This window comes from Sinorhizobium sp. CCBAU 05631, assembly GCF_002288505.1.
GTDB lineage: Bacteria > Pseudomonadota > Alphaproteobacteria > Rhizobiales > Rhizobiaceae > Sinorhizobium > Sinorhizobium fredii_C.
In genome coordinates this window covers 3,951,833-4,008,081 of the sequence record NZ_CP023063.1, presented here as the reverse complement: position 1 = coordinate 4,008,081, position 56,249 = coordinate 3,951,833, and the positions used below count along the sequence as shown (strand labels likewise).

Sequence of the window (56,249 nt, the reverse complement as noted above, 5' to 3'; positions counted from 1 at the left end):
GGTCTTCGCCCGTGTCGCGCAATGGGATTGCTCAATCAGCGAATGCGCCGGCGACGTCACCAGTTCCTCGAGATAAAGCGGCTCTCCACGATAGGCTGCCCAGCGGCACATGCGTCGATCACTCCGGTTCGGGTTCTTTGATAAAAGGCGATTCGCCGACGATCGTCACGGCGATGTTCCAACGGAACATGGTAAAAATGCGTTAACACTTTTCGCATGGCGTGCTTTTCAACAGCCGAGAGCATGCCGCCACATGCGCTGTTTCGCTTGGCACATCGGAAAGCCATTTCGAACAAACATTCCATATTGACAAGCTTCGCACATTTCATTTCATTTCGATCCAGATGCAAAGGCTCGGCCGGGAGGAACGACATGAGCGGCAAACGCAGATTGGGTGTCGGCCTGATAGGTACGGGCTTCATGGGCAAGGCCCATGCACTCGGCTTCACGATCGCTTCGCGGGTCTTCGACCTGCCCTTCGAACTGGATCTGGTTTCGGTTGCCGACGTCACCGTGGAGACTGCCGAGGCCGCCCGCGCACGTCTCGGTTTCCGCAAGGCGACCGCCGACTGGCGCGAGCTCTTGACCGATCCGGACATCGACATCATCGACATCACCACGCCGAACCTCCTGCACAAGGAAATGGCGCTTGCAGCCATCGCCCATGGCAAGCACGTCTATTGCGAAAAGCCGCTGGCACCGACCGTTGCCGACTGCGCCGAGATGGTCGGGGCCGCCGAAAAGGCCGGTCTCGTCACCCAGGTCGGCTTCAACTACCTGAAGAACCCGCTAATCTTCTTCGCCAAGGAGATCATCGACAGCGGCGAGATCGGAGAGATCCGCTCGTTCCGCGGCATTCACGCGGAAGACTTCATGGCCGACGCCACCATTCCTTGGGCCTGGCGGCTCGATCCGAGGAGCGGCGGCGGCGCGCTTGCCGATATCGGCAGCCATATCATCGCCTGCATGCGCCACCTGGTCGGACCGATCAAATCAGTCCTGGCGGAAACGGTCATCCATATACCGGAGCGCCCGGTCTCCCGCGGCGCGGCCGAGACCCGCCCCGTCGAGGTCGACGACATCGCCCGGGCCTTCGTTCGCTTCGAAAGCGGCGCCAGCGGCAGCTTCGAGGCGAACTGGATCGCCACCGGCCGCAAGATGCAGCAGGACTTCGAAATCTACGGCTCCAAGGGCAGCATCGTCTTCACCCAGGAGCGGCTGAACGAAATCAAGGTCTATTCGACCGACGGCGACATCAAGAGCCGCGGCTTCCGCACCATCTGGGCAGGACCGGAACACCCGCCCTACGGCGCCTTCTGCGTGGCACCGGGACACCAGATCGGCTTCAACGACCTGAAGGCGATCGAGGTGCACGAGTTCCTGGAGGCGATCGCCAAGGGCGGCAGGCCTTCGACGGATTTCCGCGAGGGCTACGAGGTCCAGAAGGTGCTTTCGGCCACCTACCGGTCGGCCAGGAGCAACGAATGGGTAGAGATCAGCTGACGGCGTTTCCTTCTCGAGAGGAAACGACGCCCGGGAATCGCCCTCACCCTAACCCTCTCCCCGCAAGCGGGGAGAGGGACTTGGACGGCGTGGCATATCCCTTCTCCCCGCGCGCGGGGAGGGCATATCCCTTCTCCCAGCGCGCGGGGAGAAGGTCGCGGCAGCGGGATGAGGGGCCAAACGGCTTTTCACCGCCGCGGAGAATCCACAAAAATAGAACGTCCGTTCTATGCCCGTATCGCCTAATCGATTAAAGTGAGGCAAATAGAACAAGCGAGCCTGGAGACGCTGAACGATGTCGACATCGGAGACGACCACGGATGCCCCGCAGGATTTCGAGGCGCTGAAGGCCGTCATCCTCGAACGCAAGGCGCAATTGCCGAAGCGGCTGAAACAGGTCGCCGCCTATTCGCTCGACAATCCGGACGAAATCGCCTTCGGCACGGCGGCGAGCATCGCCACCTCGGCCGATGTCCAGCCGTCCACTCTGGTGCGCTTCGCCCAGCATTTCGGCTTCGAAGGCTTTTCGAGTCTGCAGCAGATTTTTCGGGCGCGCCTGCGTGAGCGAACACCGGGCTACGAGGACCGGTTGAAGGCGCTGCGCGGCAACGAGCACAGCAAGCTCGAGAGCGGCTCGATCTTCAACGGCTTCGTGGCGGCCGCGCATCGCTCGCTCGACAACATCGCAACATCGGTCGATCCGGAAGCCTTCGAGCAGGCCGTCGACATCCTCGCCAAGGCGGAGACGATTTATCTCATCGCCAAGCGCCGCTCCTATCCGATTTCCAGCTACATGGCCTATGCCTTCGGCAAGCTGAAAGTGAAATACCAGCATGTCGGCACGGCCGCCGGCATCGACGACGACATGCTGGCGATGGCGACGAAAGAGGATGCCGCCTTCGCCGTCAGCTTCTCGCCCTATGCGTCCGAGAGTGCGGCCCAGGCTCGGCTTTTAGCGAATCGAAGGGTTCCGGTCGTGTCGCTGACAGACTCCGCCTTCTCGCCGCTGGCCGAGTCGTCGAAGGTCTGGTTCGAGCTCGTCGAAGCCGATCATGCCGGCTTCCGTTCGCTTTCGGCCAGCATGGCCTTCGCCATGGCGCTGACCGTGGCGATCGCCGAAAAACGCCGTCGCGCCGAAGATGCCGCGTCAATATAGAACGAAAATTCCATATTGACGAGAGGACGGAATTTATGTTTCATACACTCATCGCCCAGCACCTAAAGAAATCTGTCGGCGCCGGCGCGGCGTCCGCGGGGAGGAAGCAGTGAGCCAGATTCCATCGGCATCGGCAAAGGGCGCCAAGCCCCTCGACATCATCACCATCGGCAGAGCCTCGGTCGACCTTTACGGTCAGCAGATCGGCACGCGGCTTGAGGACGTGGCGAGCTTCGCCAAATCGGTCGGCGGCTGCCCCTGCAATATTTCGGTTGGCACCGCGCGCCTCGGGCTCAAATCGGCGCTGCTGACGCGCGTCGGCAACGAGCAGATGGGCCGCTTCATCCGCGAACAGTTGCAACGCGAGGGCGTGGAGACGCGCGGCATCGTCATCGATCCGGAACGGCTGACCGCACTCGCGATCCTCTCCGTCGAGAACGAAAAGTCGTTTCCGCTGCTCTTCTATCGCGACAATTGCGCCGACAACGCGCTCAATGAAGATGACATCGCGGAGGACTTCATCCGCTCCGCCCGCGCGGTCCTCGTCACCGGCACGCATTTCTCGAAGCCCAACACCGATGCCGCGCAGCGCAAGGCGATCCGGATCGCCAGGGAAAGCGGCGCGCAGATCGTCTTCGACATCGACTATCGCCCGAACCTCTGGGGTCTCGCGGGCCACGATGCCGGCGAAAGCCGCTACATCGCGTCCGACCGCGTCTCGGCACATCTGAAGACCGTGCTCGGCGATTGCGACCTGATCGTCGGCACCGAGGAAGAGGTGCTCATCGCGTCTGGGGAGAGCGACCTGCTGCAAGCCTTGAAGACCATCCGGTCGCTGTCGAACGCGACGATCGTCTTGAAGCGCGGACCGATGGGCTGCATTGTCTATGACGGGCCGATCTCGGACGATCTCGAGGACGGCATTGTCGGCAAGGGCTTCCCGATCGAAGTCTATAACGTGCTCGGCGCCGGCGACGCCTTCATGTCCGGCTTCCTGCGCGGCTGGTTGAAGGGCGAGCCGCATGCGACCTCGGCCACCTGGGCCAATGCCTGCGGCGCGTTCGCGGTATCGCGGCTGCTCTGCGCGCCGGAGATCCCGACCTGGACTGAATTGCAGTATTTCCTGGAGCACGGCAGCAAGGAAAAGGCGCTGCGCAAGGACGAGGCGATTAACCACGTGCACTGGGCGACGACGCGCCGCCGCGACATTCCGCTGCTGATGGCGCTCGCCATCGACCACCGCAGCCAGCTGGAGGATATCGCCGAGGGCAAGCCGGAACTGCTGGCGCGCATCCCGGCTTTCAAGGCGCTCGCCGTCAAGGCCGCTGCTGAAGTGGCCGCCGGCCGGCCCGGCTTCGGCATGCTGATCGACGACAAATACGGCCGAGACGCGCTTTATGCCGCCGGTGCCTACCGCGATTTCTGGATCGGCAAGCCGATCGAGCTACCGGGCTCGCGGCCGCTGCAGTTCGAATTCAGCCAGGATCTCGGCAGCCGGCTTATCGACTGGCCCGTCGATCACTGCATCAAGGTGCTCTCCTTCTACCATCCGGACGATCCGGCCGAAATGAAGGCCGCGCAGATCGCCAAGCTTCGTTCGGCCTTCGAGGCGGCCCGCAAGGTCGGCCGCGAGATCCTGATCGAAATCATCGCCGGCAAGCACGGACCGCTTGAGGACGACACGATACCGCGGGCGCTGAACGAGCTCTATGATGCCGGCCTGAAACCCGATTGGTGGAAGCTCGAGCCGCAGGCGAGCCGCGGCGCCTGGGCGGCCATCGACGCCGTCATCGAAAACCGTGACCCGCTCTGCCGGGGCGTCGTCCTGCTCGGCCTCGAGGCCCCTTACGACGTGCTGAAGGACGGGTTCGCGGCGGCGAGGACGTCGACGTCGGTGAAAGGATTTGCCGTCGGCCGGACGATCTTTGCCGACGCCGCCAAGAGCTGGCTCACCGGGTCGATGAGCGACGACGAGGCCGTGGCCGACATGGCGGCGAAGTTCAAGGCGCTGGTGGATCTCTGGCTGCGCTTGGGTGAAACCAAGGCTGCCTAAGCAGGACAAGGACGTGGGAAGCACCCGAAGCCTGCTCTACCTATAGCCGACCTGCGGCATCAAAAATGACAATGGGCGGAGCGGACTTCGCCACCTGGAGGAAATTCAAGATGAGCCAGAAAACCGTGCGCCTGACCATGGCACAGGCCGTGGCGCGGTTCATGACCCGGCAGATGACCATCATCGACGGCAAGCGCGTGCCGATCTTCGGCGGCGTCTTCGCGATCTTCGGCCATGGCAACGTCGCAGGCGTCGGCGAGGCACTCTATGCCATCCGCGAAACCCTGCCGACCTACCGCTCCCAGAACGAGCAGGGCATGGCGAACGCTGCGATCGCCTTTGCCAAGGCGAGCTTCCGCCGCCGCTTCATGGCTTGCACGAGCTCGATCGGCCCCGGCGCCCTCAACATGGTCACTTCGGCGGCCCTTGCCCACGTCAACCGCCTGCCTGTCCTGTTCCTGCCCGGCGACGTTTTCGCCAACCGCCGGCCCGATCCGGTGCTGCAGCAGGTGGAAAGCTTCGGCGATGCGACGATTTCGGCCAATGACTGCTTCCGTCCGGTGTCGCGCTATTTCGACCGCATTACCCGCCCGGAACAGATCATTCCGGCGCTTCGCCGCGCCATGCAGGTGCTGACCGATCCAGCCGATTGCGGCCCGGTGACGCTGTCGCTCTGCCAGGACGTTCAGGCGGAAGCCTATGACTATCCGGAATCCTTTTTCGACGAGAAGGTCTGGGTGCCGCGGCGCATCGAGCCCGATCTCGACGAGCTGGCTTCGGCGATTGAATTGCTGAGGGCCGCGAAAAAGCCGATCATCATCGCCGGCGGCGGCGTGCTCTATTCGGAAGCGACGAGCGACCTCGCGGCTTTCGCCGAAAAGTACGGAATTCCGGTGGTCGAGACGCAGGCCGGCAAGTCGGCCCTGCCGCATTCGCATCCGCTGAACATGGGATCGGTCGGCGTCACCGGAACCTCCGCTTCCAATGCACTTGCCGAGGAGACCGACCTGGTGCTCGCCGTCGGATCGCGGCTGCAGGACTTCACCACCGGTTCCTGGGCGCTCTTCAAGAACGACGAGCTGAAAATCATCGGCCTCAATGTCCAGCCCTTCGACGCCGGCAAGCACAACGGCCTGCCGCTGATCTGCGACGCGCGGGTCGGCCTCAACCGCCTGTCCGGCGGACTGGGCGGCTACAAGGTCGACCGGAGCTGGACGGAGAAGGCGAAGGCCGGCAAGGCCGAATGGATGGCCGCGGCCGACAAGGCGACGGCGACGACCAATGCGGCGCTGCCCTCCGATGCCCAGGTGATCGGCGCCGTCCAGCGCGCCCGCGGCGGCAACAATACGACGCTCGTCTGCGCGGCTGGCGGTCTGCCCGGCGAGCTGCACAAGCTCTGGCAGGCGGAAGAGCCCGGCGGCTACCACATGGAATACGGCTTCTCGACCATGGGCTACGAGGTCGCCGGCGGCCTCGGCGTCAAGCTCGCCAGGCCTGAGCGCGACGTCATCGTCATGGTCGGCGACGGCAGCTACATGATGCTGAACTCGGAGATCGCCTCCTCGATCATGCTCGGCGCAAAGTTCACCATCGTGCTGCTGGACAATGCCGGCTATGGCTGCATCAACCGGCTGCAGATGGAGACCGGCGGGGCGAACTTCAACAACCTGCTTCAGGACACGCATCACGTCGAACTGCCGCAGATCGACTTCGCCGCGCATGCCGCCGCCATGGGGGCGGTCACCCGCAAGGTCGGCTCGATCCCGGAACTCGAAGCGGCGCTTGCCGAAACCGCCAACGAGGCCCGCACCACGGTGATCGTCATCGACACCCATCCGCTGATCACGACCGAGGCCGGCGGCCATTGGTGGGACGTCGCAGTTCCGGAAGTTTCGGAGCGCGAGCAGGTGAAGGCGGCCCGCGAAGGTTACGAGAAGGCACTGCAGTCGCAGCGCTTCGGTTAAATTCAATGAAAGGGCGCCCCACGTTTTCGCGCGGGCGCCCTTTCATGTTCGGCCACAAAGGACAGGGCGCAAGATGCCCCTCTCCTCGGGTTTAACCCGAGGACTAGCCCTCTCCCCGCAGGCGGGGAGAGGGGACTTCGGACAGCGCGGTCACATCCCTTCTCCCCGCAAGCGGGGAGAAGGTGGCGGCAGCCGGTTGAGGGGCATTGTGCCAAAAGATAACGAAGCAGCCGCTTCGAGCAGACAAACCAGAAAGTGAGACCCATGATCCGCTACGGAACCAACCCGATCGCCTGGAGCAATGACGACGACCACTCGATCGGCGCGCATCTGACGCTCGAGGACTGCCTTTCCGATTGCCAGAAGATCGGCTTCGACGGCATCGAGAAGGGCCACAAGATGCCGTCCGATCCGGAGGCGCTGAAGCAGAAGCTCGGATCCTACGACCTCGTCTTCGTCTCCGGCTGGCACTCGACCAATCTCTTGACCCATGACGTCGAGGCCGAGAAAAAGGCGATCCAGCCGCATCTCGATCTTTTGAAGCACAATGGCTGCAAGGTGGCGATCGTCTGCGAGACCTCGAACGCCATCCATGGCGACGATTCCAGGTCGCTCGTCAGGGACAAGCCGGTGCTGCCGGCCGATCAGTGGAAGAATTTCGGCGCGGATCTCGAGGTGATCGCTGAGTATTGCGCCGACCAGGGCATCGACCTCGTCTATCACCACCACATGGGCACGATCGTCCAGAGCGGCGAGGAGATCGACCTGTTGATGGAAAACACAGGGCCGGCGACGAAGCTGCTGCTCGACACCGGGCACGCCTGGTTCGGCGGCTCCGATCCGGTGGAAGTGGCGAAGAAATACATGGACCGCGTCCGTCACATTCATTGCAAGAACGTCCGTCCGGCGGTCCGCAAAGTGGTTGAAGGCGAAGGACTCTCATTCCTCGAAGGCGTGCGCCGCGGCGTCTTCACGGTACCCGGCGATGCCGAAGGCGGTGTCGACTTCCTGCCGGTGCTGAAAATCGCCGCCGAACACGGCTATGATGGCTGGCTGGTGATCGAGGCCGAGCAGGATTCGGCGGTGCGCAATCCGTTCGAATACCAGTCCTTGGGCCTGAAATCGTTGAAGGCGTTTGCGAAGGAAGCGGGGCTGGACAAGTAAGCTCTTATTCGTTGGCAGCGCCCCCTCATCCGGCTGCCGCCACCTTCTCCCCGCTCGCGGGGAGAAGGGATATGCAGCGCCACTTAAAGTCCCCTCTCCCCCTGCAGGGAGAGGGTTAGTCTTCGGGTTAAACCCGAGGAAAGGGGCGGGCCGAGACGCGGCTACAAGGAAGAAAATAAGGAGACCGTCACATGTCCAAACTGCTCGTCAAACCGAAGGCGCAAACCGGTCTGGTCCAGGACATCACGCCGGAGAGCGCCGGCTGGACCTATGTCGGTTTCGCGCTTAACCGGCTGAAGCCAGGGGAAAAGACCGGCGGCGAAGCGGGCGAGAAGGAATTCTGCCTGGTGCTCGTCAGCGGCAGGGCGAAGATCTCCGTCGACGGCGAGGATTTCGGCGAACTCGGCGAGCGCATGACGCCCTTCGAGGGTCAGCCCTATGCCGTCTATGTGCCGAAGGGCAGCGCATGGCAGGCCGAAGCCACGACCGACCTCGAGCTCGCCGTCTGCTCCGCACCCGGTGGCGAAGGCTTCGAGGCGAAGGTGATCCACCCCGGCACGCATCCGCAGATGACGCGCGGCAAGGGCACCAATACCCGCTACGTCACCAATATCATGCCGGAGGACGACGGCTCGGCTCAGTCGCTGCTGGTCGTCGAGGTGATCACGCCGGGCGGCCACACCTCCTCCTACCCGCCGCACAAGCACGACCAGGACAACCTGCCGGCCGAAAGCTATCTCGAGGAAACCTATTACCACCGCCTCAACCCGCCGCAGGGCTTTGCCATGCAGCGCGTCTACACGGACGACCGATCGCTCGACGAGACCATGGCGGTGGAAGACGGCGACGTGGCGCTCGTCCCGAAGGGCTACCATCCGGTCGCCGCCGTTCACGGCTACGACTCGTATTATCTCAACGTCATGGCCGGGCCGAAGCGGATCTGGAAGTTCCACAATGCCAAGGAACACGAGTGGCTGTTCACCGGCATCTGAGCCGGGGCGGCAATACACTCGACGAAACGGGCGGGCGCCCTATCGTATCTTGCTGAGGCAAAGCGACGAGGAGCCCTCCCATGCACATCGACGGCCAGTGCCATTGCGGCTTCGTCACCTATGAGGCGGAAATCGATCCCGAGGACGTCTCGATCTGTCACTGCACCGATTGCCAGAAACTCACCGGTTCCGCCTATCGCGTGACCGCGAGCGCGCCGCGCGCCTCCTTCCGGCTCACCGGCGGCGAACCGAAGCTCTACGTCAAGATCGCCGAGAACGGGCGCAAAAGGCTGCAATTCTTCTGCCCGCAATGCGGCTCGCCGGTCTATACCACGGGCACGGATGAGGACGCGGAGGAGATCGGCATCCGTGTCGGCACGATCAACCAGCGGGCCGAACTCACGCCGCGTTCGCAGATCTGGTGCTCCTCCGCCCTGCCTTGGGTCGGCGACATAAGCGCGCTGCCGGGGCGGCCGCGGGAATAAGAGAGGGTGTTGATACCCCCTCTGCCCTGCCGGGCATCTCCCTCACAAGGGTGGAGATTGGCCAGAAGCAATGCCTTGGCCGACCTTAAATTCGACAATGCCGAGGTCGCCGAGGCAACGGCATGTCTCAGTGTAGTTGATTGAGCAGGACATCGCCGCTTGCCGATCTCCCCCCATGCGGGGTAGATGCCCGGCAGGGCAGAGGGGGGTGCGACCCAGGGGTACTCCGCAGATCCGACGCCGCGCAATCTCCGCGTACCACTACGCCACCGGATAGGGCCCCTCGGCGAACACCGTATCATGGTAGCCCTTCGAGCCGATCTCACGCGCCAAGGGACTTCGGAAATCCTCATCCCGGCGAAGGCAAGAAAGCGCGTGCCGGAAATCATATTTGGGCCGCCAGCCGAGAGACGAGATTGCCCGGGCACTCACATAAACCCGGTCGATCGACGGAAAGAGCTTCCAGCCCCGCTCTGCATAGAACGCTTCGCATTCCGGGAATCGGCGCAGGACGACGCGCGCGGCGTCCGTCCTGAGCTCGGCCAGGTCGTTAGGCGAAAAGGGCGTCGGCGCCGAGACGATATAGCGCCCGAAGCCAATCTCCTCTGCCCGCTCCACCGCCGCCAGATGCGCGCTCACCACGTCTTCGATATCGGCCCGGCGGTAGAGGAGTTCGTTCGCCTGAGCATTCTCCGTTTCATAGCGGCCCCGGATTTCCGCATCGTCGTCGGCCTCGGGAAAAAATCGGGAGGTGCGCAGAATGATGGTGGGCAGCCGGTGCCGCCGGGCGAAGAGTTCGCAGAGTCCTTCCGCCGCAAGCTTGCTTGTGCCGTAGATATTGCGTGGAATCGGCGTGACATCCTCGGTGATCCAGGCGGCCGGCGCGCCAGGCGCCGGCGTCAGCGCGGAACCGAAAGCGCTGGTGGTGCTGGTAAAGACGAAGGCGCCGACGCCCGCATCGGCTGCGGCCTCGAGCAGGTTGAGCGTCCCGGTGATATTGGTATCGACGAATTCCGAATAGCCGTGCGTCGCCACATGCGGTTTGTGCAGTGTCGCCGCATGGATGACGGCTCGCACGCCCTTGACGGCGTGCCGGACGAAGGCGGGATCGGCGATCGAGCCGAGATGGTCGCTGAATTCCGAGGGCTTGATGTCGACACCGCGCACAGGGCGCCCCGCCCGGCGCAATACTCGCATCAGCGCCTCGCCGAGATGGCCAGCGCTTCCCGTCACCAGAATTGTCATCCGTTCGCTCCTCGTTTCCTGGAAGGCTAAACGCGGCCGGCGAGGAGCGACAAGGCATAAATTATACCCCCGCGATCACGTCAGCGTCGTCACCAGGCGGCCGATCGCTCCGTCCGAAAGTGGAATGCGTTCCCACAGCACGCTGCCCGCGAGGATCGGCACGTCGTCGCGGCCGTTCGGCCCCGTCGCGACGACAAGCGACGACGTCTGGCCGTGATACCAGCCAAGGTCTTGAAGCGTCGCCTCAGCCTGCTGAATGCCCTCCGACGCATAACGGAACATCGGCGTTCCGAGCATATCTCGTCGCCATTCCTTCCGCCGGGCCGGCGACGCCGCCAGCAGCCGATGCGAGTGGTCGCAAATCAGATGGACGCGCGCTGTCGAGGTTTCGACGAGCCGCCTGATGGCCGCATCGGCGGCGGATGCCTGAGGTGCGAAGAGGCGTTCGAGAGCGGCTCGCTGATCCTCGGCGGGCATCAGGACGCCGGTCTCCCAGCGCGATACCGTCGCCTGCGTGACGCCCAGGAGCTCCGCCACGTGGCTCTGCTTGATGCCGCGCATGAGGCGCAAGCGCTTCAACGCGCGTCCTGTGTAAAGCATTGCCACCTCCTCGAAGCCGAACCGCGTGCCGCTTTGCCGCAGGACAACGGAAAGGCTATACCAGCATCGGGCCCAACGAAGAACACAGACGGCGATCGGATCGTGATGAAAGGCCAATTCAGGGTGATGCCGCGCCGCATTGACGGGGTCGACGTGGTCGAAGCCGCGACACGCCATCGCTTCGCGCGCCACACCCATGAGCAATTCGGCATCGGCCTCATTCACCAAGGCGCGCAGAGTTCGCTGAGTGGGCGCGGCACCGTCGAGGCGGAAGCCGGCGACGTGATCACCGTCAATCCGGGCGAGGTCCACGACGGCGCGCCGGTCGGCGACGCCGGTCGCTCCTGGCGGATGCTCTATCTCGCGCCGTCGCTGATCGAGGCTGTCGTCAGCGACATCAGCGAAGGACGAATGCGGACCTGCGAGTTCGCCGTTCCGGTCATCCGCAACGTTGTCCTCGCGGCCCGCTTTCGCGCCCTCTTCGCGGCTGCAGCGACCGCAGACGGCGCCGAGGCGACGCTTCGCTGGGAAGAACTGGCGGTGACGTTGCTTGCCGAGGCGATGCATCTTGTCCCCCGATCCGCCACCGGGCAAAAAGTGCCCGCTTCGATCGCAGCGGCGATCAGTCTGATCGACGAGGATCCGCTGACGCCGCTCACCTTGGCGGACCTCGCCCGCGAAAGCGGCTTGAGCCGCTTCCAGGTCGTGCGCGGCTTTGCCAAGGCGACCGGCCTGACGCCGCATGCCTATCTCATGCAACGGCGCATCGATATCGTCCGTCGGCTGATCGGCGAGAGCACGCCGCTTGCGGAGGCGGCGATTGCCGGCGGTTTTGCCGACCAGAGCCATATGACGCGGCTATTCGTCCGCAAATATGGGTTTTCGCCAGGCGCCTATGCGCGGGCTGTCGGCATGCCGCCCAAAAGTGCGCAGCGGTTTTGGGACATCGACATGCACAAAAACAAAGACCCAAAGCGCGTGGCATGAATATGGTTGAATGCGACGCGCTTTAGGACCTGCAATTCCGTTCAAGACCTCCGCCCCCCGATCCGATTTTCTGCCGTCAGCAATCACGGATGGCGGGCAGCATGTCGAAGCAAGCTCAGGGATACTTCTATCTTTCTCTCGCGATGGTTCTTGTGGGGAGCACGGTTGCTGCGAGCAAGATCATCGCGGCCGGCCTGCCGCCTTTCACCGCAACGGCGCTGCGTTTCGCCATCGCCTTCCCGCTCTTGCTGCTGCTGATGCGGCGAACCCGAACGCCGTGGCCGCGGCTCCCAAGGGGCGACTGGCTCATCCTTTTTCTGCAGGCCGGCGCCGGCAGCGTCGGCTATACGACCCTGCTCATTTCCGGCTTGAAGCTCACCCCCGCGGCAGATGCCGGCGTGATCATCGGTACGCTTCCCGTCGTCTCGGCGGCGATCGCCATCGTCATTCTTGGTGAAAGACCGCATCCTTCGACGCTTCTCGCGATCGCTCTTGCCGCCGCAGGCGTGCTGACGATCGTTTTTCGATCGGAGACCGGCGGCATGCATTCGCTCACCGGTAGCGTGCTGATCTTCTGCGCCGTCATCTGCGAAGGGCTGTTCATCCTCCTCAACAAGCGTTTGAAGCGCGCAATCCCACCGCTGACCCTATCCAGTCTGATGGCCGGCCTCGGCGGCGTGATCGCCGCGCCGATTGCGCTTGCGGAGGTTCCCTGGGCCGGATCGATAACCACGGCCGCCATTGCCGCCGTCGCGTATTATGCACTGGTGCCGACCGTCGGCGGCTTCCTGCTCTGGTATGCGGGGCTGGCCAAGGTGAGCGGTACCGAAGCGTCGGTCTTCACAGCGCTTGCGCCCGTATCCGCCGTGCTTTTCGCCTTTGCGGTGCTCGGCGAGCCGCTGACTCGTCATCAGCTGCTCGGCATCGGCTGCGTCCTTGCCGCGGTGCTCTGCATCGGCCTTTCCAGACCGACGACTCCGGGCAGCCTACGGATACGACCCGAACCTCATTGAACAGGAGCAGTCTCATGCATTTCCGTCACTCGACCGATATCTGGACAGAGTTCCCCGAACTTGCGGCGGGCGTCCTCCATGTCGAGGGCATCCATCGGGACGTGCCCGTCGCGGCCCATGCCACTGAGTTCGAGGCCGTCGCGAAAGCCCGACTTGCAGAAGCCGCAGAGGGTGATCTTCCCGAAATACAGGCCTGGCGCCGCGCCTTTTCGCGCATGGGGATGAAGCCGACAGCCTCCGAGGCGCTGCTCAGGCGGTTCAGGAAGGAGGGAACACTACCCAAAATCCATCCGCTGATCGATCTTTGCAATGCGGCTTCGCTCGCCTTTGCCATTCCGATCGCAGTCTTCGATCTCGACAAGGTGGCGGCCCATCTCGAGGTGCGGCACGCTGACGGCGACGAGGTCTACATGACATTTGCCGGCGACATCGAACATCCTGAGCCGCGGGAGGTCATCTTCACCGACGCCGAGAAACGTGCCCATGCGCGACGCTGGACCAACCGCCAGAGCGGTTATTCGGCCGTGCGCGACGAGACAAAGCGCGTGCTGGTCGTCGCCGAGGCGCTGCATGCCGGCGCGGCGGCCGACGTGAAACGGCTGACCGACGAACTCGGCGCCGCCATCCGCACCGTCTGGTCCGTCGAGCCTCGATGCGCGATATTGGGCCGAACGGCGCCGCGTCTTGATTGCTGAACGGCCACCATTCGCTTGGTCATCGCCTCACTGCTGCCAAAAAGCTTTGAACGGCTAAGGCGCGTTCCAACCGCGACAGCGAGGATCAAATCCATGCTTGATGGAGGCGTTCCATCACTTGCTGCGCCCAACTGATTCTCGCGCTGCGAATGTCATTCTCGTGGGGGTCGATCACGCCGCCTTGGCGACGTGATATTCCTTGATCGCCACCATTTTGATCGCCGGGTAGCGTTCCGACTCGTAGCGCAGCGAGAAGCCGTCCTGGGCCATGAACACCGGGTCGCCATCGAGGTCGCGGGCGATGTCGCCGCGCCGCGCCGCGATAAACTTTTCGAGTTCGGCGGGATTGTCGGCGGAGACCCAGCGGCAGACGGAGAAACGCGACATTTCGAAGGAGACGGGCAGGCCGTATTCCGCCTGCAGGCGCTCCTTCAGCACGTCGAGCTGCAGCGCGCCGACAACGCCGACGATGGCAGGCGCACCGTCATCGGGGGAGAAGAGCTGCACGACGCCCTCCTCCGCCATCTGCTGCAGCGCCTCCTTCAGCTTCTTCGCCTTCATCGCGTCCTCGAGCCGCACGCGGCGGAGGATTTCCGGCGCGAAGTTCGGCACGCCTTGGAAAACGAGCGGCTCGCCTTCCGTCAGCGTATCGCCGATCCGAAGCGTGCCGTGGTTCGGGATGCCCACCACGTCGCCGGCAAAGGCCATATCGGCGAGCTGGCGCTGCGAGGCAAAGAAGAACTGCGGGGCGGTAAGCCCCATCTGCTTGCCGGTGCGCGACAGGCGCGCCTTCATGCCGCGCTCGAGCTTGCCCGAGCAGACACGGACGAAGGCGATGCGATCGCGGTGGTTCGGGTCCATGTTCGCCTGGATTTTGAAGACGAAGGCGGTCATCCGGTCGTCGGTCGCCTCGACGGTGCGGATGTCGGCGACCTGGGCGCGCGGCGGCGGCGCGAAGTCGCTGAGCGCATTGATCAGGTCGCGAACGCCGAAATTGCGGAGCGCCGAGCCGAAGAAGACCGGCGTCAGATGGCCCTCGAGGAAGGCTTTGCGGTCGAAGGGCTTGCAGGCCTCGATCGCCAGCATCGTCTCCTCGATGAAGGCGTCGCGCTCGTTCTCCGGCAGGCGATGCGAGGCCATTTCCGGATCGTTGACCTTGGTCAGCCGCTCCTGCGTGTCGGCGCCGCGCACCTCGTTGGTGGCAAGATGATACGTGCCGCAGAAGGTTTTCGAACGGCCGATCGGCCAAGTGACCGGCGCACAGTCGAGTGCCAGCTTTTGCTCGACCTCGTCGAGGATCTCGAAGGGGTCGCGGCTCTCGCGGTCCATCTTGTTGACGAAGGTAATGATCGGAATGTCGCGCAGGCGGCACACCTCGAAGAGCTTGAGCGTGCGCGGCTCGATGCCCTTGGCGGCGTCGATCACCATGACGGCCGCGTCGACCGCCGTCAGCGTGCGATAGGTATCGTCGGCAAAGTCCTCGTGACCGGGCGTGTCGAGCAGGTTGAAGACCGTGTCGTCGTATTCGAAGGTCATCACCGAGGTGACGACCGAGATGCCGCGCTCGCGCTCGATCTTCATCCAGTCGGAACGGGTCTGGATGCGGTCCTTCTTGGCCTTCACCTCGCCGGCGAGCTGGATCGCGCCGCCGAAGAGCAGCAGCTTTTCGGTGAGGGTCGTCTTACCGGCGTCCGGGTGCGAAATGATCGCAAATGTGCGGCGGCGGGAAACCGCCTCGGCAATGCTTTCGGCCATGATCTGAGTATCCTGTGAGTTGCCGCGTCCTTTACAGGCTCGGACGGCAATATGCAATTGACTGCCGGGAGACCGATCCTGCTTATGGCGGAATGGCCATGCACGATTCCATAGACCACCCTGCTCTCGCTCTCGTCCGTCTGCCGCACGCGCGAGACCTCGACCTGCCTGCCTATGAGACGGCCGGGGCCGCGGGCATGGACCTGCGAGCCGCCGTGCCCGCTGATCAGCCGATGACGATTGCGCCCGGCGCTCGCGCGCTGGTGCCCACGGGCTTCATCTTCGAGATCCCCGCCGGCCACGAGGGCCAGGTGCGACCGCGCTCCGGACTTGCCTTCAAGCACGGCATCACTTGCCTCAACACGCCGGGCACGATCGACAGCGACTATCGCGGCGAAGTGAAGGTGCTGCTCATCAATCTCGGCGAGACGGATTTCATCGTCGAGCGCGGCATCCGCATCGCCCAGATGGTGATCGCCCCGGTGATCCAGGTGGCGATCCGCGAGGCAGACGGCGCCGCGCCGACCGAGCGCGGCGCCGGCGGTTTCGGCTCGACGGGAGCTAACTGATGCATGTCCGCCAAAAGTGTGCAGCGGTTTTGGGATAACGACATGCATAAACAAGAATCTATAGCGGCGGCAGGCGCCGCTTGACCGGCGTCGACTTAACGATCGAGGTGTTGGTCTGCGCCTTTTCGGCGATGCGATCGAGGATCGTGTCGAGCTCGCCCATGTCACGGACGAGCATCTTGGCGATGAAGCAATCGTCACCGGTGATCTTGTCGCATTCGACGATTTCCGGTGTCTCCTGGATCAGCTTTTCGACGATGTGCAGCATGCCCGGCATCGGCCGGACGCGGACCACCGCCTGCAGCGGATAGCCGAGCCGCGCCGGGTTGACGGAGACGGTAAAGCCGTTGATCACGCCACGCTCCTCTAGCTTGCGCAGCCTCTCGGCAGCGCTCGGCGAGGAGAGCCCCGCTTCCAGCGCGAGTTCCTTCAGCGACACGCGGGCGTTCGCGGCGAGAATTTCCAGGATACGACGGTCAAGTTCGTCCAGCATCGGCAACTCCGTAAGTCAACTTGGGAAGTTCCCCTTACACAATTAGGCATTCTCTCACAATCTCCTTCGCCAATCCATATATTCGCATCAGCAGACTCATTACTCTGGCGGTCAAGTCATCAGTGGAGCGAGAGCGATGAACAAGGATTTGCGGCGCGGAAGCGCGGAAATGACGGCGGCAATGCTGATATCGGGAACGATCGGCTGGTTCGTACTGATGTCGGGACAGCCGGTCGCCGGCGTCGTCTTCTGGCGCTGCGTCTTCGGGGCCGTGACGCTCGCAATCCTTGCCGCAGCCCTCGGCCTCATCGATCTCAGGCACTTGCGTCCGAAGGTCGTCGGGCTTTCCGTGCTCGGCGGTGTGGCGATCGTCATCAACTGGCTGCTGCTTTTCGAAGCCTATTCGCACGCCTCGATCTCGATTGCGACGATGGTCTACAACACGCAGCCCTTCATGCTGCTCGGGCTCGGGGCGCTTTTCCTCGGCGAGAAGATCACCCCAACCAAGCTGTTCTGGCTCTCGGTCGCCTTCATCGGCATGCTGGCGATCGTCTCCGCAAAGCCGGCGGGCGGAGCCGGAACCGGTCATTATCTCGCAGGGATCGCCCTCTCGCTCGGCGCCGCCTTCTTCTACGCCATTGCGGCGATCGTCACCAAGCTGCTCAAGGGCACGCCGCCGCAGCTTATCGCGCTGATCCAGGTCTTGACCGGCGCGGCGATGCTCGCCCCCTTTGCCATGACGGCGCCGCTGCCGCAGAGCGCAATCCAGTGGACCTTGCTGATCACCATCGGCGTCGTCCACACCGGCATCATGTACATCCTGCTCTATGGCGCGATCCAGCGGCTGCCGACCCATGTGACGGGCGCGCTTTCTTTCATCTACCCTATCGCCGCAATCCTGGTCGACCGCATTGCCTTCGGGCACCAATTGCAGCCCGTGCAGATCCTGGGATCGGCCGCGATCCTGCTGGCAGCGGCCGGCACCAATCTCGGCTGGACGCTTCGTTCGGCCCCACGTATCAAGCAGCACGCCGAACGGAGTGCCTGATGATCACCTGCTATTTGAAATACGTCATCGATCCTTACAAGCTCAAGGAATTCGAGCATTACGCCAAGCTCTGGATTCCGCTGGTGAACCGGCTCGGCGGCAGCCATCACGGCTATTTCATGCCGCATGAGGGCGCCAACAATATTGCGCTCGCGCTCTTCAGCTTTCCCTCGCTCGCAGCCTACGAGACCTATCGCGAGCAGATGGACGCCGATCCTGAATGCCAAGCGGCCTTCGCCTATGCCGAGGAGACGCGCTGCATTCTTAGCTACGAGCGCAGCTTCATGCGTCCAGTGTTTGAATGAGCTCGCTTGACGCCGCGGCTCGATCGCGCTCGATGCACTCCGCTACGAGCGCTTGTAGGCGCCACAAATTGCGATCTCGAATGCCCCTGGCTTCAAGATGCGTTACCGTGTTGAGGAGATACTCCGCGCCCGAGCCGACATGACCGCAGGCGCGCGCCAGGACTTCGGCGACGGCCTCGAGAGGAAGGCTTCCGGCATAGAATGACGAAGCGCGGTTCATGACGAAACCCAGAGCGGGAACGGATCCCTGCCCCGTCTCGACCTTGATCCAGCGGGGCATGCTGTTGGGCGGCTTATAGGTGAACTCACGCCGGAACAGCCTTCCGAGCTGGCCTTCGAGGTCGTCGTTCGGCAGTTCGTAGAGAACGCCGCGGCACTGCCCGCCGCGGTCGAGGGCCATCATCAGACCCGGCTCATCGGGTGTTCCCCGAAAGCGAAGCATCCGCAAGCAGAACGAACGATGCCAGCCCCGGGCGATGCCGATCTCTTCCCTGACATGCTCGATCTCCGGCCTCCAGATCAGTGATCCATAGGCGAAGAGCAAGGTTGGCAAGCCCGGAGCCGGATGGCACTTCATTATCCGCGCCACCCAGTGGTCATAGTCCGCATCTGTGTGCAGTTGCGCTCCGGATCCCGGACCGCCGTCCGCAATCGCTCTGTGGACCTGCGCAACATGGGCCGCGGTCAAGCTGAAGGATGTTGATCTGCCGGACATGGTCAAAATCTCCGCCGAAGAGGATCGCGCAACGGTCCCCCGGGTGCAAGCTGGCCTTTCACGGGTGACCTCGCCTACCGGCGCGCCTCGGCAGCCATGCTGACGGCGAGGCCGGCGAGCACGGTGCTCATCATCCAGCGCTGCACCAGCATGAAGAGGGGCCGGCCTGCGAGGAAGGCGGCGATCGACCCGGCGGTCGCCGCGATCAGCGCATTGACGCTGACGCTGATTGCGATCTGCAGGCTGCCGAAAACGAGCGACTGCAGGAGCACGCTTCCGGATTCCGGTCGGATGAACTGCGGCAGCAGCGAAAGGTAGAGCGCCGCCACCTTCGGATTGAGCAGGCTGGTGACGAGGCCCATGACGAAGAGCTTGCGCGGTCCGTCCTGCGGCAGGTCGCGGACCTGGAACGGCGAGCGACCGCCGGGCTTCACGGCCTGCCAGGCGAGGAAGAGGAGATAGAGTGCGCCGGCGAAGCACAGCACGTTGTGGGCGAAGGGAACCGCGAGCAACAGGGCGGTGATGCCGAGCGCGGCGAAGACCATGTAGAAGACGAAGCCGAGTGCCACGCCGCCGAGCGAGACAAGGCCGGCGCCCGGGCCTTGGCAGATCGAACGGGAGATCAGGTAGATCATGTTCGGTCCCGGCGTCAGTACCATGCCGAGCGCAATCAGCGCGAAGCCGATGAGATTGTGAGTTTCGGGCAAGGCCGTTCCCCTTCCGCAGTTTTTCCGGAACGTGCACGGCTCAACGAGTCGCTAGCAACGCCGTTCTTGTCACCGGGTCAATTTTTGCGAGCGATGGTGCGGCGTTCTCAAGCGGAACTTTCCACGCCGTGCTATCCACCGACCGGAAAAACATGCTCCAACCGGCGGGTTTGCTATCGCTTTTTCCTCCGCCTGCCCGCATCCGGCGCTTTCCCGCTCTGGAATGGACCGTTGATTGTTCCTATTCTCATGACAACCATCTTGAGCAACGGGAGAAGCACAATGCCAGAAGCGCGCAAGCCCGGCCGCGGCCGCGTCTTTTCATCAATCACCGAAACGATCGGCGACACTCCCATCGTGCGGCTGGACAGGCTCGCCAGCGAAAAGGGCGTGAAGGCGAACCTGCTTGCCAAGCTCGAGTTCTTCAATCCGATCGCCTCGGTCAAGGACCGCATCGGCGTCGCGATGATCGAAGCGCTTGAGGCGGAAGGCAAGATCGAGCCCGGCCGGACGACGCTGATCGAGCCGACATCGGGCAATACCGGCATAGCGCTTGCCTTCGTGGCCGCCGCTAAAGGCTACAGGCTGATCCTCACCATGCCCGAAACGATGTCGGTCGAGCGGCGCAAGATGCTGTCGCTGCTCGGCGCCGAATTGGTGCTGACCGAAGGGGCAAAGGGCATGAAGGGCGCCATCGCCAAGGCGCAGGAACTCACCGAGACGCTGCCCGACGCCATCATCCCGCAACAGTTCGAAAACCCGGCCAATCCGGAAATCCATCGCAGGACGACCGCCGAGGAAATCTGGAACGACACCGAAGGCAGCGTCGATATCCTTGTTTCCGGCATCGGCACCGGCGGCACGATCACCGGCGCCGGTCAAGTGCTGAAGGCGCGCAAGCCGTCGGTCAAGGTGATTGCCGTCGAGCCCGAGGAGTCGCCGGTTCTCTCGGGCGGCACGCCGGGACCGCACAAGATCCAGGGCATCGGCGCTGGCTTCGCGCCGCCGATCCTCGACACCTCGATCTATGACGAGGTCGTCACCGTGAATGCGGGCGAAGCGGTCGAAGTGGCACGGCTCGTCGCCACGCTCGAAGGCGTGCCGGTCGGTATCTCCTCCGGCGCCGCGCTCCAGGCGGCGATCGAAGTCGGCCGGCGCGAGGAGAATGCCGGCAAGATGATCGTGGTGATCATTCCGTCCTTTGCGGAGCGTTATCTTTCGACGGTGCTTTTCGAGGGGCTGGGCGGGTAGAGGCGCGGGCACTGCGGAGCGGGATGAGAGGAGGTGCTCGGTTTTCCGCCCATACCGCGCTCGATCCCTTCGCTGTTCAGCGACACGACGATCTCGTGCCAATCGCCGGGCTTGTTCATGAGGTCGGCCTTGGTCGAAGCCGCTTTCGCATTCTCCGCACCTCCCTCATCGATCTCATCTTCGAGGCGAACTCGGCGATGAAAGGTTCATCCCGCCGTCGCTGATCGCGATCGCCTGAAAGGGCGCGGACGCTGTAGTGCAGCACGCTTCGGCGTTTCGGGGCGCTATTTCGCAATTCCGGGGCAAAGGCTTTGAAAAATTTCGAGCCTCTCGGCGTAGGAGGCAAGCGAAAGGTTTGGGAGAAAAGCCTCGTCACCGTCGCGGCGGATGAGATAGTCCGTCTCCGACAGCAGCCCTTTCTTGATCATTTCAGGAGACTGCCTGGCGGAGCCGTGAAAGGAATAGCTGGAGCCATGCATGTCCGTCCAGGTGCGCTCGACGCAATTGCCGGTGACGCGGTCAGCGAGCTTCGTCGTCGCGATCACGTCTCCAATGCAGCGCAACGAGTCATCGCGGAGATATTCGACGCAGAAGACTTTCGCGTCCTGCGGCGTGTGCTTCAGGCGGATCACAGCGTTTGCCGTTCCAATTCCCTCCTTCGAAACGATCGTCATCGTCATGCCGATTCTCGCCCCATAGGAGAGCTTGCTTGGGTTCTCGGACACTGCCGACCCCACGGCCGGTCCAAGGAGAATGCCTGCCACAAGGGCGAGCGGCATAACGAAACCGTTTGGTTGGAAGGTGCCGTTGAAGGGGAACACGATAGCGGGCCTTGAGAGATGGACTTGGATTTGTGCAACTGGGCCAGGCGAGCGCTACGCCGCTACCGGCAGGCGCTCGCCGGCGACGCGATAGGAGATCGCTTCGGCGAGATGGATCCGTCCGACGGTCGGTGCTTCGTCGAGATCGGCGAGCGTGCGGGCCACCTTCAGCACACGGTGATAGCCGCGCGCCGAGAACTTCATCTTTTCCGCGGCGTCCCTGAGGAGCTGCAGCCCCGCCGAGTCGGGTTCGGCGATTCTCTCGATCATCGCCGTCGATGCCCGGGCATTGCTCGTCAATTCCGGATGGCCGAGGGCGGCGAAGCGACCCCGCTGCAACTCGCGGGCGCGGGCGACGCGGCGCGCGACGACGGCGCTTGCCTCCGCCGTGCCGGGGCGGATGAGGTCGGCGGCACTGACGGCGGGCACGTCGATGCGGATATCGATGCGGTCCATCAGCGGACCGGAAATCCGCGCCTGGTAATCGGCCATGCAGCGCGGGCCGCGGGCGCAGCTGCGGCCCGGCTCGCCGGCCATGCCGCAGCGGCAGGGGTTCATCGCGGCGACGAGCTGGATCGCCGCCGGGTAGCTCACACGGTGATTGGCGCGCGCAATGACGCATTCGGCGGTTTCGAGCGGCTGGCGCAGCGCATCGAGCACCTGCGGGGGAAACTCCGGAAACTCGTCGAGAAACAGGACGCCATGATGGGCGAGCGACGCCTCCCCGGGTTTTGCCCGCAAACCGCCGCCGATCAGCGCCGCCATGGTGGCGGAATGGTGCGGCGCACGGAACGGCCGGCGGTCGGAGAGCTTGCCGCCCGCCAATTGCCCGGCGATCGAATGGATCATCGACACTTCGAGCAGTTCGGCTGGGGAGAGCGGCGGCAGGATGGACGGCAGACGCGACGCCAGCATCGACTTGCCGGAACCGGGAGGGCCTACCATCAGGAGATTGTGATTGCCGGCGGCCGCGACCTCCAGCGCCCGTTTGGCGCTTTCCTGGCCCTTGATGTCGGCGAGATCGGGAAGATCGGCGGCGGCCGCCCGGACTGCCGGTTCGGGGCGGGAGAGCACCTGCGTGCCGCGGAAATGATTGGCGATGGCAATCAGGCTGCGCGGCGCCAGGATATCGATCTCGGCGCCGGCCCAGGCCGCTTCAGCGCCGCTTTGGGCGGGGCAGATCAGCCCCTTGCCGAGTCCATTGGCCCCGATCGCCGCCGGCAGCGCGCCGGCAACTGGAGCGATCGTGCCGTCGAGATTGAGCTCGCCAATGACCACATAGCCGGAAAGTGCATCCGCTGGGATGGCGCCGAGCGCCGCCATCAGGCCGAGCGCGATGGCGAGGTCGAAATGGCTGCCTTCCTTGGGCAGGTCGGCCGGCGCCAGATTGACGGTGACCCGCTTGGCCGGCAGCGCCAGGCCCGAGGCGTGCAGCGCCGCCTGGACGCGTTCGCGGCTTTCGGCAACGGCCTTGTCCGGCAGCCCGACGATCTGCATGCCGACCTTGCCAGGAGCCACCATTACCTGGACGTCGACCGGAACGCCCTCGATACCCTGAAACGCAACCGTGCTGACGCGCGCGACCATGATGCCCCCATTGCTCCAGCCTGCACCGCACAACCGCCGCCGGTAGCAAGCCAAATCTTGCACGGTACGCGCTTAAAAACAAGAACAATAATAGAACAAACGCGCGTGAGGTGAAATCGGCGTGCCGGCGGCATGCCGATCGGGCAGGTCGAACGTTCCTAAACGATTGCGGAGGTCAGCCGCGTTTCTTTTCGATTGCATCCCAGAGCATGCCGGCGACATCGGCGCCGCCGAACTTCTTGACCTCGCGGATGCCAGTCGGCGAAGTGACGTTGATTTCGGTCATGTAATCCCCGATGACATCAATGCCGACGAAGAGGAAGCCGCGTTCTTTCAGCGCCGGTCCGATGCGGGCGCAGATTTCCTTCTCGCGAGCGGTGAGCTCGGTCGCCTCGGCGCGGCCGCCGACATGCATGTTGGAGCGGGCGTCGTGTTCGGCCGGGACGCGGTTGATGGCGCCAACCGGCTCGCCATCGACGAGCAGGATGCGTTTGTCGCCCTTTCGGACCGCCGGCAGATATTCCTGAGCAATGAAGGGCTCGCGAAACATCTGGCCGAACATTTCAAGCAGCGACGAGAGATTGCGATCGTCGCGCGCCGAATGGAAGACTCCGGCGCCGCCATTGCCGTAGAGCGGCTTCAGGATGATGTCGCCCATCTCCTCGCGGAAGCGGGCGATCTCGCTCGCATCCCGCGTGATCAGCGTCCGCGGCATCAGGTCGGGAAATTCGGTGACGAAGATTTTCTCCGGCGAATTGCGCACCCAGGCCGGGTCGTTGACGACGAGCGTCTTCGGGTGAAGCCGCTCCAGAAGATGCGTCGAGGTGATATAGGCCATGTCGAAGGGCGGATCCTGGCGAAGCAGGATGACGTCCATGGTCGAAAGATCGATCCGCTCGGGCTCGTCCAGCGTGAAATGGTCGCCCTTGACGTCGCGCAGCGTCATCTGCTGCGCGGTCGCATAGACCTTGCCGTCACGCAGCGACAGCTTGTCGGGCGTGTAGTGGAACAGCCGGTACCCGCGCGCCTGTGCCTCGAGGCTCATGGCAAAGGTGGAATCGCCCGCAATGGTGATGCCCGAGACATGGTCCATTTGGACCCCGACATTGACGATTCCTGCCATTTTCCCGTTCCCGTTGGTTCCCCTGCCGCATTCGCCCAAGGCGGAAATCGCTTCGGCGAAATCATACAGCAATTCAAAGCGCTACCGCGACGATCATGCACCCGCAACGGCGGACACCGCCACAGGAGGCCCGCCACATGTAGAATGCGCAAGGCGCTTAGGCAAGGAGACCGGCGCCTATTGGAAACCCTCGACGAGGCAGGTGATGAGGTCGTGATCGGAGAGCGGCCGCCCTGAGGTGTCGAGCGAGGGAACGATGCGGCTCTCGCCGATCTTCAGCCCCCGCGCTAAGAACCAGTCGAGCTTCATCGCCCGTTTCGGCCAACGGGTGATCAGGCTCGGACGGGTGGTCATCTGATCGAGCGGTCCGCCGTGGCGGGTGAAGCCGCGTGCAGCGCTCGCCGCAAAGAGGCCCTCCGCCTCGAAATCGCCGCCGATATGGTTTCCCGTATTGAGATCGCCGCCGGTCAGGATCGGAAGTTCGGGAAAGGTGGTGTCCAGCTGATCGATCAGTTCCTTCATCTGCCGCTCGCGATAGGCGGCGGTCGTGGCACTTTCCAAATGCGTGGAAACGGCGACGAAGGGACCCGCTTCGGTCTCGATCACGGCACCGACGGCGCAGCGCTCGCCGAGACGCGGCTGATCGGTGTCGTCCCTGAACCACAGGCGCTCCCCGCAAAGCCGCAACAGGAAGGGACGCCGGAGGGGCACGGCGGTCAGCAAGGCATTGCCGTGGAAGCCCTTGTCGTTGAAGTCGTCCTTGCAGAATTCGCGCTCGGTATCGGAGCCGAGGCCGAGCTCGATGAACTCGACGCCGTAGGCGTATTGCATTTCCAACGCGCTCGCAATCTCGGCCGTCGTGTGGCGCTGGCCGGTGCGGGCCATGCCGTTGTCCATCTCCGAAAGCAGCACGAGCCGCGCCCCGGTCGCGCGGAGATGCTCGGCGCTTTCTTCGGGAAACAGGCAGCGCTCGAGGTTCCAGGCAGCAACAGTGAAGGGAAAGGCAAGCGGCGCTGGCGTCGTGGCGGCGCCGCCGACCTCGATCGTGTTCATCGCCTCGATCCCGGCCATGATCGCGTCATGGGTAGGGATGCTGCGTTCCGTCCGGGCAATGCCCTCGCGGTGCTCTCGCGAAGGAACAGCAAGGGTCGATACGGCTTTCTCAATCACGACACAGGCTCCAAATTCACGGCGTGCGGACGGGCCGGCGCGGCACCGGCCATGCCATCCGTCCGCTCTTGACGATGAAGCCGCTTGCCGTTCTCCGCCGAGAAGAAATGCAGGCGATCCATCGGGATGGCGATGGCAAGCTCGCTGGAAAGCGGCGTTTCCGGCGGCAACGCGACGGTCAGCGGCTGATCCTCGACCGCGCCGTGCACCAGGCGTTGTGCTCCGAGTTCCTCGACATAGTCGACGCGGAAGAGCAAGGCCTGCTCGCCGGCAGATGCCGGGCGCAAGTCTTCCGCCCTGAGCCCGACGGTCACCGGCCCCCGGGTCGGCGCCGGATAGTCGAGGTCGATCGCATGCGTGCCGATATGCAGGCGGCCGCCTTCGAGCATGCCCTTGAGGAGGTTCATCGCCGGCGAGCCGATGAAGCTCGCGACGAAAGTCGAGGCCGGTGCGTGATAGACCTCGAGCGGCCGGCCGATCTGCTCGATGCGGCCGCCGTTCAGCACCACCAGCCGATCGGCGAGCGTCATCGCCTCAAGCTGGTCGTGGGTCACGTAGAGCGAGGTGGTACCGAGCCGCTTCTGCAACCGCTTGATCTCGCCGCGCATCGAGACCCGCAGCTTCGCATCGAGGTTCGAAAGCGGCTCGTCGAAGAGAAAAGCGGCCGGCTTGCGGACGATCGCCCGACCCATGGCGACGCGCTGGCGCTGGCCGCCCGAAAGCGCCCGCGGTTTGCGGTCGAGATAGGGCTCGATCTCCAGCATCCGCGCGGCTTCCGCGACGCGCGCGTCGATCTCCGCCTTCGGCGTCTTCCGGTTCCTGAGGCCATAGGCCAGGTTCTGGTAAACCGTCATGTGCGGATAGAGCGCATAATTCTGGAAGACCATGGCGATGTCGCGTTCGGCCGGATCGACATCGTTGACGAGGCGCGTGCCGATCGTCACGCTGCCTTTCGAGATCGTCTCCAGCCCGGCGACCATGCGCAGAAGCGTGGACTTGCCGCAGCCGGAGGGGCCTACGAGCACGATGAACTCGCCGTCGGCAATGTCGATCGAGACCGACTTTACGGCCTCGACATTGCCCGAGTAGATTTTAGAGACCTCTGCGATATCGATCGCCGCCATGGCTAGCTCCGTTGGTCAATGAGGAATGCGGAGCGGGAACGGATCTAAAACCCGCCGCGCCTCCGGTCGTTCCACTTTGTGTCTGCGCATTTCCGACGGCGAACCGCTGCACACTTCGCCGGGAAATGCTCTATTTGTCGCTCTCAGTAAGTCCCTTGATGAACCAGCGCTGGAACATGACGACGATTATCACCGGCGGCAGCATGGCGAGGATGGCCAGCGCAAAGGCCTCGTTGTAATCGGGAATGTTGGAGCCGACCCAGACGAGCAGGATCTGCTTGATGCCGCGCACCAGCGTGAAGAAGCCCTCGTCCGTCGTCATCAGTGTCGGCCAGAGATACTGGTTCCAGCCGTAGACGAACATGATGATGAAGATCGCCGCCATCATGGTGCGCGACAGCGGCACCAGCACGTCGATGAAGAACTTGAACGGCCCCGCGCCGTCGATCCGCGCCGCCTCTAGGAGTTCGTCCGGTACCGACTTGAAGAATTGGCGGAAATAGAAGGTGCCGGTCGCAGAGGCGAGAAGCGGCACGATCAGCCCGGTATAGGTGTTCGTCAGCCTCAGGGCATTCATCACCTCGTAGGAGGGCAGGATGCGGACCTCGAGCGGCAGGAGCAGCGTCGTGAAGATCACCCAGAAGAACAAGCTCGCCAGCGGAAAGCGGAAATAGACGATCGCATAGGCCGCCAGCATCGAGAGCACGATCTTGCCGACGGCAAAGCCGAGGCCGAGGATCATGGAGTTCAGCATCATGTTGAAGCCGGTGACCTTGCCGGTGAAACCGCCCTCGCGGGCCAGAACCGTCTCATAAGTCTCGGCGAAATGGCCGCCCCAGGTGAGACTGAGGCCATTGCGGTGGATGTCTGCCGCCTCGTGGGTCGAGGTCATGAAGGCGACGACGACGGGCATCACCATGATGAAGACGCCGATCAGAAGAATGACGTGGTCGAGCAAACGGGTGCGATGCATCGGCATCACCTCAATTATAGTGCACGCGCCGCTCGATGAAGCGGAACTGGAAGACGGTGAGCACCAGGACGATCAGCATGAGGATCACCGATTGCGCCGAGGAGCCGCCGAGATCGTTGCCGCGGAAGCCGTCCATGTAGACTTTGTAGACGAGCGTGATCGGGTTGTTGGCGGCCTTGTCCTTCACCATCACGTCGATGATGCCGAACGTATCGAAAAGCGCATAGGTGACGTTGATGATCAGCAGGAAGAAGGCAGTCGGCGCCAGCAGCGGCAGGATGACCGTCCAGAAGCGGCGCATTTCCGAGCGGCAATCGATCGCCGCCGCCTCGCGCACCGACACCGGAATGCCCTGAAGTCCCGAAAGGAAGAAGATGAAGTTGTAGGGGATTTGCTTCCAGACCGCGACGACGATCATCGCGAAGGCCGTGTCGAAATAATCGAGCCCGACTTTGATGTCCCAACCGAACCAGCGGGCGAATTCGACGAGCGGGCCGATATGCTGGTTGAAGAACATCATGCCGATCAGGCCGGCGACAGGCGGGGCGATCGCATAGACCCAGATGAGCAGCGTCTTGTAGGTCGCGTTGCCGCGAATGACGCCGTCCGCCTTGACGGCGAGCAGGAGCCCGATCGCCAGCGCGAAGAAGGTGACGAGGGCGGTGAAGATGGCCGTGAACCGCGCTATGCCGAAATACTCGGTCGACTTCAGGACGTCGGCATAGTTCGTGAGGCCGACGAAGGTGGAGCCGAAACCGAACGGATCCTCGAGATAGAAGGAGGACTGGATCGCCTGGGCAGACGGCCAGTAAAAGAACACGAAGATGATCGCGAGCTGCGGCGCGAGAAAGAGATAGGGCAGGAAAGGCGAGGCGAATTGCACGCGCTTGGCGGCTGCCTGCTGTCCTTGATCTTTGGAGCGGCCCCTCATCCGGCCTGCCGGCCACCTTCTCCCCGCACTGGCGGGGAGAAGGGACGCTCCATTGTCGGCGGCATTCCCCTTTCCCCGCGCGCGGGGAAAGGGGAATGGTGAGGGGCTCGCCTCGCTCATCGCGATCAGCCGGCGGTCTTGGCGAAACGGGCGAGCAGTTCGTTGCCTTCCTTCTCGATCGCTTCAAGGGCATCCTTCACGGTCGCTTCGCCGGAGAAGATGCGGCCGTATTCGCGCTCCATGATCTCGCGGATCTGCGGATAGAAGCCAAGGCGGTAGCCCCTGGACCAATCGCCGGCCGGCAGCAGGAGCTGCTTGATGCCGACTTCGGCGACCGGCTTTTCCTTGTAGTAGCCGTCCTTCTGGGCGAGCTCATAGGCCGCCTTGGTGATCGCAACATAGCCGGTGGCCTTGTGATAGAAGTACTGGACTTCCGGCGAGGTCAGGAACTGGAAGAAATCGGCCACGCACTTGTTTTCCTCGTCCGACTTTCCGGACATGGCAAAGAGTGCGGCGCCGCCGATGAAGGAGTTGGTGCCGGCGCCCTTGATCGCGTTCCAATAGGGCAGGAAGGTCGCCGAGAAGGGCATGGTCGCAGTCTTTTGCAGACCGCCGAAGGAGCCGGAGGAGCCGATCCAAAGGGCTGCCTTGCCTTCTTCAAAGACTTTCTGGTTGTCGTTCCAGCCGGCACCGTAGAAAGCGAAGTAGCCCTGGTCCTTCCAGGCCTTCAGCTTCTCGAACATCACCTCCAGGTTCGGGTCGGTGACCTTGAGCTTGGTATCGACGACGCTGTCGTAGCCGTTGTTGTTGGTGGCGAACTGGATGTTGTTGCGTGAGAAGAAGTTCTCGGTGAACTGCCAGGTGAGCTGCGACTGGACGAGCGGAATGAAGCCAGCCTCCTTCAGCTTCGGTGCGATAGCCTCGAACTCTTCCCAGGTCTTCGGGGCCTCGACGCCGGCCTTCTTCAGGGCCTCGTCGTTGATATACATGATCGGCGCCGAGGAATTGAACGGCATGCCGACGAACTTGCCTTCGCTATCGGCGTAGAAATAGCGCACGCCGTCGATGAAAGCGCCACGGTCGAAACTGTAGCCCGCCTTGGTGATCAGGTCCTCGGCCGGAATGACGGCGCCCTTGGCGTTGATGATGGTTGCGGCACCGGCGTCGAAGACCTGCAGGATGTTCGGCTGTTCGCCGGAGCGGAAAGCGGCGATGCCGGAGGCAAGCGCTTCCTCATAGGTGCCCTTGCTGACCGGCGTCAGGGCGCAGGCGCTCTGGGAGACGTTGAATTTCTGGGCGACCTCGTTGATCACCTCGCCGTTGCGACCGGCCATGCCGTGCCACCAGGTGATGTTGGTCGCGGCGAGCGACGTCGTCGTGGAAAATGCAAGAGCAATGGCTGCGAGCGAAATGGTTTTCAACATGGCTGGTCCCTCTCCACCGTGGTTGCGGTGGGCAGTGGACTAGTGACATTCGATGACAGGCCGGTAATGCTTTTGTGTCGGATCGATTACATTTTTGATCGTTTGATCAAAACGCGTCCGGCAGGTGCCGCGGCCAGCGCCAGGGCATGACGGCGACGATGTCGTAGCGGACCGAGAGGCGGTGAAAATCCGTCTGGCGCGACAGCCAGATATCGCTCGCCGCCCTGATCCGCCGCTGCGCCGTATCGGAGACGGCGAAGACGGCCCCGTAGAAACTCGCCCGGGCCTTGACTTCGACGCAGGCGATCAGGTCGCCGCGGCGGGCAATGATGTCGATCTCGCCGAGCTTGGTGCGATAGCGCATCGCGACGATCCGGTAGCCCTTGAGCATCAGGCAGAGCGCGGCCCGGTATTCGGCGAGATGGCCGCGCTTCAGCGCCTTGAGCTTGCGGGCAGCCGGGCGCTCAGTCTTCATGACTGTCCTTCAGGCTGAGGAGTCGATCGTAAAGCTCCTTGCGCGGCAGTCCGGTCCGGCGCGCCGCCTCAGTCGCCGCCTTGCCCATCGGCATGTCGCGGACGAGCTCCTTCAGCAGCGCGTCCACGTCCGCGGCCTCCGCGACGGGCTTTGCGTCCGGCGGACCGATCACCAGCACGATCTCGCCCTTGACGCTCGCGCCTTGGTCATAAAAGGCTTTGAGCTCGCCGAGCGTGCCGCGGCGGAACTCCTCGAAGGCCTTGGTCAGCTCGCGGCAGACAGCGGCTCTCCTCTCCTCGCCGAAAACCGCGGCGGCGGCGGCGACGGTGGCGGCGATGCGGTGCGGCGACTCGAAGAAGAGGAGCGTCGCTGGCACAGCGGCGAATTCCCTGAGCCGGTCACGCTTCGCCTTGTCCTTGGTCGGCAGAAACCCGCCAAACAGGAAGGCGTCGCTCGGAAGTCCCGACGCGACGAGGGCGGCAAGCGGCGCCGACGGGCCGGGGACGGGAACGACCTTGTGGCCGGCGTCGATCGCGAGCTGCGCCAGGCGATAGCCGGGATCGGAGACGAGCGGCGTACCGGCATCGGAAACGAGCGCCACCGATTTCCCCTCGGCGAGCCCCGCAATCAGCCGCGGCCCGGCCTCGGCGGCATTGTGTTCGTGGTAGGCGACCGGCCGATTGACGATGCCGTAGCGATCGAGCAGCACCCGCGTCACGCGCGTATCCTCGCAGGCGAGCAGATCGGCGCCGGCAATCGTCTCCAGCGCCCTCAAGGTGATATCGGCGAGGTTGCCGATGGGCGTCGCCACCAGATAGAGCGCCGGTTCCAGGGGGCGCGCCGGTACGCTTGCATTGTGCAGCCGAAAGCTGCGCTGTCTTTCCTTCTCCGCCGCCTCGGCCGATTGCTGCTTTTCCAACGCCCTGTTCCCGCTGATGCCCGGCTTGCCGATTCGCGCCCTTTATGAGTGAGCGGCCAGCGCAGGGCAAGGCCGGCCGGGACGGCAGGCTGCTGCATTTGGGAAAAGCCCGCGAAACCGCTTGCTTTCGCGGCGATTTTTCTGCCATTTTGCCCGTCCACATCGCTCCGGCCGGCCGGCCGGGACACACGCAGTTTGACGCCGCGGCAGGCGCGCCCCGCCCGTCCGGCAATGGTTGAAAGCGGTAGCATCCCATGCGCATTACTCTCGAGCGGTCCAATCTTTTGAAATCGCTGAACCATGTCCACCGCGTGGTCGAACGGCGCAACACGATCCCGATCCTCTCGAACGTGCTGCTGCGCTCCGACGGCGCCAGCCTCGAAATGAAGGCGACCGACCTCGACCTGGAGATCACCGAGGCAACACCGGCGCAGGTGGAACAGGCGGGCGCAACCACCGTTCCGGCGCATCTGCTCTATGACATCGTTCGCAAGCTGCCGGACGGTTCCGAGGTGCTGCTCGCCACCAATGCCGAGGGCACGGCGATGACCGTCGCCTCGGGCCGCTCCAAGTTCTCGTTGCAATGCCTGCCGCAATCGGACTTCCCGGACCTCACGGCCGGCAGCTTCTCGCATTCCTTCCGCGCCAAGGCGACGGATCTGAAGATGCTGATCGACAGGACGCAGTTCGCGATCTCGACGGAGGAAACGCGCTACTACCTCAACGGCATCTTCTTCCACACGGTTGAGAACAAGGGCGAGCTCAAGCTGCGGGCGGTGGCTACCGACGGCCATCGCCTCGCCCGCGCCGACATCGAGGCGCCGGCCGGCTCCGAGGGCATGCCCGGCATCATCATTCCGCGCAAGACCGTCAGCGAATTGCAAAAACTGCTCGACACTCCTGACGTGGTGGTCACGGTCGAGGTCTCGGACGCGAAGATCCGCCTGACCATCGGCTCGATCGTCATGACGTCGAAGCTGATCGACGGGACGTTCCCGGACTATCAGCGGGTGATTCCGGCCGGCAATGACAAGGAACTGCGCGTCGACTGCCAGTCCTTCGCACAGGCCGTCGACCGCGTTTCGACGATCTCCTCCGAACGCGGCCGGGCCGTCAAACTGGCGCTCTCCGACGGCCAGATGACGCTGACCGTCAACAATCCGGATTCCGGCAGCGCAACGGAAGAATTGCCGGTCGGTTATGAGAGCGATCCGCTCGAAATCGGCTTCAACGCCAAATATCTTCTCGACATCACTGCCCAGCTTACCGGCAATGAGGCGGTCTTCATGCTGGCGGATCCCGGCTCGCCGACCTTGGTGCGCGATCTTGCCGCGGACGACGCGCTCTACGTGCTGATGCCGATGCGCGTCTGAGGACAATACGTCTCGATCAACGCACAGAGGTCGCTGCAGCACGTTTCCGGTCCGAAATCGACTGCGATTTAAAGAGGCGGGCAGCGGCGCGAAATCGGATAGAACCCGCCATGCTGCCGCCTGGCGGGTTTTTCATTGGCGGGACTGTCGCTGGTTGTTGATAAAGTGTCGCTTTCAGACGCAGGCCGACTTGTTTTCGCCGCAGATGGGAGCACATTATGAGCAGACGCTTACGCGCGGCCGCCGAATCGGGGTACCGCGCGCAAAGCCATGGGAACAATGAAGCCGAGGGGATTCGATGAGTCTGCGCCTGAAGGTGAAGGAAAAGTTCGGTCAGAAGTTCGACGAAGAGATTCGCTTCTTTAAGGGCTGGATGAGCAACACCCGCGCGGTCGGCGCGATCCTGCCGACCTCCGCGGTGACGGCGCGGCGGATGGCGAGCGTCGTCAATCCGCGTTCCGGCTTGCCGGTGCTTGAGCTCGGACCGGGGACGGGCGTGATCACCAAGGCGATCCTCGAGCGCGGCATCTCCCCTGAAAAGCTGGTATCGATCGAATACTCCACCGAATTCTTCAACCAGTTGAAGCAGGATTTCGCCGGTGTGAACTTCATCAACGGCGACGCCTTCGACCTTTCGCGCACGCTCGGCGCGCTGAACTGTCAGCAGTTCGACAGCGTCGTCTCCGCCGTACCGCTCCTTAATTTTCCGATGCACCGTCGTGTCGAGCTGATCGACGATCTGCTCTCGCGCATCCCCTTCGGCCGCCCGGTCGTTCAGATCTCCTATGGGCCGATGTCGCCGGTCGTCGCCATGCCGGATCGCTATCGCATCCAGCATTATGATTTCGTCGTGCGCAACATCCCGCCGGCACAGCTCTGGATTTACAGCAAAGCCCATTAGACGGACGGCTCGCCCGTGTTCGGCGTCTATATCACGCACCCGCAGATCCAGATCGATCCTGCTGTCCCGGTGCCGGAGTGGGGCCTGTCCGATCTCGGGCGGGAACGGGCGCGCCTGACCTCCAATCAGCCGTGGGTCCGGCTGCTTGGCCGCGTCATCTCAAGCGGAGAACGGAAGGCGCTGGAAACCGCAGCGATCCTTGCCGAGGCCGCGGGCGTTCCGGTCGAAACGGATGAGGAAACCGGCGAGAACGACCGCTCCGCGACCGGATTTCTGCCGCCAGAGGATTTCGAGAAGGCCGCGGACCGATTCTTCGCCCATCCGGTGAAAAGTTTCAGGGGCTGGGAGCGCGCCATCGACGCGCAGGCGCGGATTGTGAAGGCGGTATTCTACATCCTCGACCGCCACGATCCGGCCGTCCCGATCGCCTTTGTCGGCCATGGCGGCGTCGGCACGCTGCTCAAATGCCGGATGACCGGGACGGCGATCGCCCGCAGCGCCGACCAGTTGCCGGGCGGCGGCAATCTCTTTGCCTTCCGTCTTGCGGATCGCGGCGTCACATGCGACTGGACGCCGATGGAAATCTGGCAGGGGTGATCGACATGAGCACAAGCGCGCGTGACCGGCTGATCGTCGGCCTCGATATTCCGACGACCGCCGAGGCGGAGAAAATCGTTTCGACGCTTGGCGACGAGGTCCTCTTCTACAAGATCGGTTATCAGCTCGTCTTCGCCGGCGGCTTGGATTTCGCCCGTGATCTCGCCGCGGGCGGCAAGAAAGTCTTTCTCGACATGAAGCTGCTCGACATCGACAACACGGTGGCGAAGGGCGTCGAGAACATCGCCAGGATGGGCATGTCGATGCTGACGCTGCACGCCTATCCGAATGCGATGAAGGCGGCCGTCGACGCCGCGAAGGGATCCGACCTCTGCCTGCTCGGCGTCACGGTGCTGACCTCAATGGACGCCCAGGATGTCGCCGATGCCGGCTATGGAACCGATCCGCATACACTGGTGCTGCGCCGTGCCGAACAGGCGCGCGCCGCCGGCATGGGCGGCATCGTCTGCTCGGCGGAAGAAGCCGCAGCCGTCCGCCGTGTCATCGGGGCGGAGATGGCGGTGGTGACGCCGGGAATCCGTCCCGCCGGTGCGGAGAAAGGCGACCAGAAGCGGGTGATGACGCCGGCCGAGGCGATCCGCGCCGGCTCGAGCCATCTCGTCGTCGGCCGGCCGATCGTCAAGGCGACCGATCCGCTGGCTGCGAGCCGCGCCATCCTCGCGGAGATGAAAAGCGCCCTCCCCGGTTGATTCCGTCGCCAGGAAGCAACCAGACTCGGCTTTTCGACTTCTCGTCTGCCGGCACGCTTGACCTCGACCAGGAATTGCCGGAAGTAACGATCCCGTCTGCACTTTTCGGAAAGACGAGGAGCTCATCATGGCCAAGGGATACTGGATTGCTCGGGTCGATATCAGAGACCCCGAACGCTACAAGGACTATGTGGCGGCCGCAAAACCCGCCTTCGTGAAATATGGTGCCACCTTCCTGGCGCGCGGCGGCGAGTTCCACCGGCTGGAGGGGGCCGTGCGCGCCCGCAACGTGGTGATCGAATTCCCCTCGGTGCAGGCCGCGATCGACTGCTACAATTCCCCCGAATATCAGATCGCCGCGGCGATCCGCCAGGAGGTCGCCGACGCCGAGATGGTGGTGGTTGAGGGCGTCTGAGGATTAGCTGGGAGCCCTGCCGCGGGCAGCGGACGGAAGGCTAACAAGCCGTGCCGTGGAATGGCCTTCACCTTGCCCGCTGCTTCGGCTATGTAGCAATCCATTCTTGCCAACGACCTCAGGAGTGCGCTTCCCATGACCTTGTCCAACCTTCCGCCGCTGGTGACGATTTTCGGCGGATCCGGATTTGTCGGCCGTCATGTGGTTCGCGCGCTTGCAAAGCGAGGCTATCGCATCCGCGTCGCGGTGCGGCGGCCGGACCTCGCGGGCCATCTCCAGCCGCTCGGCACCATGGGCCAGATTTCCTTCGTCCAGGCCAACCTGCGCTATCGCCGGTCCGTCGACCGCGCCGTCGAGGGGGCCGATCACGTGATCAATTGCGTCGGCGTGCTCTTCGAGCGCGGCCGCAACACCTTCGACGCGGTCCAGGACTTCGGCGCCCGGGCCGTCGCCGAAGCCGCCCGCGCGGCCGGTGCACAGCTGACGCACATTTCGGCGATCGGCGCCAACACGAATTCCGAATCCCAATATGCCCGCACCAAGGGCCGGGCCGAGATCGCCATCCTCGAAACGGTGCCAGAGGCGGTCATCCTGCGGCCGTCGATCATCTTCGGACCCGAGGACGATTTCTTCAACAAATTCGCCAGCATGGCGCGTTTCGCGCCGGCCCTGCCGCTGATCGGCGGCGGCCACACGAAGTTCCAGCCGGTCTATGTGACGGATGTCGCCGAAGCCGTCGCCCGCTCCGTCGACGGCAAGCTCAAGGGCGGGACGATCTATGAACTCGGCGGCGCCCAGGTCCTTTCGTTCCGCGAATGTCTCGAGATCATGCTCGAAACGATCGATCGCAAGCGTTCCTTCGTCTCGATCCCCTTCGGCATCGCGTCGCTTCTCGGCAGTGTCGCATCGCTCGTGCCCTTCATCGCGCCGCCGATCACCGCCGACCAGGTCGTGTTGCTGAAATCCGACAATGTCGTTTCCCCGGCCGCCAAAGCGGAAGGCCGGACGCTCCCCGGCATCGGCATCGAGCCGACGTTGTTGGACTCGATCCTGCCGACCTATCTGGTGCGTTTTCGCCCGCAGGGGCAGTACACGCGCGGCGGTCGCGCCGCCTGATCATCCCCGCGGGCGTTGTCGTCTGATCCCAGCCGCCGGTCCCGCCGGCGGCTTTTGCTTGTGGCGCTGGCGCAACAGCGTTGCAGTTCTGCCGCAGTCGAAAACCGGAATGGTGTTTACCGCAGATTCAGCATGTCCTGATATTGATCATGACACGCCCGGCGAATAAACACCGCTCGCACCCACGGCGCGGCGAGCGCAGGCGGTGACAACTTCATACTCGAAAGGCACAACGTCCCATGGGCAAGTCGATCGCAATCTTTTTTGCGTCTGCGGCACTGATCATTCTGGCTGGCTCATTCATCGCACCGGGCACTGTGGCGAGCAGCAGCAAGGGCTGCACGCCTGCCTATGGCGTCGATCCGTGCACGACCGCGTCGATCGGCGCATCCGGCTGGTAAGCCGGGCAACTGCCTCGGCCGTGAGGCAGACATTTTGAGTTTATTGGCGGGGGCCAGGGGCCGCATGCGTTTCGCAAGAGACGCATGCGGCTTTAGTTTTTCGGGCTGCGCCTACCCCAGTAGCCAGAGGCCGATCAGGCCTGCGGTGCCGACAACAATGCGCCAGATCGCGAAAGGCGTGAAGCCGCGCTGCGAGACGAAATCGAGCAGCGAGCGCACCACGAAGATGCCCGCGACGAAGGCGGCGATGAAACCAATAGCGATCAGGCTGATGTCGTCGAAGGAGAGCGCGTTGCGGTTCTTGTAGAGATCGATGGTGAAGGCGCCGACCATGGTGGGCATAGCGAGGAAGAAGGAGAACTCGGCGGCCGAACGCTTGTCGGTTCCCATCAGCAAAGCGCCGGCGATCGTGGCGCCGGAGCGTGACGTCCCCGGGATCATCGCCAGGCACTGGAAGAGGCCGATCTTCAGCGCCAGCGAAGGCGGGTAATCGAAGACGTCAGTGTAGCGCGGCTTCAAGGGCAGCTGATCGATCACATAGAGGATGACGCCGCCGACGATCAGCACGACGCAGATCAGCATCGGCGTCTCGAACAGCACCGTCTTGATGAAGTCATGCGCCGCGGCGCCGATCAGGGCCGCCGGCAGGAAGGCGACGAGCACCGAGAAGACGAAGCGCCGCGCCTTGACGCTTGTCGGGAGCGCCAGCGCGATCGACAGCAGCTTCTTGAAATAGACGAGCAGGATCGCAAGGATGGCGCCGAGTTGGATGAGCACGGCGAAGGTATTTCCCGGCGACTTGAAGCCGAGGAAGTGTCCGGCAAGGAGCACATGCGCCGTCGACGAGACGGGGATGAACTCCGTCAGGCCTTCGATGAGCCCGAGCACGAGCGCGCTGATGATCGATTGATCGGCCATATATGAACGGTTCCTGATATTCTTGGATTTGGGAGGAAAAAGTCGATTCTCTTGTGTTTGCCACCGCAACTACCTATAGCTCGTTGTATGAAGCCGTGGCCAGTTGCATATGCCGCGATGCCTACTGCATGTTTCCTTAAATCGAGCCGATTTAAGGATCAAAACATGCAGCGATTCAAAGTGCTGCAGCGTCCTTTGTGCGTCTGAAAAGACGCACGGCGCTGTAGATCCCCGAAAACAGCTGCACCCTGATATCGATGCCGACACTGTATCATCACCCCATGTCCTCCGCCTCGCGGTTCGTACGCCTTATTCTCTCAGAATATGGCTATCAGACGGAATTGAGCGAAGAGCAGCCCTGGGAGAATCGGCGCGACTTCCTGGCGCTCAACCCGGCCGGCACCCTGCCGGTCTATGTCGACGACAGCATGCGGGCGCTTTGCGGCGCGACGATCATCTCCGAGTATCTCGACGAGACCAGCGGCATCATGAAGCGTGATCGCCGGCTCTTGGCGGAGGATCCCTTTCAGCGCGCCGAAATCCGCCGGCTCAGCGAATGGTTCCTGCAGAAGATGGAGGCCGACGTCACCCGGCCGCTGGTGCGCGAGCGCATCTACAAGCTGCAGATGACGCCGGACCAGGGCGGCGGCGCGCCGGATTCGAAGATCCTCCGGACCTCGCGCAACAATATCCGCCAGCATATGAAGTATCTCTCCTGGCTCGCCGGCTCGCGTCCCTGGCTTGCAGGCGATCGGATTTCCTACGCCGATCTCGCGGCGGCCGCGGCGGTCTCCGTCCTCGACTATCTCGGCGAAATCGACTGGTCCGACGCCCCGACCGCCAAGGAATGGTACCAGCGGCTCAAATCGCGGCCGTCCTTCCGCCCGCTGCTCGCCGAGCGGGTGCGCGGCGTTACCCCCGTTTCACATTATGCGGACCTCGATTTCTAAGGACACGACAATGCCCGGCGACGCTGCAAAGGCGGAGAACCAGGGCAGGAAACGCCGGACGCTCACCGCCTTTCTGAAGGAGGAAGCCGCGGCCAAGGGCTTCGAGCTCTGTCGGATCACCCGGCCGGATGCCATACCGCAGGCGCCGGAGCGGCTCCGGCAATTCCTGACCGCCGGCTGTCACGGCACGATGGAGTGGCTGTCCGAGACGGCGGAGCGGCGCGCCGATCCGCGTGTGCTGTGGAGCGATGTCCGCTCGATCGTCCTCTTCGGCATGAACTACGGGCCCGACACCGATCCGCTTGAGATCCTCGCCAAGCAAGATCGCGGCGCGATCTCCGTCTATGCCCGGAACCGCGACTATCACGACGTCGTCAAGGGACGGCTCAAGGAGATCGCCACGCGCTTTGCGGCGCGCGCCGGAGAGGATGTGAAGGTCTTCGTCGACACCGCGCCGGTCATGGAGAAGCCACTGGCGGAAAAGGCCGGACTCGGCTGGCAGGGCAAGCACACCAATCTCGTCAGCCGCGAATTCGGCTCCTGGCTGTTTCTCGGCAGCCTGTTCACGACCGCCGATCTCGACATCGATGATCCCGAGCGGGACCATTGCGGCTCCTGCCGGGCCTGCCTCGACGCCTGTCCGACCGGCGCTTTCCCGGCGCCCTATCGGATCGATGCGCGGCGCTGCATCTCCTATCTAACGATCGAGCACAAGGGGCCGATCGACCCCGAACTCAGACCGCTGATCGGCAATCGCATCTATGGCTGCGACGATTGCCTGGCCGTCTGTCCCTGGAACAAATTCGCGCACTCGGCCGCGGAGATGAAGCTCAAAGCCAGGGAGGACCTCAGGGAACCGGAGCTCGCCGCCCTGCTGACGCTCGACGACGCCGCCTTCCGCAGCCTGTTTTCCGGCTCTCCGGTGAAACGCATCGGCCGCGACCGTTTCGTCAGAAATGTCTTGATCGCCGCCGGCAATTCCGGTGAAGAGAAGTTGCTACCCGCCTGCAAGGCATTGGCGCGTGATGCCTCCCCAACGGTCCGGGCGATGGCCGTCTGGGCGCTTTCGCGGCTGATGGCAGCTGACGAGCTCTCCGCCTTCGCTATGGAGTGCGGGCAGGAAACGGATGACGAGGTGCTTTCGGAATGGCAAATGGCGGGAGTGAGCCGATGCATGTCCTGATACTTGGTACCGGCTATTCCGGCACGGCGATCGCGAAGGCGCTGGCGCCAGCCGCACAGTCGGTCGCGGGAACGACCCGCTCGCCGGACAAGCTGACGGCGCTCCAGGCGGCCGGCATCGAGCCGCTGCTGTTCGACGGCGACGACATTTCCCCGGGACTCGCCGAGGCGATGGGCAAGACGACGCACCTCATCCAATCGATCGCGCCGGGACGCGAAGGTGACCCGATGTTCCGCTCGGCGACGCCGCCACTCGACGACCTCATGCCGCGACTCCGTTGGGTCGGCTATCTCTCGACCGTCGGCGTCTATGGCGACCATGGCGGCGGCTGGGTCAGCGAGGAAACGCCGATGAAGCCGGTTTCGCAGCGCTCGAAGGAACGGGTCGAGGCGGAAAACGCCTGGTCGGACTATGGCGCCAGGCGGGGCGTTCCCGTCGCCGTGCTTCGACTTGCCGGCATCTACGGCCCGGGCCGCAACGCTTTCCGCAATCTTTCCGAAGGCACGGCCCGACGGGTCGTCAAGGCGAACCAGGTCTTCAACCGCATCCGCGTCGAGGATATCGGCGCGGCGGCCGCGTTCCTTGCCGACCGCGGCATGGGCGGGATCTTCAACGCGACCGACGACGAGCCGGGACCGCCGCAGGACGTAGTGGCCGAGGCCGCCCGGCTGATGGGCGTCGAACCGCCCCCGGAAATTCCCTTCGAGAGCGCGGAGATGTCGCCGATGGCGCGCTCCTTCTATGGTGAGAACAAGCGCGTTTCCAATGCGCGTCTGCGCGAGACCGGATTCGACTTAGCCTATCCGAATTATCGCGTTTCGCTTGCACAGCTATGGGCAAGCGGGACCTGGCGTGGATAGTAAAACCACCTCTCCGATACTTTTATCAGAATATCCCCCACCGCCGAAAGCATGTTGCGAGATCATCCGAAAGTAATAGATTCGGACGACTCACCTTGACTGCCTCATACTGCCCTATTTCGACCTATACTTCGCCATTCGATACAACCTGGGCGATAGATGGGGATTTTGATGAGGGAAATTCGTAGAAATTCACGCGCATCGAAATTTTAAATGATTTTTTACGTCAGCCTGGGAGTTGGGAGGAACCAAAACCCGCAGGAAACGTTTAGGCGCTGATTCAAAAGAACTTCTTGGGTCTTCTAAAGCAATTAAAACGGCATCTCGTTTTAAATTAACAGCATTTTTCAATAAATCCTAATGAATGGTTAACGGTTGAAGCACGTTTTTGCCATGTTTTGCCCTAATTAGCTCGAACTGCAAAGGGAACTAGTCGAACATTCAATCCGAAGGGGTCACCGCTTGAAGCCCGCGAAAATCAAGACTGCTGCCGCCGCAGCGCTATTCGCCGTCGGGATGGGTCTCGTCTCGGCATCCGACAGCCAGGCAAAGGGAACGGGTTGCGGTGGCGCCTCCTGGTATGCCCTCACCTCGAAAACCGCCTCCGGCGAGCGCATGAACGCCGCGCGCCTGACGGCCGCGCACCGAAGCTTGAAATTCGGCACCAAGGTCCAGGTCACCAACAAGCGAAACGGCAAGTCCGTCGTCGTGCGCATCAATGACCGCGGTCCCTTCATTCGCGGCCGGGTCATCGATCTTTCCAAGGCGGCCGCCTCGCAGATCGGCATGGTCCGCTCGGGCACCGCCAGCATCTGCTACCAGGTCGTCAATTCCTGATCGTTCGTAGGCCGCCGGCTTGAGGCTGGACGGTTCTCTTCCGCGGGGCGATCGCTCCCGCACATAATGCGACCGCTCACTTGCTCTTCGGTGCCATCGCCGCTACCACGGCGAAAAAGGAGTTGATCGAAGATGCGATTGGGCGGACGGCTCGCCGGAGCCATAGACGTTCTTGACGATATCGAGAAGCGCAAGCGCCCGGTTGCCGACGCGCTCAAGGACTGGGGCCTGTCGCATCGTTTTGCCGGCTCGGGCGACCGTGCCGCCATCGGCAACATCGTCTATGACGCGCTCCGGATGAAGCTCTCCCACGCCTATCTGATGGATAGCGAAGGCCCCGCCGCCCTCGGCCACGCGGTCATGTACCGCCAATGGGGCTTCACGCCCGATAGGCTGGCGGCGGAACTCTCCGACGACAAGTTCGCCCCGCAGGCACCCTCGGCAGAGATGATGAGGGCGTTCCGCGAGCGCCGTATCGAAGACGCGCCGCTCCATGTGCAGGGCGATGTCCCTGAGTGGACGCAAGCCTCTTTCGAAGAAAACTTCTCGGACGACTGGCTCGACGAAGCCAGGGCGCTCGCCGGCCGGCCAACCCTCGACCTTCGCGTCAACACGCTGAAGGCAAGCCGCGACAAGGTCTTGAAGGCATTGGAGCGCAGCGGTGCCGAACCGTCGGCGATCGCCCGCCACGGCATACGCATCCCCGCCGGCGAGGGCGCCGCGCGCCTGCCGCACGTCACCGCCGAAATCTCGTTTCAGAAGGGCTGGTTCGAGGTTCAGGACGAGGGCTCGCAGATCGTCGCCGACCTGGTCTTTGCGCGCGAGGGTGAGCAGGTGCTCGACTATTGCGCCGGCGGCGGCGGCAAGACGCTCGCCATCTCCGCCGCGATGAACAACAAGGGTCAGGTGCATGCCTATGACGCCGACCGCAAGCGTCTCGCGCCGATCATCGAGCGACTGAAGCGCGCCGGCACCCGCAATGTCCAGGTGCACGAGTCGGCGGAGGCGCTCACCCCGCTTGCAGGCCGCTGCGACCGGGTGCTCGTCGACGCGCCCTGCACGGGGACCGGAACCTGGCGGCGCCGGCCCGACACGAAGTGGCGCCTGACCCAGAAGAACCTTGAGGAGCGACTGGCCCAGCAGGAGGAGGCGCTTGCCGGCGCCGCCCAGTTCGTGCGCCCCGGCGGGCACCTGATCTATGTGACCTGCTCCGTGCTTCCGGAAGAAAACGAAGCGCAGGTCTACGGCTTCTGCGAGGACAATCCGGAGTTCGAGATCCTCTCGGCCGCCGCAACATGGGCGACGCTGTTCGGTACCGACAAGCCACAGCCCTGGTCGGCCGATATGAAGACCGTCACGCTGACGCCCGCTTCAACCGGAACCGATGGGTTTTTCTTTTGCCTGATGGGCAGGAAAAGCTAGCGGCCCAGTGCATGTCGCCCACAAGCGTGCAGCGGTTATGGGGCAACGACAGGTACCGAGACGAACGCTGCAAGGGGAAGTCGCAAATTTGAAAATCTTCTAAACTATACGCTTTGACACCAGTTTGCTTTTGGTTCATGACATGAGCGCTTTACCGGCCTCGAGCCGCTTTGCTCGGCCGGTCTGCAAGAAGCGAAGGAGAGGGTCATGACCAAGAATTTCACCCGCGCCGCCGCGCTGGCACTCATGACGGCCACGTCCGTGCTGGCCCTGCAGCCGGCCAGCGCCGCGACCGACGCAGCCGCCGTCGTAAAGCATTATGCGGCGATCGCGCATGCCAAATACGAGGACGCGCTGACGACCGCCGAAGCCCTCGACAAGGCCGTCGATGCGCTGATCGTCAGCCCCAACGAGGAGACGCTGAAGGCGGCGCGCGAGGCCTGGCTCAGGGCGCGCAACCCCTACCAGGAGACAGAGGTCTACCGCTTCGGCAATGCGATTGTCGATGAATGGGAAGGCAAGGTGAACGCCTGGCCGCTCGACGAGGGCCTGATCGACTATGTCGACCCGAGCTACGGCACTGAGAGCGACGAGAACGCGCTGTTCACCGCCAATGTCATCGCCAACAAGACGATCAAGATCGACGGCAAGGACGTCGACGCGACGAACATCACGCCGGAATTCCTGGCCGGCACCCTGCAGGAAGCCGGCGGCATCGAGGCGAATGTCGCGACCGGCTACCACGCCATCGAATTCCTGCTCTGGGGCCAGGACCTGAACGGCACCGGCCCGGGCGCTGGCAAGCGCGCCTATACCGATTTCGACACCAAGGCCTGCACCAACGGCAATTGCGACCGCCGCGCTGCCTACCTGAAGGCGGCGACCGACCTGCTCGTCTCCGATCTCAAGGAAATGGTCGCCAACTGGGCACCGGAAGGTGCCGCGGCCAAGGCGGTGGAAGCCGAACCCGAGGCCGGCCTCGCGGCGATCCTCACCGGCATGGGCTCGCTCTCCTATGGCGAACTTGCGGGCGAGCGCATGAAGCTCGGCCTGCTGCTGCACGATCCGGAAGAGGAACATGATTGCTTCTCGGACAACACCCACAATTCGCACCTGCATGACGCGATCGGCATCCAGTCCGCCTATACGGGCGAATACACCCGGATCGACGGCACGAAGCTCACCGGCCCGTCGCTTTCCAAGCTCGTCGCCGCCAAGGACGCCGCGCTCGACAAGGAGATGACGGCCAATCTCGCGACGACGGTCGAGAAGATGCAGGCGATGGCAAAGCGGGCCGAGACCGTCGAGGCCTACGACCAGATGATCGGCGAAAACAATGCGGAAGGTAACGCTACCGTCCAGGCCGCGATCGACGGGCTGATTGCCCAGGCCAAGACCGTCGAACGGGTCATCGCGGCGCTCGACCTCGGCAAGATCGAGCTTGAAGGTTCGGATAGCCTGGATAATCCTAACGCGGTTTTCCAATAAGCTGAAAAGGCGGGCCGTTCCGACAGGGCGCGGCCCGGCTCTTGCCCGATGAAAGTCCTGACCGCCCGCTTCCTCGCGCTGCCGCTCGCCGCGCTTATCGGCGTTGCCGCCGCGGCTTGGGCTACAGGCGATGGCCTCGGCGCTGCCGCCGGGGTGAAGGGTGATACCCCCCTCTGCCCTGCCGGGCATCTCCCCCACAAGGGGGGAGATTGGCCGGAAGCAAAGCCCTGCCCCATCAACGCGCAAATACCGAACCTGTCGAATTCAACCGAACACGCGCAGCCTAATTCGTTGAGCGGAACATCGGCGCTTACCGATCTCCCCCCTTGTGGGGGAGATGCCCGGCAGGGCAGAGGGGGGTGCCTCCCGGCCCGCGACGACCTTTCCGGACAGGATCTCGAACGCGTCGAAACCGTCACCCGGCCCACCCAGGACTTTTCCAAGGCCGAACAGTTCGAGGCGATGTCGGCGGGCGCCACAACGACGATCGCGCCAATCGACCAGAGGGTCTTCCAGCAGTTCTCGGCCAACCTACCCTTCGAAGACGAAGAGAATTTCAAGCTCGGCAAGGCGTTGTTCGAAAAGCTCTGGGTCTCCGCCCCCTCCTCGACCCAAGCCTCCGATGGACTCGGCCCTCTCTATAACGCCCGCGCTTGCGAAAGCTGCCATCCGCGCGATGGGCGGGGCCGCCCGCCGGAGGGGGTGGATTCGACATCGACGGTCTACCGTCTCGCCCGTCCGCCCCGCGACGAAGCCGAACGGCGCTTCATCGCTGACCACCAGGCACTGAATTTCCCGGACCCCGTCTATGGCGCCCAGTTGCAGGACAGCGCCGTGCCCGGGCTTGCCGCCGAAGGCCGTCTCAAGGTCAGCTACCGGGAAGAAGCGGTGCCGCTTGCGGATGGCGAGATCGTCCATCTCCGAAAGCCCAATTACGCAGTCACCGATCTCGGCTATGGCCCGATGGACCCGATGACGACCCCGTCGCCGCGCGTCGCCCCGGCAATGATCGGGCTCGGCCTCATCGAGATGATCCATGAGGCAGACATTCTTGCGAAAGCCGACCCGGACGACCGGGACGGTGACGGCGTCAGCGGACGGGCGGCAATCGCCCGGGATCGGGACAGTGGCACGATCGCGCTCGGCCGCTTCGGCTGGAAGGCTCAGAATCCGACCATTCGCCAACAGGCAGCAGACGCCTTTGCGGTCGATATCGGCATTTCCACGCCGGCCTTCGACAGCGGCCATGGCGACTGCACCAAGGCGCAGGGCGCTTGCCTGACGCTTCCGATCGGTGTCCAGGCGCGGCTCGGTCCGGTCGAGGCTCCCGACCCGGTGCTCGGCCTCGTCACCTTCTATTCCGCCAATCTCGCGGTGCCGGCCCGGCGCAAGGCGAGCTTTCCGCAAACGCTAGAGGGCAAACGGCTTTTCTATGAAGCGGGCTGTCCGGTCTGCCACACGCCGAAATACGTGACCCGGCGCGATGCGCCTCACAAGGAGCTGGCCTTCCAGCTGATCTGGCCCTATTCCGACTTCCTGCTGCACGACATGGGCGACGGGCTCGCCGACGGCCAGCAGGTCGGAATTGCCAGCGGACGCGAATGGCGCACGCCGCCGCTTTGGGGGCTGGGCTTGACGAAGACCGTCAGCGGCCACACGTTCCTGCTGCATGACGGGCGTGCCCGGAATTTCACCGAGGCCATCCTCTGGCACGGCGGCGAGGCGGAAAAGGCCCGCGATGCCTTCGCCGCCATGTCGAAGGACGACCGAAACGCCCTGCTTTCCTTTCTGGAGTCGCTCTGATGCGCCTGCGCCTTCCCCTGATCCTCGGCTTGCTGCTTCTTGCAGCGATCGCGCCCGCGGCGGCCCAGGAGGGCAACGCGCTTTTGCCGCGCGTTCTCGACGAAGCCGCCCTGCCGGGCGTGATGGCGAAGGCGGTCGATGGCTTCATCATTCCCGGCTATCGCGACCTGAGGCGGGCGACGGGCGAACTTGGCGAGAAAAGCGCCGCGCTTTGTGCGACGCCGTCTGACGCTGCACTTGAGGAAACGCGAGCGGCCTTTTCGGATGTCGTGCAAAGATGGTCGACGATCGAGATCATCCGCCTCGGACCGGCCCTCGAACAGAACAGGTTCGAGCGCTTCCTGTTCTATCCGGATCGCAAGAGCACCGGCCTGAAACAGGTACAGGCTATTCTCGCCAAGCGCGACGAGAGCGCGACGCAGGCGGAAAGCCTGAAAACGAAAAGCGTCGCCGTGCAGGGCCTCGGCGCACTTGAATATGTTCTCTACGGCACGGGAGCCGAGACGCTGACCGGCGCGGAAGGTGACTTTCGCTGCCTTTACGGAACGACGATCGCGCAGAACCTGACGACGATTGCCGGCGAGTTGCTCGCCGCCTGGGAGAAGCCCGAGGGCCTCCAGTCCGCCTGGAAGTCGCCGAGCGCTGACAATCCCCTCTTCCGCGACAACAGGGAAGCGGCAACCGAACTGCTCGGCGTTCTCGTGCACAGCGTCGAAATGATCAAGGACCAGCGGCTGCGCCCCTTCTATGCCGGCGCGATCGACGGCAAGGCTGACGAGGGCCGCCCCAAGCTCGCCATCTACTGGCGATCGGGCAATACGATGAGGTCGATCGCCGGCAACCTCAGCGGCCTGCAGACGCTGTTCAACGCTGCGGGAATGGAGAGCCTGCTTCCCGCCGACAGCCGCTCTATCGCCGGGTCGGTAAATTTCCTTTTCAAAGCATTGATCGGCATGACCGAACGCGTCGACGGCCCGCTCGACGCGGTGCTTGCCGATCAGAAACAGCGTTCCCGGCTCGACTTCATCACTCTCAACACGGCCGACCTCCTCGACCGGCTGAACCGCGACTTCGGCGGCGCGATGGGGCTTGGGGCCGGGTTTTCCTTCGCGGACGGCGATTGACACTACAGCGCCGTGCGTCCTTTCAGACGCACAAAGGACGCTGTAGCACTTTGAATTACTGCATGTTTTTGTCCTTGAATGGGCTACGATTCAAGGAAACATGCAGTAGCGTGAAAAAGCCTCCGGTTGACAAGCCGCGAATATGGGAGCAAAGCGCATTTCATGCCCGTCTCGCGGGCATGCTTCACCCACGAAGGACTAACCCAAGATGAACCCCGACAGTCGAAGTCGAGTCTTCCTTGCGGCCGTGCGGACCTGATTGATCAGGGCTCCGGGCGGTCCGATGACCTCGCCCATGGAGCCCAGAATGCTGCGCATCTACACAAGCCAGAACGGCCATCTCGTGCTCGTCGATCGTGCCGCCGGTCCTGCCTTCCAGGAGCCGGTGACCTGGTTCGACCTCTTCAACCCCTCCGCAGATGAGACGCGTTTCGTCGAGGAGCATCTCGGCATCGCCATTCCGACCCGCGACGAGATGCAGGAAATCGAGCTGTCCGACCGGCTCTACCAGGAGGACGGCGCGGAATTCATGACCATGACCGCGACCGCCAAGCTCGACAGCGACTACCCCGCCAAGGTGCCGGTGACCTTCGTGCTGAAGGGCGCGACGCTCGTCTCGGTGCGCCACGCCGACCCGAAGCCGTTCCAGCTCTATGCAACGCGCATCCAGAAGCCGAATGGTGCCGTCTGCGAGACGGGCGAACTGGTCATGCTGGGTCTGCTCGAGGCGATGATCGACCGGATTGCCGACGCGCTGGAGCGGGCCGGCAACGAGGTCGACGCGATTTCTCGCGAGGTCTTCCGCAAGTCGCATGCCAGCGCCACCAAGAAGACGCGCGACCTGCAGTCGCTGATCGAGCAGATCGGCCAGAAGGGCGACCTGCTGACGACCATCCGCGAAAGCCTTGTCAGCATCGGCAGGCTCGTCGCCTATCACGTCGCGGTGGAAGGGAGCGCGGCACGCAAGGCCGCCAAGGAGAGTCGGCAGCGGATCAAGCTGATCCAGCGCGACGCCGCCTCGCTCGGCGACCACGCGCTGTTCCTGTCGAACAAGATCAACTTCCTGCTCGACGCGACGCTGGGGCTGATCAATCTCGAGCAGAACCAGATCATCAAGATCTTCTCGGTCGCCTCCGTCGTGTTCCTGCCGCCGACACTGGTCGCCTCGGTCTATGGCATGAACTTCGACGCGATACCGGAACTGCACTGGCACTTGGGTTATCCCTATGCACTGGTGCTGATGGTCATGTCCGCCCTGTTGCCGTATCTCTATTTCAAGCGCAGGGGCTGGTTGTAGATGACGCAGTCGAGACCCCTCCCCAACCCCTCCCCACAAGGGGGAGGGGCTTGCCCGCCGCGGCCCGCCGAGCGCCATCTGCGACATCCGAACTCGCGGATCCGCTCTAAGCGGCCGAATCGGTCGCGGCATTGTAAATCCCTCCCCCTTGTGGGGAGGGGTTGGGGAGGGGTTGCGCTGCAGGATCGCCTCTCCGCCGAGAGACGTTCACTGTCGTCGGCCACGCGGAAAAACGCATGAGCACCAAAACCCTTATCGATCGACGCAGCTTCGTCAAAATGGCCGGCGCCGCCTGGATGGCCACGCTCGCCCCAAGCGGGGCCTTCGCGCTCGAGCGGGCGGATGCCGTCTTCGCCTCGGCCTTCATGGCGCCGGACGGCAGCTATGGCGTGGCGACGCTGACGGAGGAGGGAGAGATCGTCGAACGGACGCTACTGCCGGCGCGGGCGCATGGCATGGCCTTCTCGCCGGCGACCCGCCGCGCCGTCGCCTTTGCGCGCCGGCCCGGAACCTATGCCATGATCCTCGCGACCGACGGCACCGCCGAGCCGGTCGTCATCTCCGCCGCCGAAGGCCGCCACTTCTTTGGCCACGGCTGCTTCTCCGCCGACGGGCGGCTGCTCTACGCCACAGAGAACCATTTCTCCGCCAATCGCGGCATGATCGGCGTTTACGACGGGACGCGCGGCTTCATCCGCACAGGCGAATTCCCCACCTATGGCATCGGTCCGCACGACATGATGCTGACCGCCGACGGCCGGACGCTCGCAATCGCCAATGGCGGGATCGAGACCCATCCGGATTTCGGCCGCACCAAGCTCAATCTCGATCACATGGAACCGAGCCTCGCACTGGTCGATACGGCGACCGGCGCGCTCATCGAGAAACACGGCCTGCCGCCGGAGCTCAAGCAGCTTTCCACCCGCCACGTCGACATCGGCGCCGACGGCAGGATCTGGTTTGCCTGCCAGTACGAGGGCGCGCGCGACGACCTGCCGCCGCTGGTCGGGCATTTCAAAAAGGGGGAGGAGCTGAGTTTTATCCCCCTCCCCGAGCGCACGACCGCCGCCCTCGCCAATTATGTCGGCGCCATTGCCATCAACCGCCGCGAGGACCTTGTCGCGCTCACGTCGCCGAAGGGCAATGTCGCCGTGACGCTCGATGGGAAAACGGGCGCGGTCTTGAAGGAGGAACGGGTCGTGGATGCGGCGGGCGTTGCCGCCGCGAGACCCGGCTTCGCCGTCTCGTCTTATGATGGCCGGTTCAAGGGTCAGAAGAGTGCCGTCGCCTGGGACCAGCACATCGTCGGGCTCGACAAGGATTAGGACGCTTCTAAATCAGGTCGCGACATTTCCCGCACCGGAAAGCTTGACCAGGTCATCCCAGCGATAGGCGATCTGCTCGAGGCTCTCGCGGCCGACGCTGACCCGGCCCTCTCCCACCGCCCGCGCGCCGAGCCGCTCGTAGAAGGCCCGGTTCGGATTGCCCTTCAGCACCCAGGCGAAGAGCGACGAGGCCTGCAGCTCCCGGCAGTGGGCCGCGACCGTGCGCACCAGCGCCGCACCAATGCCCGCGCCATGGAACTCCGGCAGAAGATAAAGCTCGTAGAGTTCCCGGTCGAAGGCCGGCGGCATGGACCGCGCCCGACCGTAATTCGCAAAACCGACCACTCGATCTTCCGAGAGATCGACGGCGACCAGGAGGAAGGCGCCCGGTATTCGCATTCGCCGCGCATGGCCGATCGCCTGGTCCTCGACCTTCATGGCGTCGAGATAGGCATCGGAAATGATCCCGCGGAAGGTCGCGCGCCAGGTGCTCACCAGCACCGACGCGATCATCATCACGTCGTCCGGTACGGCAGGGCGGATCTCTATGCGCCTGAAGTTCCTCATCAGGATGATATATGGATGCGGCCTGCGTCCCGAAAGTCCGTCGGCACCGCGTTCGCGCCGTGCGGACGATTGCGCTTGTCCTCGGTCGCGACGCATGCAACTGTCGGCGCGATCGGGCATCCCAGTCCGTTTCAGCAAGGGGCTTTTTGAATTGAGGCACGACAGCGAGCCGCACGATTTCCGCGCCCGCATCCGGGAGAGTTTCGACCGCCAGGCCGCCATGCGCACGATCGGCGCGGAACTTACCCGCGTCGAGCAGGGCACGGTGGAGATCGAATTGCCGTTCGATCTCAAGCTGACGCAGCAGCACGGGCTGCTGCATGCCGGGGTGATCTCGGCAGCGCTCGATGCCGCCGGCACCTATGCGGGCTATTCGCTCATCGATCCCGACGCATCGCTGCTGACCATCGAGTTCAAGGTCAATCTCCTTTCGCCCGGCCGCGGCGAGCGTTTTCTCTTCCGCGGCGAGGTGACGAAGCCCGGCACGACGATCATTGTCTCGGACGGCAAGGCCTATGCCGTCCGATCCGACGGACCGGCAAAGCTAATCGCCTCGATGACCGGAACGATGATGGTGGTGCGCGGCCGCGAGGGGATCGAGGGATGAGTTTCGAGTTGAAGCCGGTCGCCGGCAAGAACATCCTCTACGTGATGGCCGTCGACCTGGAATACGGCCCCTGCCTCAAGCACCGGATCAGGCCGCTGATGACCGGCGTCGGCCCGGTCGAAGCGGCCGTCGGCCTGACCAAGGCGCTTTGCGAGCTCAAGGCCGCAGGCAGGCTGCCGGATCTCGTCGTCTCGCTCGGCTCCGCCGGTTCCGCCACGCTCGAACAGACGGAAATCTACCAGGCGGCCTCGGTCGGCTATCGCGACATGGACGCCTCGCCGCTCGGCTTCGAGAAGGGCGCGACGCCCTTTCTCGATCTGCCCGCCGTCGTCAAGCTGCCGCATCGGGTCCCGGGCGTGAAGGAGGCGCGGCTTTCGACCGGCGCCGGTATCGTCTCCGGCAAGGCCTATGACGAGATCGACGCCGACATGGTCGAGATGGAGACCTATGCCGTCCTGCGCGCCTGCCAGGCCTTCGACGTGCCGCTGATCGGGCTGCGCGGCATATCGGACGGCAAGGCGGAGCTGAAGCATGTCGACGACTGGACGGAATATCTGCACGTCATCGACGAGAAGCTGGCAGACGCGGTGGACCGGCTGGAAAAGGCGCTCGACACGGGCCAAATCCGGCTCTGACGGTTCTGCAGCAGGTCCTAAATTGTCGGGGTGCAATGAAATCGTTGCGCCAAGGGCGGCCTTTCATTAAAGGCTCGCCATGTTCAAGCTTGCCTGAAGGCCCGCCATGACCCAGACAGCCCATCCCGACACCGTCCTGATCGTCGATTTCGGCAGCCAGGTGACGCAGCTCATCGCCCGGCGCGTACGCGAGGCCGGCGTCTATTGCGAAATCGTGCCGTTCCAGTCGGCCGAAGAGGGCTTCAGGCGCCTGAACCCGAAGGCGGTGATCCTGTCCGGCAGCCCGGCCTCGACGCTCGAGATCGGCTCGCCGCGCGCGCCGTCGGTGATCTTCGAAAGCGGCCTGCCGGTCTTCGGCATCTGCTACGGCCAGCAGACCATGTGCGCCCAGCTCGGCGGCAAGGTGGAAAGCGGCCATCACCGCGAATTCGGCCGCGCCTTCCTCGAAGTCGAGAAGGATTGCGCCCTCTTTGACGGACTCTGGTCGCTCGGCTCGCGCCACCAGGTATGGATGTCGCATGGCGACCGGGTGACAGCACTGCCCGAGGGCTTCGAGGTGGTGGCGACCTCGTCCAACGCCCCCTTCGCCTTCATCGCCGACGAGAAGCGCAAATATTACGCCGTGCAATTCCATCCGGAAGTGGTGCATACGCCCGACGGCGCCAAGCTCATCTCCAACTTCGTCCACAAGATCGCCGGCATCAAGGGCGACTGGACGATGTCGGCCTATCGCGCCAAGGCGGTCGAGGCGATCCGTGAGCAGGTCGGCGACAAGAAGGTGATCTGCGCGCTTTCGGGCGGCGTCGATTCCTCCGTTGCGGCCCTCCTCATCCATGAGGCGGTCGGCGACCAGCTCACCTGCATCCTCGTCGACCACGGCCTGATGCGCAAGGACGAGGCGGCCAACGTCGTCGCCATGTTCCAAGAGCATTACAACCTGCACCTCCTCCATATCGATGCCTCCGACCGCTTCATCGGCGAACTTACGGGCGTCAGCGATCCGGAAACCAAGCGCAAGATCATCGGGCGGCTGTTCATCGAGGTCTTCGAGGAAGAGGCGAAGAAGCTCGGCGGCGCCGATTTCCTCGCCCAGGGCACGCTTTATCCTGACGTGATCGAAAGCGTTTCCTTCACCGGCGGCCCATCGGTGACGATCAAGTCGCACCACAATGTCGGCGGCCTGCCGGAGCGCATGAACATGCAGCTCGTCGAGCCGCTGCGCGAACTCTTCAAGGACGAGGTGCGCGTGCTCGGCCGCGAACTCGGACTGCCGGACAGCTTCATCGGCCGCCATCCCTTCCCCGGCCCCGGCCTTGCCATCCGCTGCCCGGGCGGCATCACCCGCGAAAAGCTCGAAATCCTGCGCGAGGCGGACGCAATCTATCTCGACGAGATCCGCAAGGCGGGCCTTTACGATGCCATCTGGCAGGCCTTCGCCGTGCTGCTGCCGGTGCAGACGGTCGGCGTCATGGGCGACGGGCGCACCTACGAATTCGTCTGCGCGCTGCGCGCCGTCACCTCGGTCGACGGCATGACCGCCGACTTCTACCACTACGACATGGAATTCTTGGGCCGCGCCGCGACCCGCATCATCAACGAGGTGCGCGGCATCAACCGCGTCGTCTACGATGTGACCTCGAAGCCGCCGGGCACGATCGAGTGGGAGTGAGGCTCAGTCCTCCAGCTTCGCCCAGCAAAGGTTTTGTGGGGTCTGCAGCGCCATCCGTCTCTTCAGATGCATGGCGCTGATGTTCACGTCCTCAAATCGACAACACCAGGAATGTTCGCTGAGGATAAGGCGGTGCGGCGGTTGCTTCAGAGCAACTCCGATATAGGCTACTTGCACCATCAAACTTCAGCGATGGGAGCACCATGCCAAGGCAAGGATGGACATGGAAAGTCGATGGCTTCCTGTTCGAACCGGGAAGCAACCGTTATCTCGGGCGCCTCCGCAAGTTCAGCCAGTGTCCCAAAGGCAAATTCGATGCCTTGCGCCAGGCTGCGGCGCAATCCCCTTCAACAAGGTCGTCGCGGGATTTACGCCGCCGTGCCGACCTGTTGAAGCCGGCACGCTATGCGATGCTCTATGAGCGGGGAAAGGGAGTGCTGCGCTCCGCGCTCGACCTGCCCACGGTCGATCAGGATTGATCCGGCCAGTCAATCGGCTTGCATGGCGAGGCTCATGCAAATAACGACTTGCGCGGGTATGGCCCGAACCATTGAGGACGGCAAAGTGGAAGTTTCCGAGATCATCATCGCCGGTGATACGCCGGGCGTCGAGTGGCGTCTGCCGGTGTTCCGGTTCACTGGAACCAGAGCCGGGGCACCGCGGAGCTATATTCAGGCCGCCCTCCACGCCAACGAACTGCCGGGCACGGCACTGCTTCATTTTCTCCTGGACCGACTGCGCCAGGCCGAGAGGGAAGGCATGATCCTCGGCGACATCACCGTCCTTCCCCAGGCGAACCCGATCGGCGCTGCGCAAGCGCATTTCGGCGAGCTGCAGGGCCGCTTCGATCTCGGCACCCGCAGCAATTTCAACCGCGACTTTCCGCTGATCCGGCTTGGCGATCGCGCCGGCCTCACCGAGAATCTCGAACGGTATTCGGCGGTCGACCGGCTGAAGCGACATCTGCTGCACATGGCACTCGGCTGCGACCTAGTGCTCGACCTCCATTGCGACGACGAAGGACTGCAATACGCCTATATCGACGAGGCCTTCTGGCCGGAGGCCGCGGACCTCGCCGCCGCACTCGACATGCGGGCGGTGCTCATCTCCGACGGGGAAAGCTCCGCCTTCGAGGAGGCCGTTGCCTATGCCTGGAAATACGGGAGCGCCGGCGAAAGGAAGACCTCGCTGCCCCGCCGGCTTTCGGTGACCGTGGAACTGCGCGGCACGCGCGATGTCTATCCTGACCTGGCCGGCAAGGATGCCGACGGCGTCTATCGGTTTCTCGCCGCACGCGGCGGCGTCGCGGCGGACAACGATCCTCTCCCGAGCTTTGGCGGCGTGGTGGCGCCGCTCGACAATATCGAGATGATTCGCGCGCCAGCAGCCGGGGCGATCCTCTTTCACCGGGACGCCGGCGAACAGGTCAAAGCCGGGGACCTGCTCGCGACGATCCTCGCCAGGCCCGGCATGCTGGATGGAGCGATCGAGGTTCGGGCGCCGCAGGACGGCTTGATCGTCACCCGCGTCTCCACCCGCTTCGCCCGCTGCCGATCTGACCTGATGAAGATTGCCTGCCCCGGGCCGTCGCGGGCTCGGCGCAGGCCGGGGACGCTGGAGGCGTGACCCACACGCAGGCATTTCCTCAGCCGGACGATCCGGCCGCTCCTAAGGCGTCGAACCACCCTGCAGCTTCGGGCTGTCGAGCAGGATCGTCGAGCGCAGCGTCTTGATTTCGGCGATCTGCTCGAACTCGCTCCAGAGCAGGCGTTTGTAATCCGCTACGTCGCGCACCGCGATCTTCAGCAGGAAGTCGAAATCGCCGGCGACCGTATGGCACTCGACCACTTCCGGGATGCGCGACACCAGTTCGATGAAGCGCTGCCCGACCTTGCTGGCGGTGCGTTCCAGCGTCACCTCGACAAAGGCGTGGAAGCCGATGCCGAGTGCCTTCGGGTCGACGACGACCGTCTGGCGGATGACGCCGGTCGCGTAGAGACGCGCCAGCCGCCGCGACAGCGGCGCCGGCGACAGCCCCACCTTGGCGGCGAGTTCGTTGTTGCTCTGCGACGCATCTTCGATCAGCAGCCTGATGATCCGCCGGTCGGTCGCATCCAGCTCCGTTCGTTCGATTTCCATCATTCCCGAGTTTTTCGCAAATGGGATGCAGTTGATGCCCAGTATACCGCAAAAGCACGCGCCAGCATTAGCGAAATCAGACAAATATGTCGTCGATTTTGCGCCATGCTTATCTTACAGAGGATCCGTCAAAGCCCTGATGCGGCTTGCCTTTGAACAAACTCAAGACGACTATCGACCGGTCACAGCTCCAAGGATCTCCAGCATGTTCGACGCCCTCGCCCGCCAACCCGACGATCCGTTGCTGGCCCTGATCGGCCTGTTCCGCAAGGACGAACGCCCCGGCAAGGTGGATCTTGGCGTCGGCGTCTATCGCGACGAGACCGGCCGCACGCCGATCTTCCGCGCCGTCAAGGCGGCGGAAAGGCGGCTGCTCGAGACGCAGGAGACGAAAGCCTATGTCGGCCCCGAGGGAGATCTGGTGTTCCTCGACCACCTCTGGGCCCTCGTCGGCGGCGAGACGGTCGAGCTCAGCCATGTGGCGGGCGTGCAGACGCCCGGCGGCTCCGGCGCATTGCGGCTTGCCGCCGACCTGATCCATCGCATGGGCGGCCGGAAGATCTGGCTCGGCCTGCCGAGCTGGCCGAACCATGCGCCGATCTTCAAGGCGGCGGGACTTGAGATCGCCACCTATGATTTTTTCGACATTCCGTCGCAGTCCGTGA

55 protein-coding genes and 2 pseudogenes (2 of these 57 running past the window's edge) are annotated in these 56,249 nt (G+C 63.6%); 37 read left to right on the top strand and 20 right to left on the bottom strand.

Annotated features, from left to right (window positions below):
- Nucleotides 1-111 carry the start of a class II glutamine amidotransferase gene (locus SS05631_RS19425; RefSeq protein WP_037420891.1) on the bottom strand. 732 nt of this gene lie to the left of the window's left edge, so the window shows 111 of its 843 coding nt (coding positions 1-111); its start codon is at nt 109-111; the stop codon falls past the left edge of the window.
- 261 nt (nt 112-372) lie between these two features.
- Here SS05631_RS19425 and SS05631_RS19420 point away from each other — a divergent pair, with 261 nt between their 5' ends.
- The 7 genes from SS05631_RS19420 (at nt 373) to SS05631_RS19390 (ending at nt 9,317) form a co-directional block, all read left to right on the top strand.
- Nucleotides 373-1,503, top strand: coding sequence for a Gfo/Idh/MocA family oxidoreductase (locus SS05631_RS19420; RefSeq protein WP_037420894.1), 1,131 nt, complete (start codon nt 373-375; stop codon nt 1,501-1,503).
- 295 nt (nt 1,504-1,798) lie between these two features.
- On the top strand, nt 1,799-2,659 hold the full coding sequence (locus SS05631_RS19415) for a MurR/RpiR family transcriptional regulator (protein ID WP_037420896.1): 861 nt from the start codon (nt 1,799-1,801) through the stop codon (nt 2,657-2,659).
- Between the two features lie 109 nt (nt 2,660-2,768).
- Nucleotides 2,769-4,712, top strand: a complete 1,944-nt coding sequence (iolC, locus tag SS05631_RS19410; protein WP_037420898.1) for a 5-dehydro-2-deoxygluconokinase — start codon at nt 2,769-2,771, stop codon at nt 4,710-4,712.
- A gap of 110 nt (nt 4,713-4,822) precedes the next feature.
- On the top strand, nt 4,823-6,676 hold the full coding sequence (iolD, locus tag SS05631_RS19405) for a 3D-(3,5/4)-trihydroxycyclohexane-1,2-dione acylhydrolase (decyclizing) (protein ID WP_037421056.1): 1,854 nt from the start codon (nt 4,823-4,825) through the stop codon (nt 6,674-6,676).
- Between the two features lie 264 nt (nt 6,677-6,940).
- Nucleotides 6,941-7,840 (top strand): myo-inosose-2 dehydratase, encoded by a 900-nt coding sequence (gene iolE / locus SS05631_RS19400; protein WP_037420901.1) that lies wholly within the window; start codon nt 6,941-6,943, stop codon nt 7,838-7,840.
- 191 nt (nt 7,841-8,031) lie between these two features.
- A complete protein-coding gene (gene iolB, locus SS05631_RS19395) occupies nt 8,032-8,832 on the top strand; it encodes a 5-deoxy-glucuronate isomerase (RefSeq protein WP_037420904.1) in 801 nt (266 codons plus the stop codon).
- A gap of 80 nt (nt 8,833-8,912) precedes the next feature.
- Nucleotides 8,913-9,317: a GFA family protein gene (locus SS05631_RS19390; RefSeq protein WP_037420907.1), complete on the top strand. Its 405-nt coding sequence runs from the start codon at nt 8,913-8,915 to the stop codon at nt 9,315-9,317.
- Between the two features lie 261 nt (nt 9,318-9,578).
- Here the strand turns inward: SS05631_RS19390 and SS05631_RS19385 are convergent, their stop codons facing one another.
- Nucleotides 9,579-10,562: an NAD(P)-dependent oxidoreductase gene (locus tag SS05631_RS19385; RefSeq protein WP_037420910.1), complete on the bottom strand. Its 984-nt coding sequence runs from the start codon at nt 10,560-10,562 to the stop codon at nt 9,579-9,581.
- A gap of 75 nt (nt 10,563-10,637) precedes the next feature.
- Nucleotides 10,638-11,162: a helix-turn-helix transcriptional regulator gene (locus SS05631_RS19380; RefSeq protein ID WP_037420913.1), complete on the bottom strand. Its 525-nt coding sequence runs from the start codon at nt 11,160-11,162 to the stop codon at nt 10,638-10,640.
- 102 nt (nt 11,163-11,264) lie between these two features.
- On the opposite strand from SS05631_RS19380, the pseudogene SS05631_RS19375 reads away from it, so the two are divergent.
- The 3 genes and pseudogenes from SS05631_RS19375 to SS05631_RS19365 all read left to right on the top strand — a co-directional run.
- Nucleotides 11,265-12,071, top strand: a pseudogene (locus SS05631_RS19375) (AraC family transcriptional regulator); the annotation flags it as partial.
- Between the two features lie 179 nt (nt 12,072-12,250).
- Entirely contained in the window at nt 12,251-13,162 is a 912-nt protein-coding gene (locus SS05631_RS19370; RefSeq protein ID WP_095678049.1) for a DMT family transporter, read from the top strand.
- Between the two features lie 14 nt (nt 13,163-13,176).
- Nucleotides 13,177-13,857 (top strand): phenylalanine--tRNA ligase beta subunit-related protein, encoded by a 681-nt coding sequence (locus SS05631_RS19365; RefSeq protein WP_037420915.1) that lies wholly within the window; start codon nt 13,177-13,179, stop codon nt 13,855-13,857.
- Between the two features lie 171 nt (nt 13,858-14,028).
- Here SS05631_RS19365 and SS05631_RS19360 read toward each other — a convergent pair whose 3' ends face one another.
- Nucleotides 14,029-15,612: a peptide chain release factor 3 gene (locus tag SS05631_RS19360; RefSeq protein WP_037420918.1), complete on the bottom strand. Its 1,584-nt coding sequence runs from the start codon at nt 15,610-15,612 to the stop codon at nt 14,029-14,031.
- Nucleotides 15,613-15,704: 92 nt separating this feature from the next.
- On the opposite strand from SS05631_RS19360, the gene dut reads away from it, so the two are divergent.
- Nucleotides 15,705-16,181 (top strand): dUTP diphosphatase, encoded by a 477-nt coding sequence (gene dut, locus SS05631_RS19355; protein ID WP_037420921.1) that lies wholly within the window; start codon nt 15,705-15,707, stop codon nt 16,179-16,181.
- A gap of 58 nt (nt 16,182-16,239) precedes the next feature.
- Here dut and SS05631_RS19350 read toward each other — a convergent pair whose 3' ends face one another.
- Nucleotides 16,240-16,674, bottom strand: coding sequence for an Lrp/AsnC family transcriptional regulator (locus SS05631_RS19350; protein WP_037420924.1), 435 nt, complete (start codon nt 16,672-16,674; stop codon nt 16,240-16,242).
- A 136-nt stretch (nt 16,675-16,810) separates the two neighbouring features.
- On the opposite strand from SS05631_RS19350, the gene SS05631_RS19345 reads away from it, so the two are divergent.
- Nucleotides 16,811-17,722, top strand: coding sequence for a DMT family transporter (locus SS05631_RS19345; RefSeq protein ID WP_037420927.1), 912 nt, complete (start codon nt 16,811-16,813; stop codon nt 17,720-17,722).
- The gene (locus SS05631_RS19340) at nt 17,722-18,027 is read left to right on the top strand and encodes an NIPSNAP family protein (RefSeq protein WP_037420930.1); all 306 of its coding nucleotides are present in this window, start codon (nt 17,722-17,724) and stop codon (nt 18,025-18,027) included. The genes SS05631_RS19345 and SS05631_RS19340 overlap by 1 nt, the downstream gene beginning before the upstream one ends.
- On the opposite strand, the gene SS05631_RS19335 is transcribed toward SS05631_RS19340, so the two are convergent.
- Both SS05631_RS19335 and SS05631_RS19330 read right to left on the bottom strand, forming a co-directional pair.
- Entirely contained in the window at nt 18,005-18,742 is a 738-nt protein-coding gene (locus SS05631_RS19335) for a gamma-glutamylcyclotransferase (protein WP_037420933.1), read from the bottom strand. The two genes, SS05631_RS19340 and SS05631_RS19335, sit on opposite strands and share 23 nt — an antisense overlap.
- 74 nt (nt 18,743-18,816) lie before the next feature.
- Complete coding sequence (locus SS05631_RS19330) at nt 18,817-19,449, bottom strand: LysE family translocator (protein ID WP_037420935.1); 633 nt, start codon at nt 19,447-19,449, stop codon at nt 18,817-18,819.
- Nucleotides 19,450-19,731: 282 nt separating this feature from the next.
- Between SS05631_RS19330 and cysK the strand changes: the two genes are divergently transcribed.
- The gene (gene cysK, locus SS05631_RS19325; protein ID WP_037420937.1) at nt 19,732-20,700 is read left to right on the top strand and encodes a cysteine synthase A; all 969 of its coding nucleotides are present in this window, start codon (nt 19,732-19,734) and stop codon (nt 20,698-20,700) included.
- Between the two features lie 284 nt (nt 20,701-20,984).
- Here cysK and SS05631_RS19315 read toward each other — a convergent pair whose 3' ends face one another.
- From SS05631_RS19315 to rsmI, 10 genes are all read right to left on the bottom strand, one after another.
- The gene (locus tag SS05631_RS19315; RefSeq protein WP_144353212.1) at nt 20,985-21,425 is read right to left on the bottom strand and encodes a hypothetical protein; all 441 of its coding nucleotides are present in this window, start codon (nt 21,423-21,425) and stop codon (nt 20,985-20,987) included.
- A 150-nt stretch (nt 21,426-21,575) separates the two neighbouring features.
- Complete coding sequence (locus SS05631_RS19310; protein WP_037420943.1) at nt 21,576-23,108, bottom strand: YifB family Mg chelatase-like AAA ATPase; 1,533 nt, start codon at nt 23,106-23,108, stop codon at nt 21,576-21,578.
- Nucleotides 23,109-23,283: 175 nt separating this feature from the next.
- Nucleotides 23,284-24,231 carry a glutathione synthase gene (gene gshB / locus SS05631_RS19305; protein ID WP_037420946.1) on the bottom strand — a complete coding sequence of 316 codons (948 nt, stop codon included), beginning with the start codon at nt 24,229-24,231 and terminating at the stop codon, nt 23,284-23,286.
- Between the two features lie 177 nt (nt 24,232-24,408).
- Entirely contained in the window at nt 24,409-25,401 is a 993-nt protein-coding gene (locus SS05631_RS19300) for an endonuclease (protein ID WP_037420949.1), read from the bottom strand.
- On the bottom strand, nt 25,398-26,525 hold the full coding sequence (locus tag SS05631_RS19295; RefSeq protein ID WP_037420952.1) for a sn-glycerol-3-phosphate import ATP-binding protein UgpC: 1,128 nt from the start codon (nt 26,523-26,525) through the stop codon (nt 25,398-25,400). The genes SS05631_RS19300 and SS05631_RS19295 overlap by 4 nt, the downstream gene beginning before the upstream one ends.
- 130 nt (nt 26,526-26,655) lie before the next feature.
- Complete coding sequence (gene ugpE, locus SS05631_RS19290) at nt 26,656-27,498, bottom strand: sn-glycerol-3-phosphate ABC transporter permease UgpE (RefSeq protein ID WP_037421067.1); 843 nt, start codon at nt 27,496-27,498, stop codon at nt 26,656-26,658.
- Between the two features lie 10 nt (nt 27,499-27,508).
- Entirely contained in the window at nt 27,509-28,429 is a 921-nt protein-coding gene (locus tag SS05631_RS19285) for an ABC transporter permease subunit (protein WP_050988280.1), read from the bottom strand.
- Between the two features lie 125 nt (nt 28,430-28,554).
- Nucleotides 28,555-29,853: an extracellular solute-binding protein gene (locus tag SS05631_RS19280; protein ID WP_037420955.1), complete on the bottom strand. Its 1,299-nt coding sequence runs from the start codon at nt 29,851-29,853 to the stop codon at nt 28,555-28,557.
- A 106-nt stretch (nt 29,854-29,959) separates the two neighbouring features.
- The gene (locus SS05631_RS19275; RefSeq protein WP_037420957.1) at nt 29,960-30,328 is read right to left on the bottom strand and encodes a YraN family protein; all 369 of its coding nucleotides are present in this window, start codon (nt 30,326-30,328) and stop codon (nt 29,960-29,962) included.
- On the bottom strand, nt 30,318-31,247 hold the full coding sequence (gene rsmI / locus SS05631_RS19270; RefSeq protein ID WP_244412197.1) for a 16S rRNA (cytidine(1402)-2'-O)-methyltransferase: 930 nt from the start codon (nt 31,245-31,247) through the stop codon (nt 30,318-30,320). Before rsmI ends, SS05631_RS19275 begins: the two co-directional genes overlap by 11 nt.
- A gap of 254 nt (nt 31,248-31,501) precedes the next feature.
- On the opposite strand from rsmI, the gene dnaN reads away from it, so the two are divergent.
- From dnaN to SS05631_RS19235, 7 genes are all read left to right on the top strand, one after another.
- Nucleotides 31,502-32,620, top strand: coding sequence for a DNA polymerase III subunit beta (gene dnaN, locus SS05631_RS19265; RefSeq protein WP_037377962.1), 1,119 nt, complete (start codon nt 31,502-31,504; stop codon nt 32,618-32,620).
- Nucleotides 32,621-32,918: 298 nt separating this feature from the next.
- Entirely contained in the window at nt 32,919-33,521 is a 603-nt protein-coding gene (pmtA, locus tag SS05631_RS19260; protein WP_083854119.1) for a phospholipid N-methyltransferase PmtA, read from the top strand.
- Between the two features lie 15 nt (nt 33,522-33,536).
- Complete coding sequence (locus SS05631_RS19255) at nt 33,537-34,118, top strand: histidine phosphatase family protein (protein WP_037420961.1); 582 nt, start codon at nt 33,537-33,539, stop codon at nt 34,116-34,118.
- Nucleotides 34,119-34,123: 5 nt separating this feature from the next.
- Complete coding sequence (gene pyrF, locus SS05631_RS19250) at nt 34,124-34,828, top strand: orotidine-5'-phosphate decarboxylase (protein WP_037421074.1); 705 nt, start codon at nt 34,124-34,126, stop codon at nt 34,826-34,828.
- Between the two features lie 127 nt (nt 34,829-34,955).
- Complete coding sequence (locus SS05631_RS19245; protein ID WP_037420963.1) at nt 34,956-35,243, top strand: DUF1330 domain-containing protein; 288 nt, start codon at nt 34,956-34,958, stop codon at nt 35,241-35,243.
- Between the two features lie 135 nt (nt 35,244-35,378).
- A complete protein-coding gene (locus SS05631_RS19240; RefSeq protein ID WP_037420965.1) occupies nt 35,379-36,359 on the top strand; it encodes a complex I NDUFA9 subunit family protein in 981 nt (326 codons plus the stop codon).
- 239 nt (nt 36,360-36,598) lie between these two features.
- Complete coding sequence (locus SS05631_RS19235; RefSeq protein WP_012710132.1) at nt 36,599-36,760, top strand: hypothetical protein; 162 nt, start codon at nt 36,599-36,601, stop codon at nt 36,758-36,760.
- A 111-nt stretch (nt 36,761-36,871) separates the two neighbouring features.
- Here the strand turns inward: SS05631_RS19235 and SS05631_RS19230 are convergent, their stop codons facing one another.
- Entirely contained in the window at nt 36,872-37,678 is an 807-nt protein-coding gene (locus SS05631_RS19230) for an undecaprenyl-diphosphate phosphatase (protein WP_037420968.1), read from the bottom strand.
- A 257-nt stretch (nt 37,679-37,935) separates the two neighbouring features.
- On the opposite strand from SS05631_RS19230, the gene SS05631_RS19225 reads away from it, so the two are divergent.
- The 10 genes from SS05631_RS19225 (at nt 37,936) to SS05631_RS19170 (ending at nt 49,967) form a co-directional block, all read left to right on the top strand.
- On the top strand, nt 37,936-38,628 hold the full coding sequence (locus tag SS05631_RS19225; RefSeq protein WP_037420971.1) for a glutathione S-transferase family protein: 693 nt from the start codon (nt 37,936-37,938) through the stop codon (nt 38,626-38,628).
- Between the two features lie 10 nt (nt 38,629-38,638).
- Nucleotides 38,639-39,811 (top strand): tRNA epoxyqueuosine(34) reductase QueG, encoded by a 1,173-nt coding sequence (queG, locus tag SS05631_RS19220; RefSeq protein ID WP_037420974.1) that lies wholly within the window; start codon nt 38,639-38,641, stop codon nt 39,809-39,811.
- Nucleotides 39,799-40,671, top strand: a complete 873-nt coding sequence (locus SS05631_RS19215) for an SDR family oxidoreductase (RefSeq protein WP_037420977.1) — start codon at nt 39,799-39,801, stop codon at nt 40,669-40,671. Before queG ends, SS05631_RS19215 begins: the two co-directional genes overlap by 13 nt.
- A gap of 462 nt (nt 40,672-41,133) precedes the next feature.
- Nucleotides 41,134-41,508, top strand: coding sequence for a septal ring lytic transglycosylase RlpA family protein (locus SS05631_RS19210; protein ID WP_037420980.1), 375 nt, complete (start codon nt 41,134-41,136; stop codon nt 41,506-41,508).
- Nucleotides 41,509-41,640: 132 nt separating this feature from the next.
- Nucleotides 41,641-42,930, top strand: a complete 1,290-nt coding sequence (locus SS05631_RS19205; protein WP_037420983.1) for an RsmB/NOP family class I SAM-dependent RNA methyltransferase — start codon at nt 41,641-41,643, stop codon at nt 42,928-42,930.
- Nucleotides 42,931-43,137: 207 nt separating this feature from the next.
- A complete protein-coding gene (locus SS05631_RS19200; protein WP_037420985.1) occupies nt 43,138-44,418 on the top strand; it encodes an imelysin family protein in 1,281 nt (426 codons plus the stop codon).
- A 48-nt stretch (nt 44,419-44,466) separates the two neighbouring features.
- Nucleotides 44,467-46,221 carry a di-heme oxidoredictase family protein gene (locus SS05631_RS19195; RefSeq protein ID WP_083854121.1) on the top strand — a complete coding sequence of 585 codons (1,755 nt, stop codon included), beginning with the start codon at nt 44,467-44,469 and terminating at the stop codon, nt 46,219-46,221.
- The gene (locus SS05631_RS19190) at nt 46,221-47,345 is read left to right on the top strand and encodes an imelysin family protein (protein ID WP_037420987.1); all 1,125 of its coding nucleotides are present in this window, start codon (nt 46,221-46,223) and stop codon (nt 47,343-47,345) included. The genes SS05631_RS19195 and SS05631_RS19190 overlap by 1 nt, the downstream gene beginning before the upstream one ends.
- A 307-nt stretch (nt 47,346-47,652) precedes the next feature.
- On the top strand, nt 47,653-48,642 hold the full coding sequence (locus SS05631_RS19180) for a magnesium transporter CorA family protein (RefSeq protein WP_037420990.1): 990 nt from the start codon (nt 47,653-47,655) through the stop codon (nt 48,640-48,642).
- Nucleotides 48,643-48,878: 236 nt separating this feature from the next.
- Nucleotides 48,879-49,967: a DUF1513 domain-containing protein gene (locus SS05631_RS19170; protein ID WP_037420993.1), complete on the top strand. Its 1,089-nt coding sequence runs from the start codon at nt 48,879-48,881 to the stop codon at nt 49,965-49,967.
- A 12-nt stretch (nt 49,968-49,979) separates the two neighbouring features.
- Here SS05631_RS19170 and SS05631_RS19165 read toward each other — a convergent pair whose 3' ends face one another.
- A complete protein-coding gene (locus tag SS05631_RS19165; RefSeq protein ID WP_037421078.1) occupies nt 49,980-50,534 on the bottom strand; it encodes a GNAT family N-acetyltransferase in 555 nt (184 codons plus the stop codon).
- A gap of 220 nt (nt 50,535-50,754) precedes the next feature.
- Between SS05631_RS19165 and SS05631_RS19160 the strand changes: the two genes are divergently transcribed.
- From SS05631_RS19160 to SS05631_RS19140, 5 genes and pseudogenes are all read left to right on the top strand, one after another.
- Nucleotides 50,755-51,141, top strand: a complete 387-nt coding sequence (locus tag SS05631_RS19160; protein WP_234819746.1) for a PaaI family thioesterase — start codon at nt 50,755-50,757, stop codon at nt 51,139-51,141.
- Complete coding sequence (locus SS05631_RS19155; RefSeq protein WP_037420996.1) at nt 51,138-51,776, top strand: 5'-methylthioadenosine/S-adenosylhomocysteine nucleosidase; 639 nt, start codon at nt 51,138-51,140, stop codon at nt 51,774-51,776. Before SS05631_RS19160 ends, SS05631_RS19155 begins: the two co-directional genes overlap by 4 nt.
- Nucleotides 51,777-51,882: 106 nt before the next feature.
- Entirely contained in the window at nt 51,883-53,445 is a 1,563-nt protein-coding gene (gene guaA / locus SS05631_RS19150; RefSeq protein ID WP_037420999.1) for a glutamine-hydrolyzing GMP synthase, read from the top strand.
- A 227-nt stretch (nt 53,446-53,672) separates the two neighbouring features.
- Nucleotides 53,673-53,924 (top strand): annotated as a pseudogene (locus SS05631_RS19145) (hypothetical protein); the annotation flags it as partial.
- An 85-nt stretch (nt 53,925-54,009) separates the two neighbouring features.
- Nucleotides 54,010-55,071, top strand: coding sequence for a succinylglutamate desuccinylase/aspartoacylase family protein (locus SS05631_RS19140; protein WP_037421082.1), 1,062 nt, complete (start codon nt 54,010-54,012; stop codon nt 55,069-55,071).
- A gap of 42 nt (nt 55,072-55,113) precedes the next feature.
- Here SS05631_RS19140 and SS05631_RS19135 read toward each other — a convergent pair whose 3' ends face one another.
- Nucleotides 55,114-55,584, bottom strand: a complete 471-nt coding sequence (locus SS05631_RS19135) for an Lrp/AsnC family transcriptional regulator (RefSeq protein ID WP_037421085.1) — start codon at nt 55,582-55,584, stop codon at nt 55,114-55,116.
- Between the two features lie 205 nt (nt 55,585-55,789).
- Here SS05631_RS19135 and tatA point away from each other — a divergent pair, with 205 nt between their 5' ends.
- A protein-coding gene (gene tatA, locus SS05631_RS19130; protein ID WP_037421002.1) for a tyrosine aminotransferase crosses the window boundary here: on the top strand, nt 55,790-56,249 show its beginning. 710 nt of this gene lie beyond the right edge of the window; the window shows 460 of its 1,170 coding nt (coding positions 1-460); it begins with the start codon at nt 55,790-55,792; the stop codon falls past the right edge of the window.

Bases quoted from the DNA above. Each gene is read 5' to 3' on its own strand.
- SS05631_RS19285 (WP_050988280.1), bottom strand. From the start codon at position 28,429: ATGAGGGGCCGCTCCAAAGATCAAGGACAGCAGGCAGCCGCCAAGCGC.
- SS05631_RS19345 (WP_037420927.1), top strand. From the start codon at position 16,811: ATGAACAAGGATTTGCGGCGCGGAAGCGCGGAAATGACGGCGGCAATG.
- SS05631_RS19235 (WP_012710132.1), top strand. From the start codon at position 36,599: ATGGGCAAGTCGATCGCAATCTTTTTTGCGTCTGCGGCACTGATCATT.
- SS05631_RS19240 (WP_037420965.1), top strand. From the start codon at position 35,379: ATGACCTTGTCCAACCTTCCGCCGCTGGTGACGATTTTCGGCGGATCC.
- SS05631_RS19155 (WP_037420996.1), top strand. From the start codon at position 51,138: ATGAGTTTCGAGTTGAAGCCGGTCGCCGGCAAGAACATCCTCTACGTG.
- SS05631_RS19350 (WP_037420924.1), bottom strand. From the start codon at position 16,674: ATGCTGGACGAACTTGACCGTCGTATCCTGGAAATTCTCGCCGCGAAC.
- SS05631_RS19225 (WP_037420971.1), top strand. From the start codon at position 37,936: ATGCCGACACTGTATCATCACCCCATGTCCTCCGCCTCGCGGTTCGTA.
- SS05631_RS19385 (WP_037420910.1), bottom strand. From the start codon at position 10,562: ATGACAATTCTGGTGACGGGAAGCGCTGGCCATCTCGGCGAGGCGCTG.
- pyrF (WP_037421074.1), top strand. From the start codon at position 34,124: ATGAGCACAAGCGCGCGTGACCGGCTGATCGTCGGCCTCGATATTCCG.
- SS05631_RS19280 (WP_037420955.1), bottom strand. From the start codon at position 29,853: ATGTTGAAAACCATTTCGCTCGCAGCCATTGCTCTTGCATTTTCCACG.
- SS05631_RS19310 (WP_037420943.1), bottom strand. From the start codon at position 23,108: ATGGTCGCGCGCGTCAGCACGGTTGCGTTTCAGGGTATCGAGGGCGTT.
- SS05631_RS19160 (WP_234819746.1), top strand. From the start codon at position 50,755: ATGCGCACGATCGGCGCGGAACTTACCCGCGTCGAGCAGGGCACGGTG.
- SS05631_RS19215 (WP_037420977.1), top strand. From the start codon at position 39,799: ATGCATGTCCTGATACTTGGTACCGGCTATTCCGGCACGGCGATCGCG.
- SS05631_RS19275 (WP_037420957.1), bottom strand. From the start codon at position 30,328: ATGAAGACTGAGCGCCCGGCTGCCCGCAAGCTCAAGGCGCTGAAGCGC.
- queG (WP_037420974.1), top strand. From the start codon at position 38,639: ATGCCCGGCGACGCTGCAAAGGCGGAGAACCAGGGCAGGAAACGCCGG.
- SS05631_RS19135 (WP_037421085.1), bottom strand. From the start codon at position 55,584: ATGGAAATCGAACGAACGGAGCTGGATGCGACCGACCGGCGGATCATC.
- iolE (WP_037420901.1), top strand. From the start codon at position 6,941: ATGATCCGCTACGGAACCAACCCGATCGCCTGGAGCAATGACGACGAC.
- SS05631_RS19180 (WP_037420990.1), top strand. From the start codon at position 47,653: ATGCTGCGCATCTACACAAGCCAGAACGGCCATCTCGTGCTCGTCGAT.
- ugpE (WP_037421067.1), bottom strand. From the start codon at position 27,498: ATGCATCGCACCCGTTTGCTCGACCACGTCATTCTTCTGATCGGCGTC.
- SS05631_RS19230 (WP_037420968.1), bottom strand. From the start codon at position 37,678: ATGGCCGATCAATCGATCATCAGCGCGCTCGTGCTCGGGCTCATCGAA.
- gshB (WP_037420946.1), bottom strand. From the start codon at position 24,231: ATGGCAGGAATCGTCAATGTCGGGGTCCAAATGGACCATGTCTCGGGC.
- guaA (WP_037420999.1), top strand. From the start codon at position 51,883: ATGACCCAGACAGCCCATCCCGACACCGTCCTGATCGTCGATTTCGGC.
- SS05631_RS19415 (WP_037420896.1), top strand. From the start codon at position 1,799: ATGTCGACATCGGAGACGACCACGGATGCCCCGCAGGATTTCGAGGCG.
- SS05631_RS19170 (WP_037420993.1), top strand. From the start codon at position 48,879: ATGAGCACCAAAACCCTTATCGATCGACGCAGCTTCGTCAAAATGGCC.
- SS05631_RS19380 (WP_037420913.1), bottom strand. From the start codon at position 11,162: ATGCTTTACACAGGACGCGCGTTGAAGCGCTTGCGCCTCATGCGCGGC.
- SS05631_RS19370 (WP_095678049.1), top strand. From the start codon at position 12,251: ATGTCGAAGCAAGCTCAGGGATACTTCTATCTTTCTCTCGCGATGGTT.
- SS05631_RS19360 (WP_037420918.1), bottom strand. From the start codon at position 15,612: ATGGCCGAAAGCATTGCCGAGGCGGTTTCCCGCCGCCGCACATTTGCG.
- pmtA (WP_083854119.1), top strand. From the start codon at position 32,919: ATGAGTCTGCGCCTGAAGGTGAAGGAAAAGTTCGGTCAGAAGTTCGAC.
- SS05631_RS19205 (WP_037420983.1), top strand. From the start codon at position 41,641: ATGCGATTGGGCGGACGGCTCGCCGGAGCCATAGACGTTCTTGACGAT.
- iolB (WP_037420904.1), top strand. From the start codon at position 8,032: ATGTCCAAACTGCTCGTCAAACCGAAGGCGCAAACCGGTCTGGTCCAG.
- SS05631_RS19190 (WP_037420987.1), top strand. From the start codon at position 46,221: ATGCGCCTGCGCCTTCCCCTGATCCTCGGCTTGCTGCTTCTTGCAGCG.
- SS05631_RS19245 (WP_037420963.1), top strand. From the start codon at position 34,956: ATGGCCAAGGGATACTGGATTGCTCGGGTCGATATCAGAGACCCCGAA.
- SS05631_RS19295 (WP_037420952.1), bottom strand. From the start codon at position 26,525: ATGGCGGCGATCGATATCGCAGAGGTCTCTAAAATCTACTCGGGCAAT.
- SS05631_RS19335 (WP_037420933.1), bottom strand. From the start codon at position 18,742: ATGTCCGGCAGATCAACATCCTTCAGCTTGACCGCGGCCCATGTTGCG.
- iolD (WP_037421056.1), top strand. From the start codon at position 4,823: ATGAGCCAGAAAACCGTGCGCCTGACCATGGCACAGGCCGTGGCGCGG.
- dut (WP_037420921.1), top strand. From the start codon at position 15,705: ATGGCCATGCACGATTCCATAGACCACCCTGCTCTCGCTCTCGTCCGT.
- SS05631_RS19195 (WP_083854121.1), top strand. From the start codon at position 44,467: ATGAAAGTCCTGACCGCCCGCTTCCTCGCGCTGCCGCTCGCCGCGCTT.
- SS05631_RS19340 (WP_037420930.1), top strand. From the start codon at position 17,722: ATGATCACCTGCTATTTGAAATACGTCATCGATCCTTACAAGCTCAAG.
- dnaN (WP_037377962.1), top strand. From the start codon at position 31,502: ATGCGCATTACTCTCGAGCGGTCCAATCTTTTGAAATCGCTGAACCAT.
- SS05631_RS19420 (WP_037420894.1), top strand. From the start codon at position 373: ATGAGCGGCAAACGCAGATTGGGTGTCGGCCTGATAGGTACGGGCTTC.
- SS05631_RS19390 (WP_037420907.1), top strand. From the start codon at position 8,913: ATGCACATCGACGGCCAGTGCCATTGCGGCTTCGTCACCTATGAGGCG.
- SS05631_RS19200 (WP_037420985.1), top strand. From the start codon at position 43,138: ATGACCAAGAATTTCACCCGCGCCGCCGCGCTGGCACTCATGACGGCC.
- SS05631_RS19365 (WP_037420915.1), top strand. From the start codon at position 13,177: ATGCATTTCCGTCACTCGACCGATATCTGGACAGAGTTCCCCGAACTT.
- SS05631_RS19165 (WP_037421078.1), bottom strand. From the start codon at position 50,534: ATGAGGAACTTCAGGCGCATAGAGATCCGCCCTGCCGTACCGGACGAC.
- cysK (WP_037420937.1), top strand. From the start codon at position 19,732: ATGCCAGAAGCGCGCAAGCCCGGCCGCGGCCGCGTCTTTTCATCAATC.